Origin of the sequence: Methylocystis sp. Sn-Cys (assembly GCF_016745395.1) — a bacterium.
Lineage (GTDB): Bacteria > Pseudomonadota > Alphaproteobacteria > Rhizobiales > Beijerinckiaceae > Methylocystis > Methylocystis iwaonis.
Window position 1 is genome coordinate 56,616 of record NZ_JAERVJ010000004.1, and the last position, 57,653, is coordinate 114,268.

The 57,653-nt window shown below is 61.3% G+C and carries 42 protein-coding genes (1 of these 42 only partly in view); 20 read left to right on the top strand and 22 right to left on the bottom strand.

Features of this window, described 5'->3' with window-relative positions; all coding sequences use genetic code 11:
• From JJT62_RS09710 to JJT62_RS09720, 3 genes are all read left to right on the top strand, one after another.
• Positions 1-1,786, top strand: partial view of a multidrug efflux RND transporter permease subunit gene (locus JJT62_RS09710; protein ID WP_370568518.1) — the 3' portion only. 1,343 nt of this gene lie to the left of the window's left edge; the window shows 1,786 of its 3,129 coding nt (coding positions 1,344-3,129); its start codon lies beyond the left edge, outside the window; its stop codon occupies positions 1,784-1,786.
• Entirely contained in the window at positions 1,777-4,959 is a 3,183-nt protein-coding gene (locus tag JJT62_RS09715; RefSeq protein ID WP_202072527.1) for an efflux RND transporter permease subunit, read from the top strand. The genes JJT62_RS09710 and JJT62_RS09715 overlap by 10 nt, the downstream gene beginning before the upstream one ends.
• Before the next feature lie 113 nt (positions 4,960-5,072).
• Positions 5,073-6,548 carry an MBL fold metallo-hydrolase gene (locus tag JJT62_RS09720; RefSeq protein ID WP_202072528.1) on the top strand — a complete coding sequence of 492 codons (1,476 nt, stop codon included), beginning with the start codon at positions 5,073-5,075 and terminating at the stop codon, positions 6,546-6,548.
• 381 nt (positions 6,549-6,929) lie between these two features.
• On the opposite strand, the gene JJT62_RS09725 is transcribed toward JJT62_RS09720, so the two are convergent.
• The gene (locus JJT62_RS09725) at positions 6,930-7,541 is read right to left on the bottom strand and encodes a transglycosylase domain-containing protein (protein ID WP_246744812.1); all 612 of its coding nucleotides are present in this window, start codon (positions 7,539-7,541) and stop codon (positions 6,930-6,932) included.
• 164 nt (positions 7,542-7,705) lie between these two features.
• Here JJT62_RS09725 and JJT62_RS09730 point away from each other — a divergent pair, with 164 nt between their 5' ends.
• Positions 7,706-7,888: a hypothetical protein gene (locus JJT62_RS09730; protein ID WP_202072529.1), complete on the top strand. Its 183-nt coding sequence runs from the start codon at positions 7,706-7,708 to the stop codon at positions 7,886-7,888.
• Positions 7,885-8,076 (top strand): hypothetical protein, encoded by a 192-nt coding sequence (locus tag JJT62_RS09735; RefSeq protein WP_202072530.1) that lies wholly within the window; start codon positions 7,885-7,887, stop codon positions 8,074-8,076. The genes JJT62_RS09730 and JJT62_RS09735 overlap by 4 nt, the downstream gene beginning before the upstream one ends.
• Before the next feature lie 55 nt (positions 8,077-8,131).
• Here JJT62_RS09735 and JJT62_RS09740 read toward each other — a convergent pair whose 3' ends face one another.
• The 5 genes from JJT62_RS09740 to JJT62_RS09760 form a co-directional block, all read right to left on the bottom strand.
• On the bottom strand, positions 8,132-10,645 hold the full coding sequence (locus JJT62_RS09740) for a TonB-dependent receptor (RefSeq protein ID WP_202072531.1): 2,514 nt from the start codon (positions 10,643-10,645) through the stop codon (positions 8,132-8,134).
• A 151-nt stretch (positions 10,646-10,796) separates the two neighbouring features.
• On the bottom strand, positions 10,797-11,021 hold the full coding sequence (locus JJT62_RS09745) for a hypothetical protein (RefSeq protein ID WP_210340621.1): 225 nt from the start codon (positions 11,019-11,021) through the stop codon (positions 10,797-10,799).
• A 75-nt stretch (positions 11,022-11,096) separates the two neighbouring features.
• A complete protein-coding gene (locus JJT62_RS09750) occupies positions 11,097-13,613 on the bottom strand; it encodes a TonB-dependent receptor (protein WP_246744813.1) in 2,517 nt (838 codons plus the stop codon).
• A 623-nt stretch (positions 13,614-14,236) separates the two neighbouring features.
• On the bottom strand, positions 14,237-15,688 hold the full coding sequence (locus tag JJT62_RS09755; protein ID WP_202072533.1) for a DUF1501 domain-containing protein: 1,452 nt from the start codon (positions 15,686-15,688) through the stop codon (positions 14,237-14,239).
• A 33-nt stretch (positions 15,689-15,721) separates the two neighbouring features.
• Positions 15,722-18,040: a DUF1549 and DUF1553 domain-containing protein gene (locus JJT62_RS09760; RefSeq protein ID WP_202072534.1), complete on the bottom strand. Its 2,319-nt coding sequence runs from the start codon at positions 18,038-18,040 to the stop codon at positions 15,722-15,724.
• 596 nt (positions 18,041-18,636) lie between these two features.
• Here JJT62_RS09760 and JJT62_RS09765 point away from each other — a divergent pair.
• Entirely contained in the window at positions 18,637-18,867 is a 231-nt protein-coding gene (locus tag JJT62_RS09765) for a hypothetical protein (protein WP_202072535.1), read from the top strand.
• 268 nt (positions 18,868-19,135) lie between these two features.
• On the opposite strand, the gene JJT62_RS09770 is transcribed toward JJT62_RS09765, so the two are convergent.
• The gene (locus JJT62_RS09770; protein ID WP_202072536.1) at positions 19,136-19,873 is read right to left on the bottom strand and encodes a hypothetical protein; all 738 of its coding nucleotides are present in this window, start codon (positions 19,871-19,873) and stop codon (positions 19,136-19,138) included.
• A 151-nt stretch (positions 19,874-20,024) separates the two neighbouring features.
• On the bottom strand, positions 20,025-20,450 hold the full coding sequence (locus JJT62_RS09775) for a hypothetical protein (RefSeq protein WP_202072537.1): 426 nt from the start codon (positions 20,448-20,450) through the stop codon (positions 20,025-20,027).
• A 403-nt stretch (positions 20,451-20,853) separates the two neighbouring features.
• Here JJT62_RS09775 and JJT62_RS09780 point away from each other — a divergent pair, with 403 nt between their 5' ends.
• A complete protein-coding gene (locus JJT62_RS09780; RefSeq protein WP_202072538.1) occupies positions 20,854-21,198 on the top strand; it encodes a copper-binding protein in 345 nt (114 codons plus the stop codon).
• Between the two features lie 456 nt (positions 21,199-21,654).
• Here JJT62_RS09780 and JJT62_RS09785 read toward each other — a convergent pair whose 3' ends face one another.
• Positions 21,655-22,917: an OmpP1/FadL family transporter gene (locus JJT62_RS09785; protein WP_202072539.1), complete on the bottom strand. Its 1,263-nt coding sequence runs from the start codon at positions 22,915-22,917 to the stop codon at positions 21,655-21,657.
• 228 nt (positions 22,918-23,145) lie between these two features.
• On the opposite strand from JJT62_RS09785, the gene JJT62_RS09790 reads away from it, so the two are divergent.
• Positions 23,146-23,523, top strand: a complete 378-nt coding sequence (locus tag JJT62_RS09790) for a YeeE/YedE family protein (RefSeq protein WP_246744814.1) — start codon at positions 23,146-23,148, stop codon at positions 23,521-23,523.
• 10 nt (positions 23,524-23,533) lie between these two features.
• The gene (locus JJT62_RS09795) at positions 23,534-23,983 is read left to right on the top strand and encodes a DUF6691 family protein (protein WP_202072541.1); all 450 of its coding nucleotides are present in this window, start codon (positions 23,534-23,536) and stop codon (positions 23,981-23,983) included.
• Positions 23,984-24,015: 32 nt separating this feature from the next.
• On the opposite strand, the gene JJT62_RS09800 is transcribed toward JJT62_RS09795, so the two are convergent.
• Together JJT62_RS09800 and JJT62_RS09805 are read right to left on the bottom strand one after the other, a co-directional pair.
• Complete coding sequence (locus JJT62_RS09800) at positions 24,016-26,301, bottom strand: copper-translocating P-type ATPase (RefSeq protein WP_202072542.1); 2,286 nt, start codon at positions 26,299-26,301, stop codon at positions 24,016-24,018.
• A 36-nt stretch (positions 26,302-26,337) separates the two neighbouring features.
• Positions 26,338-26,520 (bottom strand): DUF2933 domain-containing protein, encoded by a 183-nt coding sequence (locus tag JJT62_RS09805; protein WP_202072543.1) that lies wholly within the window; start codon positions 26,518-26,520, stop codon positions 26,338-26,340.
• Here JJT62_RS09805 and JJT62_RS09810 point away from each other — a divergent pair.
• Positions 26,514-26,855: a hypothetical protein gene (locus tag JJT62_RS09810; RefSeq protein WP_202072544.1), complete on the top strand. Its 342-nt coding sequence runs from the start codon at positions 26,514-26,516 to the stop codon at positions 26,853-26,855. The genes JJT62_RS09805 and JJT62_RS09810 overlap by 7 nt on opposite strands.
• A gap of 160 nt (positions 26,856-27,015) precedes the next feature.
• On the opposite strand, the gene JJT62_RS09815 is transcribed toward JJT62_RS09810, so the two are convergent.
• Complete coding sequence (locus tag JJT62_RS09815; RefSeq protein WP_202072545.1) at positions 27,016-27,657, bottom strand: TetR/AcrR family transcriptional regulator; 642 nt, start codon at positions 27,655-27,657, stop codon at positions 27,016-27,018.
• A 265-nt stretch (positions 27,658-27,922) separates the two neighbouring features.
• Between JJT62_RS09815 and JJT62_RS09820 the strand changes: the two genes are divergently transcribed.
• The 4 genes from JJT62_RS09820 (at position 27,923) to JJT62_RS09835 (ending at position 35,279) form a co-directional block, all read left to right on the top strand.
• Positions 27,923-29,590 (top strand): efflux transporter outer membrane subunit, encoded by a 1,668-nt coding sequence (locus tag JJT62_RS09820; protein WP_202072546.1) that lies wholly within the window; start codon positions 27,923-27,925, stop codon positions 29,588-29,590.
• The gene (locus JJT62_RS09825; protein WP_202072547.1) at positions 29,580-30,767 is read left to right on the top strand and encodes an efflux RND transporter periplasmic adaptor subunit; all 1,188 of its coding nucleotides are present in this window, start codon (positions 29,580-29,582) and stop codon (positions 30,765-30,767) included. Before JJT62_RS09820 ends, JJT62_RS09825 begins: the two co-directional genes overlap by 11 nt.
• A gap of 128 nt (positions 30,768-30,895) precedes the next feature.
• Positions 30,896-33,973 carry an efflux RND transporter permease subunit gene (locus JJT62_RS09830; protein ID WP_202072548.1) on the top strand — a complete coding sequence of 1,026 codons (3,078 nt, stop codon included), beginning with the start codon at positions 30,896-30,898 and terminating at the stop codon, positions 33,971-33,973.
• Positions 33,974-34,067: 94 nt separating this feature from the next.
• Positions 34,068-35,279, top strand: coding sequence for a RimK family alpha-L-glutamate ligase (locus tag JJT62_RS09835; RefSeq protein WP_202072549.1), 1,212 nt, complete (start codon positions 34,068-34,070; stop codon positions 35,277-35,279).
• Positions 35,280-35,650: 371 nt separating this feature from the next.
• Here JJT62_RS09835 and JJT62_RS09840 read toward each other — a convergent pair whose 3' ends face one another.
• The gene (locus tag JJT62_RS09840) at positions 35,651-38,035 is read right to left on the bottom strand and encodes an EAL domain-containing protein (RefSeq protein WP_202072550.1); all 2,385 of its coding nucleotides are present in this window, start codon (positions 38,033-38,035) and stop codon (positions 35,651-35,653) included.
• Between the two features lie 302 nt (positions 38,036-38,337).
• On the opposite strand from JJT62_RS09840, the gene JJT62_RS09845 reads away from it, so the two are divergent.
• On the top strand, positions 38,338-39,657 hold the full coding sequence (locus JJT62_RS09845; RefSeq protein ID WP_202072551.1) for a glycosyltransferase family 1 protein: 1,320 nt from the start codon (positions 38,338-38,340) through the stop codon (positions 39,655-39,657).
• A 188-nt stretch (positions 39,658-39,845) separates the two neighbouring features.
• On the opposite strand, the gene JJT62_RS09850 is transcribed toward JJT62_RS09845, so the two are convergent.
• From JJT62_RS09850 to dctA, 5 genes are all read right to left on the bottom strand, one after another.
• Positions 39,846-40,745: an FkbM family methyltransferase gene (locus JJT62_RS09850; protein WP_202072552.1), complete on the bottom strand. Its 900-nt coding sequence runs from the start codon at positions 40,743-40,745 to the stop codon at positions 39,846-39,848.
• 17 nt (positions 40,746-40,762) lie between these two features.
• The gene (locus JJT62_RS09855) at positions 40,763-42,349 is read right to left on the bottom strand and encodes a glucan biosynthesis protein (protein ID WP_202072553.1); all 1,587 of its coding nucleotides are present in this window, start codon (positions 42,347-42,349) and stop codon (positions 40,763-40,765) included.
• Positions 42,350-42,448: 99 nt separating this feature from the next.
• Positions 42,449-42,682 (bottom strand): hypothetical protein, encoded by a 234-nt coding sequence (locus JJT62_RS09860; protein ID WP_202072554.1) that lies wholly within the window; start codon positions 42,680-42,682, stop codon positions 42,449-42,451.
• 100 nt (positions 42,683-42,782) lie between these two features.
• A complete protein-coding gene (gene ssb / locus JJT62_RS09865) occupies positions 42,783-43,304 on the bottom strand; it encodes a single-stranded DNA-binding protein (protein ID WP_202072555.1) in 522 nt (173 codons plus the stop codon).
• A 282-nt stretch (positions 43,305-43,586) separates the two neighbouring features.
• Positions 43,587-44,849 (bottom strand): C4-dicarboxylate transporter DctA, encoded by a 1,263-nt coding sequence (dctA, locus tag JJT62_RS09870; protein ID WP_202072556.1) that lies wholly within the window; start codon positions 44,847-44,849, stop codon positions 43,587-43,589.
• A gap of 127 nt (positions 44,850-44,976) precedes the next feature.
• Between dctA and JJT62_RS09875 the strand changes: the two genes are divergently transcribed.
• The 3 genes from JJT62_RS09875 (at position 44,977) to uvrA (ending at position 49,735) form a co-directional block, all read left to right on the top strand.
• Positions 44,977-45,930: a TIGR00266 family protein gene (locus JJT62_RS09875; protein ID WP_202072557.1), complete on the top strand. Its 954-nt coding sequence runs from the start codon at positions 44,977-44,979 to the stop codon at positions 45,928-45,930.
• A gap of 280 nt (positions 45,931-46,210) precedes the next feature.
• Positions 46,211-46,618, top strand: a complete 408-nt coding sequence (locus tag JJT62_RS09880) for a hypothetical protein (protein ID WP_202072558.1) — start codon at positions 46,211-46,213, stop codon at positions 46,616-46,618.
• 114 nt (positions 46,619-46,732) lie between these two features.
• The gene (uvrA, locus tag JJT62_RS09885) at positions 46,733-49,735 is read left to right on the top strand and encodes an excinuclease ABC subunit UvrA (RefSeq protein ID WP_202072559.1); all 3,003 of its coding nucleotides are present in this window, start codon (positions 46,733-46,735) and stop codon (positions 49,733-49,735) included.
• Here uvrA and JJT62_RS09890 read toward each other — a convergent pair.
• The 4 genes from JJT62_RS09890 to clpS all read right to left on the bottom strand — a co-directional run bounded on the left by JJT62_RS09890 (position 49,692) and on the right by clpS (position 55,303).
• Positions 49,692-50,963, bottom strand: coding sequence for an O-antigen ligase (locus JJT62_RS09890; RefSeq protein ID WP_202072560.1), 1,272 nt, complete (start codon positions 50,961-50,963; stop codon positions 49,692-49,694). The two genes, uvrA and JJT62_RS09890, sit on opposite strands and share 44 nt — an antisense overlap.
• A gap of 12 nt (positions 50,964-50,975) precedes the next feature.
• Positions 50,976-52,142 (bottom strand): glycosyltransferase family 4 protein, encoded by a 1,167-nt coding sequence (locus tag JJT62_RS09895; protein WP_202072561.1) that lies wholly within the window; start codon positions 52,140-52,142, stop codon positions 50,976-50,978.
• A 257-nt stretch (positions 52,143-52,399) separates the two neighbouring features.
• Positions 52,400-54,832 (bottom strand): ATP-dependent Clp protease ATP-binding subunit ClpA, encoded by a 2,433-nt coding sequence (gene clpA / locus JJT62_RS09900; protein WP_202072562.1) that lies wholly within the window; start codon positions 54,830-54,832, stop codon positions 52,400-52,402.
• 15 nt (positions 54,833-54,847) lie between these two features.
• Positions 54,848-55,303: an ATP-dependent Clp protease adapter ClpS gene (gene clpS / locus JJT62_RS09905; protein ID WP_370568522.1), complete on the bottom strand. Its 456-nt coding sequence runs from the start codon at positions 55,301-55,303 to the stop codon at positions 54,848-54,850.
• A 337-nt stretch (positions 55,304-55,640) separates the two neighbouring features.
• Here clpS and JJT62_RS09910 point away from each other — a divergent pair, with 337 nt between their 5' ends.
• Positions 55,641-55,850 carry a hypothetical protein gene (locus JJT62_RS09910; protein WP_202072563.1) on the top strand — a complete coding sequence of 70 codons (210 nt, stop codon included), beginning with the start codon at positions 55,641-55,643 and terminating at the stop codon, positions 55,848-55,850.
• A gap of 271 nt (positions 55,851-56,121) precedes the next feature.
• Entirely contained in the window at positions 56,122-57,642 is a 1,521-nt protein-coding gene (locus JJT62_RS09915) for a DEAD/DEAH box helicase (protein WP_202072564.1), read from the top strand.
• Positions 57,643-57,653 lie beyond the last annotated feature (11 nt).

Genomic DNA, 57,653 nt, shown 5'->3' on the forward strand with positions numbered 1-57,653 from the left:
GTTGATTCCCTTGCTTTTCATGGGAGAAATCGTTGGCCGGCTGTTCCGGGAGTTCGCCGTCACCCTTGCTGCGACGATTATTTTGTCAGCCGTCGTGTCTCTTACATTGGCGCCCATGCTTTGCAGCAAGCTGCTCGCGCAGGGCGACATGCATAGCCATGTCGACAGCCACGCCAAGGGGGCGACCTGGTTCGACGCAATCATCGACTCCTATGGTCGCCTGCTGACGCTGGCTCTCGATCACGCCAGAACGACTCTCGCCGTCTTTCTCGGCGCGCTTTGCCTGACCGGCGTCTTGTACGGGGTCATTCCAAAAGGCTTCTTCCCCGTTCAAGATACGGGGCTGATCCAGGGCGCGACAATCGGAGAACAGAGCGCCTCTTACTCGACGATGTCAAAGCGGCAACTCGCGCTCGTGAAGCGCCTGCTGGACAACGACGCGGTCGAGTCAGTTACCTCCACGCTCGGCGTCGATGGCGAGAACAAGACGCTCAACAGCGGCCGCGTCCTGATCAAATTGAAAGACAGAGCGGAGCGTAAGGCGACGGCGACGGAAGTTGTTCGCCGGTTGCAAGCGGCGGCAAAAGACGTCGGCGGCATTTCGCTCTTCTTGGAGCCCGTGCAGGATCTCACCATCGATTCAGGCGGAGGCCGCGGCGCCTATCATTTCGCTTTGCAGGACGCCAATCCGGATGAGCTTGCGCATTATGCGCCGCAACTCGTCGAGCGGCTCGCCAGCCTGCCGCCTTTCGAGGATGTTTCCAGTAGCGCCCAAACCTCGGGGCGGGCCCTTTACGTGGAGATCGATCGCGACGCCGCCGCGCGCTATGGCGTCACGGTCTCTACAATCGATAACACGCTTTATGACGCTTTCGGTCAACGGATCGTGTCCACGATTTTCACGCAGACGAGCCAATATCGCGTCATACTCGTAGCCGACGACCGCAGCGTTCCGAGCCTCGATGCGCTCGGGTCTCTCCGAGTGCCTGGCGCGGGCGGCTCTGAAGTTCCGCTCGCTTCGCTCGTCACAATCCGCGAAACGAAAGCGCCGCTCTCATTCGACCATCTCTCGCAATTCCCGGCGGTGACAATTTCTTTCAATCTCGCGCCCGGTTTCGCGCTCAGCGACGCCATTGCCGCTTTGAAACAGGCGCAGAGCGACCTTGGCGCGCCGCAGAGCGTCATCACGGTTTTCCAGGGCGCGACGCAGGCGTTCGCCTCGTCGACGACAAGCACGCTGCTGCTCATTCTCGCCGCGATCGTCACCGTCTACATCGTGCTCGGCATCCTGTACGAAAGCTACATCCATCCGATCACCATCCTCTCCACATTGCCCTCCGCCGGCATAGGCGCCCTTTTCGCGCTCATGATCACGGGGAACGACTTCGGGATTATCGGCGTGATCGCCATCATCCTTCTGATCGGCATCGTGAAGAAAAACGCCATCATGATGATCGATTTCGCCTTGCAGGCGGAACGCGACGAGGGTCTCTCTCCACGTGAGGCGATCTATCAGGCGTGTCTCCTGCGGTTTCGTCCGATCCTGATGACGACGCTTGCGGCCTTGCTCGGCGCAGTCCCGATGATCGTCGGCGGGGGCGAAGGTTCGGAGCTTCGGCTTCCGCTTGGCGTCGGCATCGCCGGCGGCCTGATCCTGAGCCAGATTCTGACGCTCTTTACGACGCCGGTCATTTACCTTGCGTTCGACAAGCTGGCGAAACGGTTGCCGATCGGGCGGGGGCGCGACGCGACAGCCTCCTCGGCGGCGGAGGAAAAATGCGCCTGATCGAACGCGCGATCGACCGCCCGGTCGCAACCAGCCTTCTAATGCTGGGCCTCTGCCTCGCGGGTCTTGTGTCTTTCTTTGTGCTGCCGGCGGCGCCGGTTCCACAAATCGACTATCCGGTCATCAGCATCGCGGCCAATATGCCGGGCGCAAGCCCCGAGATTATGGCTTCCTCCGTCGCGACGCCGCTCGAGCGACGGCTCGGTCAGATTGCTGGCGTCACGGAAATGACGTCGGCGAGCTATCTCGGCTCGACCCGCATTAATCTTCAGTTCGACCTCGATCGTAATGTCGATGGCGCGCAAAGAGACATTCAGGCGGCGATAGCCGCCGCGCGCGCGGACATGCCCGCCAATCTGCGCAGCAATCCGACGTTCAGGAGCGCCAATCCCGCCGAGGTCCCGGTGGTCATCATCGCGCTCACCTCTGATCGGCTGTCGCAAGGGGCGCTTTTCGAGGTCGCGTCAAACATCCTGCAGCAGAAGTTTTCGCAAGTGGAAGGCGTCGGGCAGGTCACCGTCGGCGGCGGCGCCCTTCCGGCCGTCCGCGTCGAAGTCAATCCGCGCACGCTTTTCCAATATGGACTGTCGCTCGAAAGCGTGCGCACAGCGCTCGGCGCGACGAATTACAATGGCCCCAAGGGCGCGTTCGACTCCGGCGACCAGCGCTACCAGATCTACGCCAACGATCAGTCCCGCAAGGCGCGGGACTATGACGGCGTCATTGTCGGCTATCGGAACGGCGCGGCGGTCAAGCTCCACGATGTCGCAGAGGTGATCGACTCTGTGGAAGATGATCGAAATTTCGGCGTCAGCAATGGACGCCCTGGCGTTCAGGTTCAAATTTACCGCCAGCCCGGCGCCAATTTCATCGAGCTCGTCGATCGCATCAAGGCGCTCATGGGGCCGCTTTCCGCAGCGCTTCCTGCCGAAGCCGAGATGCGCATCGTGCAAGACAGAACTTTGACGATCAGAACCTCGCTGCGTGAAATCGAGACGACGCTGGCGTTGAGCGTCATGCTCGTCATCGCCGTCGTCTTCATCTTTCTGCGCGATCCGCGCGCGACCGTCGTCCCCGGCGTCTGTGTCGTCGTCTCCTTGCTCGGCGCGCTCGTCGGCATGTATCTACTCGACTATAGTCTCAACAATCTTTCATTGATGGCGCTGACGATCGCGACGGGATTCATCGTCGATGACGCTATCGTCGTCGTGGAGAATGTCACGCGGCTGATGGAAAGCGGCATGCCACCGAGGCGCGCCGCGCTCCTCGGCGCGCGGCAGGTCGCCTTTACAGTTCTCTCGATGACGCTTTCGCTGATCGCGGTTTTTCTCCCGATCATGTTCATGGGCGGGATCGTGGGCCGCATGATGCGGGAATTCGCCGCAACGCTTTCGATCGCTGTTCTCGTCTCGCTGCTCTTGTCTCTCACGGCCGCGCCGATGCTTTGCGCGCATCTTCTCGAGGATGTGACGCACGCCGCAAGAGCGCGCCTTTTCGAGGCGACCGAAGCTGGTCTCGTCGTCCTTCATCGCCTCTATTTGGCGAGCCTAGGCTATGTTCTCGATCATCGCCGTCTCGTCCTTTTCGCGCTCCTGGCGCTCGTCGGAGTGAATCAGCACCTCTTCACGATCATACCGAAGGGCTTCTTTCCGGTGCAGGATACGGGGCGCATGCGCGGCGCGATGATTGCCGACCAGAGCGCCTCTTTTACCGTCACGAAGAAAAAACTCGAGCAAGTGATCGCAGTCCTGCAAGACGATCCTGGAATTGAGTCTGCGACGGGTTGGATCACCAGCTCCGCGAATTTCGCTGACTTGCTCGTGACATTGAAGCCGCTCAAAGAGCGTGGGATTTCAGCCGAAAAAATCCTGGCGCGACTGCGGCCGAAATTCGCTCAAGTCCCCGGCGTTCAGCTTTTCCTGCAATCCACGCAGGATATTCGCATTGGCGGCCGATCGAGCAATGCCCTTTTTCAATACACGCTCCTGGCCGATTCCCTCGAAGAGCTGCGGCTCTGGGGGCCGCGTATTACCGAGGCGCTAAAGCGCCATCCAACGCTGGCCGACGTGAGTTCCGATCAGATGGAGAAAGGTCTGCGCTCGGATGTCGTCGTCGATCGCGAAACGGCCGCGCGCTTGAATGTCTCCTCCAGCCAGATAGACAACACGCTTTATGACGCCTTCGGCCAGCGTCAGGTGTCGACGATCTTCGAACCGTTGAATCAGTACCATGTGGTGCTCGAGCTGGCGCCGAAATTCAGGGAGTCGCCTAACGCGCTGGCTGAGCTCTATATTGGCGCGCGCGGTGGCCAGCCTCCCGTCATCACGACAAGCCGAACGCCGATCAACGGTCTTCGCGCTCTGTCGCTCCCCGCAAACGCATCGGAACGCATGATTCCCTTCGCGTCCTTCAGCTCGCTGAACGCCGGCCCGACTCCGATGCAGGTCAATCATCAGGGACATTTCGCGGCGGTCACCGTCTCCTTCAATCTCGCAGAGGGGAAAGCTCTGAGCGATGCGGCCACGGCCATCTCGGAGACAATCGCGAAAATCGGCGCTCCCGCCACGATCCAAGGCGCTTTCGCCGGAACCGCCGCGAGCTATCAGGAGACGCTTGCGAACCAGCCCTTCATGGTCGCCGCGGCTCTCGCAGCCGTCTATATCGTTCTTGGAATCCTTTACGAGAGTTTCTTTCACCCGCTTACCATTCTATCGACTCTGCCTTCCGCGGGACTCGGCGCGCTCGCCGCGCTGCTTTTGTGCGGGACGGATTTCAGCATCGTTGCGATGATCGGGGTCTTGCTGCTCATCGGCGTGGTGATGAAGAACGCCATCATCCTTGTCGATTTCGCCATCGACGCCGAGCGCACGCGGGCCGCCCCAGCGCTCGACGCAATCGTCGAGGCGTGCGGGATGCGCTTTCGCCCGATCCTGATGACGACGCTCGTTTCGATCATGGGCGCGGCGCCGCTTGCAATCGCGTCCGGCGAGGGCGCCGAAATGCGGCAACCCCTTGGCGTCGCAATTATCGGCGGGCTGGTCGTCAGCCAGCTACTGACGCTCTACACGACGCCCGTCGTGTTCCTCTACGTCGACAAAGCCGAACGGCTGATAAAAAGCTGGCGTATCGGGCTCTCGCGGCCCTCCGAGCTGAAGACGCTCTTTCGGGATTGAATGCTAGCAACTGAGTAGGGATGTAATCGCACTTAAGCGAAGAAATGACTTGACTGACGGACCAATCATAGCATTTATCTACTTATCCACTATGGATAAGGAATATCGCCCAAATGCGGATCCCATCGATTGCCCTCTGCGGTTTCACCGCCGCCTTCGTTTTCCTCCCTATCGCTGCTGACGCCGCCTCTCTTCAAGAAGCGGCTGCGGCGCTCGGCGCCGTCGACGCGAAATCCCTCGAATTCTCTGGCGCCGGCCACTGGTATCAATTCGGCCAGGCGCCTGTGCCCGGCGGCCCATGGCCACAATTCGAGGTCAGCAACTATTCTGCGAGCGTGAATTTCAACGCGCCCGCCCAACGCGTATTACTCACCCGCATCCAAACGGTCGAGCCCGGCCGCCAGCGCCCAACGCCGACCGAGCAGAAGCTCTCCTGGTTCGTGAGCGGCGACAAGGCATGGAATGTCGCCCCGCCCGCCAACGCGTCCCCTGACGCCGCGCCGGTCGCGACCCCGCAACCCGCCTTGGTCGAGGAGAGGGCGGCGGAAATCTGGACGACGCCACAGGGCTTTCTGAAGGCGGCTCTCGCCAATGGCGCAAAGTCGAGCGCTTCGGGCGCCGGCGTGCAAATCTCCTTCACGAGCGCCGGCCATAAATATGAGGGCTATATCAACGCCGCCAACCAGCTCGAATGGGTGCGGAGCTGGATCGATAGCCCGGTGCTCGGCGATACGCTCGTCGAGACAAAGTTCTCCGGTTACAAAGATTTCGGCGGCATTCAATTCCCGGCCGAACTGACCCGTAGCCAGGGCGGCTTTCCCGTTCTGCATGTGAAGGTCGCCTCGGCGAAGCTCAACCAGGCAGTCGACATCCCCGTCCCGGAAAATATCGCAAGCTCCAAGGCGCCGGCGCCGACTGTGACCGCGAACAAGCTGGCCGAGGGCGTCTATTGGCTCACGGGCGGCACGCATCACAGCGTCGCGATCGAGCAGAAGGACCACGTGGTGCTCGTCGAAGCGCCGCTCAACGAAGAGCGCTCACTCGCGCTCATCGCCAAGATTGCCGAGATCGCGCCCAACAAGCCGATCAAATATGTCTTGAACAGCCATGTTCACTTCGACCACTCTGGTGGGTTGCGCACTTTCGTGGATGCTGGCGCGACGCTCGTGACTCACGAACTCGACAAGCCTTATTACGAGCAGGCGTGGTCGGCCCCGCATACGCTTCGCCCGGACCGCCTCGCGCAATCAAAGAAGGCTGCGAAGTTCGAGACCTATGCGGATAAATACGTTCTTTCGGACGGCGCGCGGCAGATCGAAGTGCATCGCATCGCCGGCAATGGGCACAGCGACGAACTGGCGCTCGTCTATTTGCCGGCGGAGAAAATTCTCATCGAGGCCGACGCTTTCACGCCGCAGGCAAAGGATGCGCCGCCCCCGAAGAGCCCCAATCCTTACTCGGTGAATCTCTATGAGAATATCCAGAAGTTGAAACTGGATGTCGCGCAGATCGCCGGCCTCCACGGTCCGCGCGTCGGGGCTCTGGCGGACCTGCGCGCTGCGATCGGGCAACCTCCGCTCGCGCAATAGGCCACGACGCGCGAACTTCCCCCTTGCTTTCATTCCTCTCCCTCAACTTGAGGCCGCCCCCTGGGCGGCTTTTTTTTTTGCGAAGCGCGGCTTGAGTGTTTCGAGTGCGGGCGCGCGGCGGAATTGCCTCCAGGGAATTTGCGTCACACAAAATTCGTCTGAAGATCTCGTAATTAGGGAATGCATTCCCGGCGGGCTGAAAGCCCGACCGGGAACCCAGAGCCCATCAAATCAAGCGGCCTAATATCAATTGAAAAGGCAGAGGGCTTTCTACCGGAACAGGCCCTTAAGACTAAACCGACAAGACCGAGAAGAAAGGGGCAGGGGGCATGTCGGGATGATGAAAGGATAAGGCTCCGAAGAGTGTCGGGGAGCGGCCGCTCAACTGGCCGCGCATTGGTCGAGCCAGACATCCGAAAGCCCACGTCTCTCGCATTTCCCGGCGAGGTACTTTTTGATCCGCGCGACTCTTTCACCATTCTCTTTTGAGCCCGGCGCAATCTTCGGGGTGTTGTTGGTGGCGATCAGCGAGAGAAATTCCTCGTCGCTCAGTGACTGGAGCGGCTTACCGAACCACTTCGCCGACAAGGCCTCGAAACCATTTACGTCCAGGAACGCCGCCAACTGCGCGTTTTTGGATGAGAGAGGCGCAACCGCGAAATAGGCGATCAAAGTCTGTTTGATTTTCCCGAAGCCCGGATGAAAATCCTCGAAATAGAGCTTCTTGACGACCGACTGCGTCACGGTTGTCGAAAGCGGGTAGCTCCAGTCGACGCCGCTATGCGACCAGAAACGCGGATCCTGCACCTTGACCAGAATGTCCTGTCTCTCTTGCGACAGAACCGATGGCCCCTTCGTCCCATTTGCGGTCTCCGCCTCATATTTCGCGAACTTCTCTTTCGTGACGTTGCGAGCGGCGGCAACCTCGTAGGTTTCGTAGGCGAGAATCGCCAGAACCGTAGTAGCCAATGCCAAAACAAGAAATTTGCTCATGCGCTGCATCGCATCCTCCATATTCATACAAAGTCAGTGTGCTTTTTAATTGGTCCCGCAGCGTGGCAGGATCCCGCCGATATATTGACGCGGTCGACAACCTGCGCTGTACACAGGAGTTGCAGAATGCATCGTCGGCGGGATTGGCGAAGGCGATGCTTGTCATGCCAAAACGGAGATCTTCAGCCAAGCGCGCCCGCGGCGCCGCGTTGCGGCTTCGACAGGCTCGCGCTTCGCTCGGCTACAGCTACAACAACAATCCGATCAACTCGCGAGACGTCACGCTGAATATCCTTGCGCCGGCCGTCACCAAGCATCACATCAGCGGCGGCCTCAGCTATATGTGACGCCGTCGTCGTCTATCGGTCTTGCGGCGGTGGTTTCGCCGCAGGGGACAGTTTCTGGAATCGAGCGCACGCCCCTCGGACCCAACCCGCTCCGGACGATTAATCTCTATCTCTCCACCTTCGAAATTACGGCAGGCTGGACGCATCGCGTCGAGGCGGAGCCGGCTCCGGTGGTCGCGAAATATTAGTATACGGGCTTCGGGTCGGCATTCTTGCCGACCCGGGCCGACGGTCATCTGCTTTTCAATCAAAGGTGACGCGGAACGTGCCCCCAAAATAGCGTGGAGCGCTCTGTACTCCGATCATGGCCTGCGCGCTCGCCGATCCGGGAGACCAAGACGTAATATATCGCTTGTCGAATACGTTCTTGGCCCAAAACCAAAGGCTATACCGCTCGTCGTCCGTTCTCACACCCAGACCAGTGTTGACGATCGTATAAGCAGGTTGCCAGTATTGAATGATGGAATTCGTGTTGGTGAGCTGCGTCTTGTCCTGCCAAGCTGCGTTGACATAGCCGAAGGCTGACACAGGACGCTCCCAATTTGGGTCGAAGGCTTTGAAAATCTCGCCCACTGGATGCGAGTAATTCGCACCGAAATTGAACGCCCATTTGGGCAAATTCTCCCATCTTGTATTCGACCGAGACAAGGAGCCCGGCGCCTTGATGAATCCCGCGGGCGCTTGATTTGGCGTCGGCCAGTTCCAATCCGGCGGTGGCGCAGCGTTCTCGTAGTCGATATAGCGCGCCTCCGTATAAGCGCCGTTGAAAGTAAACCAAAGGCGCTCCCACGGAGTCCAGCGCCCCGTGAATTCAATGCCGCGCAACCTGACATGCGGCACATTCCCCATGTAAGCGAGGCTTAAAGGCTGGCCGGCGCTGTCCGTGAAGCTCGCATTGATCATTGTCGCCTGAAAGTTGTAGATGTCCGTCCAATACAAATTGACGTTTGCGATAAGCCTCTCTTCCAACCAGTTCGTCTTGATCCCGATTTCGTAATCCCAATTGTCTTCAGCCTTGGTGATGAGCGGCTGAAAGCCGTTAAATTTTGTGCCGGCCCAGAGCGGTATGGCGCCGACATTAGCGCTTCCAGCCTTTTCGCCACGACCGACCAAACCATATAAGAGAACATTTTCATTATATTTGTACGTCGGATTGAAAATTCCAGTGACCATGTTGCGCGTGGTGCTCCGCCCACCTGTGTCAAAAACGCTTGACCCTAGGGCGCCACGAACGGCACGCTCCACTTGCGTGAAAGTGAAGCCGGTGTTCCACTCCTCGATCCAACCGAAATCGGAGCCTTCCTTGGTCTCGCGGCTGTCACGTAATCCGAGGGCGAACGCCCACTGATCATCGAGATGATATGTTCCTTGACCGAAGACGGCGGCTTGAAACGTCCTAGCCTTGCCATCGGTGTGAAGGCTGACGCCGTTGAGGAGGCCCGGATCAGTGGTCGGCGTATTATACCAACGTGCGGCATCGGCTCCGAAATCATTATGTCTGTATGACCAGAATTTCTCGTAAAACAGGTAGGAGCCGATCAGCCACTCGAGTGGCTGATCCTTTGGCGAGGACAACCTGAATTCTTGTGAATATTGATCTACCAAAGTGTTGACGGGGCTATTATTTATTTCTAGAAGCTGGAAGCCGGTCATTGGGCCATGCGGATGAGTCAAGAACTCTCCCCAAGCCGAAATCGACGTAAAGGTGTTTTCGCCGAGCAGCCAATTCAGTTCGTTTGAGGCGCCCATGGTTCGCGTATGGTGTGTGCCGCCGCGCGTGTAAAAGGGATGGTACGGATCTGTTGCCAGGAGCGTCCGACCCAAGCGCTTGTATAGTGTTTGAGAATAGGGTGGAGCCAAGGTGCCGTTGGCGTAGAGCAGAAATGAATCCCCGAAGGGGCCGTTCAGAAAGCTGTTGAATTCGTCCGAGTGCAATTTGAAGAAAATCGCTCGATTTGTGATGTCATCGCCAACATAGAGTAGTTGCCCGCGCACCCCCCAACGGTTGTTGTTTAAAACTTTCGTGCCAGTGTTCTGATCGATGATCCAACCGTCGCCTTTATCGAAATAGCCAGTCACGCGATAGGCGAGCTTGTCATCGATAATCGGCCCCGTGACGTTCACCTTGTTAAGGAAATGCCTGTAGTTGGCGAAAGAGGTTTCAAATGTCGCTTTGCGTTTGAATGAAGGCAACTGAGTACGAATTAACACGTTGCCAACGGTTGTGTTTTTTCCGCCGGTTGTACCTTGGGGTCCCAGTGCAAGCTCGAAAGATTCGAGTTCGACATAATCGGCCCATTGGAAGCCCACATGCTTGTAAAATACATTGTCGACGACAAAGCCAGTTTCCGATTCCGTGCCAGCCGCAGTTCCGACGCCGACGCCAACGCCTCTAATCGCAGGAGTCGTCGTTTGAGGATTTGCAATATTGGGGCGGTAGTTCGGAACGAGCTGCGAAAAGTCCGAGAGGCGTTCGAGATGTTGTTCTATCGTCTGCGTTCTCGTCACGATGGCTGCCGATCTTAGCGTTTTAATAAGAACGCTCTCTTGCTGCCGAGTCAGTCCCGCCTCGTTAGTACCGCTCCCGCTTACGACGACGTCTTCGACGTTTTGCGACTGCCCGGCGTCCTGGCCCCATGCGACGCCAAAGTTGATCCATGAAACCACACCGACCGCCGCGCTTGCAGCCAACGCAACAGGCCCAAACCGAACGCTCGCCGACAACCTTTTTCGAAATGCAGATTTTCTAATCCCCATTCGAATTCTCCGATTCCGCAGCGGTCGGCCTAGCTTAAAATATCAGGCCAACCATGTTTGTGAGCGCCGGACGTGGCCGCGCCGACGCTCATAAGGCTACCTAATGGTCGAATTAAACAGCAGTCGCCTGGGCGCGTGGGCGCCTCGGCGTTTAGTGATGATGTCCGCCGCCGCCACCGCCCAGGCCTGACGGATCGGCGGATTCATCCGTTTCCAATTGCTTGACCCGCTTCAAAAACGCCGCGTGTTGTTCGGGCGTGTGGCCGGCATGGCAAGTCGCATCACAGCTTTCGCTCAATTTCGTCGTCCTTGTAGAATTACAGGCTTCGAGCGCGGGCGCGCAGCACAGCACGGCGATTAGAAACGACGCCTTCATCACGTTCTCTCTTTCTTCATGCTTGGTTGTTGGAACCGGCTTTGACGACGATAGCGTCGATCCTGCGCGTGTCGTTCAAAAGAGCTTTACGCGGAGTGCGCCGCCCCAGGTGGCGTCCCAGCGCGCAAGGCCGACGCGCGCCGGCGTTCCGGAGGTTCCTTGATCCCAGGAGTTAAAGGGTCTCTCGTTTCCGATATTCTTGGCCCAAAAGCTGAGACTGTAGCGATCGTCTTCTGTGCGTATGCCGACGCCGGCGTTCACATAAGCGAAACTTCCCTGCCAATACTGAGCAACGGACCAAGGGTTGGTTAGCTGTGTCTTGTCCTGCCAGCTTACGTTGACGTAGCCAAAAGCTTTGATCGGCTGCCCAGTCCAGGCGCCCAAACCTCCCAGGCTCGAGAAATCGCCGAGATTGGAAAACACGCGCCCGACCGGATGCTCGTAGTTTGCGCCAATATTGAAAGTCCACAGCGGAACGCCCTGCCAGCGCGTATTGGATAGCGACAATTGCCGAGGCGCGGGCACGGGCCCGCTGGGCCAACTCCAGTCCGGCGGCGGGCCGGCGTCCGGCCAGCTCACCCAACGCGCGTCCGAGAAGGCGCCATTGAAAGTGATCCACAATCTGTCGATTGGGCTCCATCGCCCGTCGAATTCAATGCCGCGGATGCGCGCATGAGCGGCGTTCCCGAGCGTCGTCAGACCGAGAGGCGCGCCATTGCTGTCGACCGAAACGCCGTCGATGACGTTCGTCTGGAAATTGAAAAAATCGTTCCAGTAGAGGTTCACATTGAACAAGAGATGGTTGTCGAACCAGTTCGACTTGAATCCGAGCTCATAATCCCATGAGTATTCCGGCTTGGTGATGACCGTCGGGAATGAGTCGAATTTGTAGACTCCCGACGCATTTTTCACATAGCGTGGATTCGCGCTGGTGTTCACAGCTCCGGCTTTTTCCGCGCGGCCAACCAATGCGTATATTTGGACGTTATCGTTGTACTTGTACTGTGGATTGAATATCGCAGTAAGAAAATTGTGAGGCTTTTCCTTGCCGCCCGTATCCGAGAGGCCGCGGCTCCCGGCGGCGATGACCGCCTGATCCTGCGCAAAAACCGAAACGGTCGGATAATAGCGGTTGAGCTGGCTAACCGAACCTTGGCGAATTTCGTAGCTCTCGCGCAAACCGAGCGTAGCCGACAACTTCTCATCGAGGTGATATGTCGCCTGACCGTAGGCGGCAGCCTGAAAGTCGCGCGCATGGGTGTAATCCCATACCGCTACGCCGGGAAGGGCTCCTGCACCGTAACGAGTGCCTAGCCATTTCGCAGCGTCGACCCCGAAAACGGTATGATGCATTTGGTTCGCTGCGTCGTCGTAAAAGAGATAGACGCCGGTCGTCCACTCGAGGTCGCGATCTTCTTTGGGTGAGCTGAAACGGAATTCCTGCGACGCCTGACCCACGTAGGTGTCCATGCCTCCCCGCCATAGCTGGAGCAATTGCGTGTCTTCGAAATAACGCTGCTCATTTCGCGTGAAGCCATAGGCCGAGATGGATGTAAAAAGATTTTCCCCAACGCCGATGTTGAGTTCGTTCGAGACGGTGACGGTTCTTACCGGATCGACGCCCTCGTTTGCGATGGACGGCTTGTATGGGTCCCAGGATAATATCGGCTTGCCGAGCTTGGTCGCCACATTCTGCGCAAAGGTCGCCGCTGGACGCGTGCCGTTGGCGTAGGTCAAGAAGGAGTCCGAGTATGGCCCGAGCGTGTAGCCGTTGTATTCGGTTGACTTGCTGAAATTGACGATGAGGCGGTCGGTGACCTCGTCGCCGACGTAGAGCAACTGCCCACGCACGCCCCAGCGGTCAGTGTTCTTGTAACCGGCGCCGGTCACTTGGTCGTGAATCCAGCCGCTGCCCTTATCCAGGAAAACGCTGACGCGATAGGCGAGCTTCTCATCGATGATCGGACCCGTGACGTACGCTTTCTCGATGACGCGGCTGTGATTGGCGAAATGGGTCTCGAAACTCGCCTGCCGCGCGAAGGACGGCAGTCGGTTGTTGATGATGAGACTGCCAACCGCGGTATTCTTCCCTCCCGCCGTTCCTTGCGGGCCATAGGCGACCTCGAAGGATCTCACATCGAATTGGTCCATCCACTGGAAGCCCCAGTATTTCCAGAACACGTTGTCGACCACGTAACCTGTGGGGGACTCCGTGCCGACGCCGGTGCCGGCCGCGCCGACGCCGACCCAGCGAATGGTCTGGCGGGAGGCCTGGCTCGCGCCGCTGTTGTTGGCGCGATAATTAGGGATCAACTGCTGCAATTCGTCGAGCCGATTGATGTTTTGATCTTCCATGGTCTTTTCGTCGACGACGACAATCGACCTCGGTTTTTCCTGGGCTTGTTGAACGGGGCGATCGATGCCGCCGTTTCCTTTGCCGCTCACGACGATGTTATCGACCTCTATCGGCCCTTGTGCGGACGCAGTGTCCTCAGCCTGGGCGGACGGCGCCGAGAAAAGCGCGGTGGCCGCCGCGAAAATCGAAACGCTGCTCATGAGCGCAGACCCAAATTGCCGGTTGGCGGCACGCATTCATTCCCTCCACCCTAAAAGCTGACTTAATTATACTAAATAGGTAGAAATAATAGAGTCAAGGCGGCGCATGTTTATTGTCTGCGGCGGCGATTTACGCGTTACTCCGACCTCGACGGGATAGTTGACATAGGGCGATCGCTTTCAAAGAGTGATTTGAAAATTAGCGTAAATACAGAATGATAGGCGCGTCATGAGCGGCGCGTGGCAGGGTTCGCTTGACGTCTGTATCGGCGGGATGCGTCGACGTCACGGCGCATTGGTTCGGAGGCGAGGAAAGGCTGTCATAGGGGTATTAATCACACTCAAAAGGTATGATATTTGCAATTCTGGCTGGAGAAGCTTGAGGGCAACGGCCCGGCGTTGGAGGAGGGCCGATCAAAGCGAAGGCCGTTGTCGCGGGCGGTGATCCGCGGCGACAAGGAGCAAGGGTTGGCTAAGATGGTCGGACGCCCGTTCGACACTCGCGCCGAGGGGATCTGCGAATTTCTCCGGCATTAAAAGCACGCCCCGGGCCAGGGCCGGGGCGCGAAGTCTGTAGGTGGGAGTAGAAACAAAATTACGGCCGTGCGCGACCTCCTTTCAAAATCGGCAGCTCAGGGCCGGGCGACGCCCCGCGGCGCCTACGCGAGGACGTCATTCACGACTTTCCCGTAGACCACCGTCGGACGTTCGGCGCGGCCAGCGCGTTTGTAGATCGTCTTCAGATGATCGAGCCCGAGAAGTTGCAGCACCGTGGCGTGCAGATCGTAGGTGTCGACAGGATTTTCGACTGTCTTCAGGCCAATCTCATCTGTCTGACCATAGGTGAAGCCGTGCTTCAGGCCCCCGCCGGCAAGCCATTGTGTATAGCCCCAAGGGTTATGGTCGCGTCCGTCGCCGCTTTGGCCGTATGAGGTGCGCCCGAATTCCGACGTCCACACCACGAGCGTTTCGTCGAGCAGCCCGCGTGCTGCGAGATCCGCCAGCAAACCCGCGATCGGCTTATCCACCGCGCGCGCATTCGCGCCATGGTTCTCTTCAAGCTTGCGATGCGCGTCCCAGTTCTTGTTGTCTTCGTTGATCGAGTCAACCGGGCCGGAGACCACCTGAACGAAGCGAACGCCGCGCTCGACGAGGCGGCGGGCGCGCAGCAGCACGGTGCCGTAGTCCTTGGTCGCCTCGTTGTCGAGGCCATAGAGGGACTTGGTCGCGGCCGTTTCCTTCGCAAGATCGACTGCTTCAGGGGCCGACGACTCCATGCGATAGGCGAGCTCATAGGAGCGTGTGCGCGCCTGAAGCTCGGTGTCGGCCGAGAAGTCCTCGGACTTGTGCCCATTGAGTTTGGCGAGCAGATCGAGATTATCGCGCTGCTGGGCGGCGGCGATCAGCTCCGGCCGGTCGAGATTGAGAATTGGCGACGCCCCGGGGCGAAAGGCGGTTCCCTGAAAAACGGCCGGGAGGAACCCTGAATTCCAATTGACGGAGCCGCCGCGCGGTTCACGCTTGCCGCCGTAGAGAACGACATAAGGCGGCAAGTCCGGATTGGCCGAGCCGAGCGCATAGGTGATCCATGCGCCGAGCGAGGGGCGACCGGGCGTTACGTCGCCCGTGTTGAGTTTCAGGATCGAAATGTCGTGAGTCGCGCCCACGGTCACGCTCGATTTGATAAAGGTGATCTTGTCCGCATGCTCTCCGAGATTCGGAAGAAGGTCGGAGAACCAGGCGCCGCTCTGGCCATACTGCTTCCATGTCCGGTTCGAGGCGAAGAGCTTGCCGGCGCCGCCCGAGGTAGTGACCTGAAGGCCTTTGCGGAACGACTCTGGAACCTCCTGACCCGCGAGACGTACGAGCTCTGGCTTGTAGTCGTAAAGATCGAGCGTGCTCGGCGCCCCGTCCATATGTAGCCAAATGACCGATTTCACTTTTGCGGCAAAATGCGGCTCCCTTTTCGCGAGCGGATCGATATAGCTCGGCGCCGCCTGCGCGAGCGGAACGGATAAAACTCCGCCGCCCGGCATGAGGCCATTCAGCGCCAGTCCGCTAACGCCATAGCCGGCGGAAAACAGCCAGTCGCGCCTCGATTTATTGCTCATGTCATGTTCCTTCTTTTTCAGTATGGCTATGTGTCAGAAGCGGTAGATGAACTCGTTCGAATTCGCGACCGTATGAACGAGATCGACGAAAGCCGACGTACGGATCGGGTCGGAAATTTTCACATCCTTGCCGGTCGGCTCGGCGATCGTGAATCTCCCCTCCGAGGCTTTGCTCGCGATCACTTTTTCGTGTTGGTCCAGAAAAACCTTCAGCACGCCCTTTTCGTAATCGTCCGGATGGCGGGCGAAGAGGATTTGATACAGACGGTCGATCCGCGCCGACTCGTCGTCTCCTCCCTCGCGGATCACACGACCCGCCAGCGCCTGGGACCACTGAAAAACGAGATCATTGTTGACGAGCGTCAGCGCCTGCAACGGGGTCGTTGTGACGTCGCGCTTGCTATGCGCTTGCTGCGTATTGTTGAGGTCGAAAGTTTCGAGCAGCGGATAGGGCACGCTGCGGCGCGCGAAGATATAGATACTGCGTCTATTGGTCTGACGGGGGTCGTTGGACGCCTCCCAAGCAGGGCCGACGTTCAAATTGGCAGGCAGCGGCGGAAACACAGCGGGCCCCCCGAGGGAGTCGTCGAGCTTGCCGGCTGCGACGAGAAGGGAATCCCTGATCTGCTCGGCGTCCAGACGCTTTCTCGGGAAGGAGGCCAGCAACTTGTTTTCGGGATCTGCGGCGGCAACCTCGTCACGCTGCGCCGAAGATTGGCGGTAGACGCTGGAGAGCAAGATCTGGCGATGCAGCTTCTTGATGCTCCAGCCTTCCTTCACGAAGTTGTCGGCGAGATAATCCAGCAACTCGGGATGGGTCGGCTTGTCGCCGGCTTTGCCGAAATCGCTCACAGTCCCGACGATCCCTTTGCCGAAATATTCATTCCAGACACGGTTGACCAGAACGCGCGCAGTCAACGGATTGCTCGGGCTCGCCAGCCAGTTGGCGAGTGCGGTGCGGCGGCCGGAGGATGTCGCGCTCGGCCTGATGTCGGGCTTCTCTTTGCTGATTGCCTCCGGGAAGGCGGGCTGAACTTCGTCCAGCGGGCGCTCATGGTTGCCGCCGAAGAAAACATAGGTCGCAGGCGCGTCCGGATGGCCAAGTTCAGTCGCCGCCGTGAAAGTGTCCGACCCGCGCGTCGGCTTCAGTTTTTCGTATTTCTTCAACTCTTCATTGAGTTTTGAATATTCCCGCCATTTCGCGACGATCTCGGGCGTGCGGTCTGGATTCTTCTCGTCGTTCGCGATATCGCGCATATAATTGGAGAGCGCCGTCTGGTCGGTCACGGTCTCGGCGCGATAATTCACCCACCTGTCGAGGGCGTTCCACTCGGATTTTGCCTTTACGATCGACGCGCGGGCGTCCGGGTTGAAGCGCTCTTTGTAGAACTGTGTGGCCTTGTCCCGGACCGACTCGATGATCGCCTTCTGGCGCTCGAGGATGTCTTTCGCGGCTGCCTCGTAGATCGCCTGCGCCTTGAGAAACTCTTCCTCTTGTGCGCCCTTGGCGGCAGGGAATTTCGCATTGAAGGACGTGTTGGCGAAGAAGGCCTGGAGCGAAAAATAATCCTTCTGCGTCAGCTTATCCGATTTGTGATCATGGCAGCGAGCGCATCCTATCGTCGTGCCGAGAACCGCAGTCCCGATGGTGTCGACGATGTCCGTCGTGATTTGGTATTTGCGATTGATAAGATCACGCGCGTTCGGATTGTCGGCGTAACTTGCAAGGAATCCCGTCGCGACGAGTGCGTCTTGATCGCCGGGTGCAAGTTCATCGCCGGCGATCTGTTCTTGGATAAAACGCGAGTATGGCTTGTCGTTATTAAATGACTGGACGACCCAATCACGATAGCGAAAGAAATTAGGACGTGTGATGTCGTTCTGAAACCCGCCGCTGTCCGCGTAGCGCGCGAGATCGAGCCAACGTCGCGCCTGACGCTCACCGTAATGCGGCGAGGCCAAGAGACGGTCGACTAGCTTTTCATAAGCGTCGGGCGACTCGTCGTTGACGAAAGCGGCGACTTCCTCGGGCTGGGGAATAAGGCCCCAAATGTCGAGCGTCGCTCGGCGAATGAAGGTCGCGCGGTCAGCATCCTGCGAGGGAGTCAGCTTTGCCGCTTCAATTTTTGATAAAATGAAAGCGTCGATTGGCGTGCGGACCCATTGCGCATTGGCGACCGCCGGCGCGCCGGCAATACGGATTGGCTGATAAGCCCAGTGCGGCGCGCGCGTGGGCGCGTTGGCGACGGGCGCGGCGTCGGGAAGGGGTTTCGAGTCGGCGCCTATCGCGAGTGCGGCGGTCGAGACGCTCAGCAGAAGAGCGAGTCCTACCTTTGTTGCCGGATGTTTCATCTCTTCGATTTCCTTGATGATATTGGAAAGAACGGGCGGGCCGAGGGCGTGCGTGTTTCGTTTCTCGGGAGAGCGATGGTGGGCAACGGCGCGATCAGCATCGTTTACTGCCAGACGGAGATACTTGAGCGCGTCCGCTTCTTTTGGTGCTTGCGACAGAAAGATCGTCTCTTCCCGACGAAACAGGAGCTGAGCGCTGTGGGACCTAAATCATACTAAAAAGGTACAGTTTACGAGTCAATTCCCCTTGCAGCGCAGACTCTGCTGCCTCAATGTGATATTTAAATGTTTGAATCTAAGAATTTAATTCACTTTTCCGCTGCTGTGCTGACGAGGTCACGTATGTAGAATCCTACTTTATAAATAGATAATAGCTCGGCATTCAAACAGGGGCCTCCTGCTCCATCTCGAATCTCCTACCTGACGTAAGCTCGCAGTCGACGCTGCACTCTCGGTACCTGAGCGCTGGTCACTGCGACGTCCGAAAACATGCTTTCGACCGCGTTCGGTATCCCAATGATGTTTTCGATGGGGGCATCGCTGGTTCAACATTTCCCTCTAAGGGAGGTCGGCGTCTATTCGGCCACTGATGAGTGATGAGGGGGTCACTTGAGCCCTTCGTGACCGAAGCGGGGCGCGCGCCGCGGTCGACGGCCCCAGAGGATCATCACCGCGTCCTCGACGGCGTTTTCTGGATCGCTGCAGCGGCGCCCTATACAGTGATCTATTGGCGGCTGGTCGTCGGCCTGCGGCAGTTCCGCCGCCGTCGCGGGGGCGAGACGCTCAGCATCTTGCTCAAGCGCTATCAGGAGGGTGCGGTTAGGTGACAACGCAGTCGGACGCCTTCGCCGCCCAGCGTCAAGCAATCGGACGGGGCGGCCTCAGGCGGCGTTGTCGCTTATGGCGGCGATCGGCGGCGGCTGGACCTCGAGTCTTTACGCCGCCCGCGTCGGAGCGACTGTGCGCTTCGTAGAATTAGCGACGCAAGAAGCGCGGAAGTCTGGCGCGTCCTTCTTGTTTCTTGCCGGCTTCGCTCCGCCTGATCAACATTCGGAATTGGCGCTGGCGGCGACGCCTGGACTCCTGTCCTAGGCGCTACAGCGGGTATCCCGTGAGGGCGGAAGCAAACTGAAGCCATAGGGGCGCCGCATCCAAGCTGAAGAAAAGCAGGAGGAGCGTCAAGAACTGAACGCCGAGGGCGACCAGAGCCGCGCGCGATACTCTGCCCGAACGAACATCTTTGAGACCGCTGGCGCCGGCATAGAGCAGGATGGAAATCAGCAACGAACCATAGGTCACTCCGGGCCCAGCAGGAATGACGAAACGCAACGCGCGCGCGGTCGCGGGCGCGATGAAGGAAAAGAAACTGGCCAGTTGAAAGTGACGATGCCAATCCGGACGGCGGATCGAGACGAGAGCCCCGACACCAAAAAACGTGACCTCTACGAGCACCCAAAAAGGATAAGCGAGACCGGTCAAAGGCGCGAGCCCCGATATTTTCGGGTCCGCGGAAGCGACCCGAGCCACTGCAGTGACGAGCGACAATGCGACGACCAGTCCGAAAAGGACTGCGCCGATGACGCCAACGGTCTTGTGTCTTTCCCGTGATCCGGCGCCTGCCGTGTAATATTGAAAAGCGAAAACGGCGATCCAGGCCGTCGTCGCCGCACCGTGAGCGATTACGAGTAGCGTCAGCGGCTTCCCAGCCTCGAAAACGGGTTTCAGATAGAACGTCGGCGCAAAGCCAACGACCAAGAGAAGAAGAGCAAGACCGACGAGCCAATCCCCAATGCGTCGACTGTTTTCGGGAATAACCGCAGCAGCGCTTGTCATGAGTGTTCTCCTAAATTGAAAGGGTATAGGCTCTTATCGGATCGAGCATGAGACAACATGCGATCCGTCGAAACGTAAAAGCGAGGTTCTTGGCGCAAGGGGAAAACGAAGTCGATATAACCCCGATGCTACAGCCGCGTGCGCGTTGCGCTCATATCAAATGCGCCGGCGGCTGCGGATTGTTCGCTGGGTTGGTGTCGTGCTTCGTTAATGCGAGAAGAAGGCCCGCCTCGACTAAGGGGCGCAAATCTCGTTCGAGCGCATTGGCCCGAGCCTCGTCATAGACTTCATCGCCGCCGACATAGACAGCGAAAGCCGTGGAGTGCTTAGCTTTCTTTTCGGGATTTTCGATCGTCGCCTTGGTCCATTGGTAAAGCGGATATTCATCGACGCCATGCTGTTCGGCTTGGGCGACATAATTCGCGAAGGCGTCGAACTGGCTGATCGCAGAGGCTTTGTGCCGCGCCAATACTTCGGCGATCGGCTTGAACCTTCCGTCATTAACGTCCCCGCGAGCGACTTCGGCCAACTCCGGCGATAGCTTGAAGCGCAACTGGTATTCCCATTTCTCAGGCATGGTGAACCCTCGGTATGGAGCAGATGGTGGCGAGAGAACGTGGCCTCCTCGCCTTCCAAGTCTCGGCTGATCGCACCCCTCACGATCGTGGGAGGCGGGTTGGACTCGGCGCCAAAACCGAGCCGCTGAATCTAAAGCCTATAATAATGGTAGGAAAAACCGGAAGGCGAGTCAATCGCGACGATTGCGGTGAGGCTCGCGAGTTATCGGCCGATTCAAACCGCGTCTGGCGCCGTTCAATCAATCATGGATTTGATAGCGCTTCGTTCGTTGGTGACGCATTAGCTTCGCCTCACGGCCCTTGTCGCGCCATGCGTTCTTTCGAGAACGCCGGGCCGGAACAAAACGCAAACTACCGGCTTTGGAAAGAACCGGCCCATCCGTTTAGCCAAGGGAGACGGTGATGGAAACAGCGTTGCGACAAGTTCTCAAACTGGCGGCCGCCTTGGGGCTGGCGCTTGCCGGCGTCTCATCGGTCGCGGCGCAGAGCCCGGGCCGCACGCAAATCGCGGAGGCGGTAGAGAAGGCGACCGGACAAGGGGTCGTCGAGGCGGTGAACGAGGAGGAGCGTCAGCTTCGGATTACGCATGAGGCGATCCCCGAGCTAAAATGGCCGCCAATGACCATGGCGTTCAAAGTCGCGCCCGGGGTGAGGCTCGAAGGGCTTGGGCCCGGCGCCAAGGTTACCTTTACTCTCTCCAAATCCTCACAGGGCTATGTGATCGACCAGATTCAACGTGTGCAATAAACCCCGCGGCGCCCAAGTTATAAGTGCGTCAATATTCATGGTTGAAGGCTGGTTCGCAAGCCCCCATTATTCCCGCGAGCAGCAACGCTCGGATTGAAGGGGGATGAAATGCGCAAGTTCATATTCTCTATCATAGCGTCCCTATTCGCCTTCACCGCTCCGGCGATGGCGCAGAGCGAGGAGCATCGAGAACATAGTGCGATGCAGCATATCGGCGGCCACTGGCGGCATGGGCACCGCGATTGGAGCCAGCAAACGGGCCGCCATGTTCACAACGTCTGTTGGGACTGGGACGCAGTTCAGGGCTGGGTCTGGAACTGCCGCTAACGCGCTTTCGCGAAAGTCCATCACTTTGCGGAATGCGCTCTAGTGGCGCTTTCGAGAGAGCCTGCCAGCCGAGCTGGCAAGCTCTCAATACTGGGAATTGAGGACGGCAAAACGCCGCCCGACTGAGCTCTAAATCTTAGCTGCGACGGGCGCCGGAGCCACGTCGAAACGCTGCGTCCAGCCGGCCGTTATTTCGAATGTGGAAAGATAGATATTGATCGTCCGCATCGGATTGGGCCCCAGCGGCGTTCGTTCAATTCCCGAAGCCGTCCCCTGGGGCGACACCACCGCTGCAAGATCGATGGATGACGACGGCGTCACGTAATAGCTGAGGCCGCCGCTGATGTGATGCTTGGTGACAGCCGGCGCGAGAATATTCAGCGTGACGTCTCGTGAGTTGATCGGGCTGTTGTTGTAGCTGTAGCCGACGCGAAGCGCGAGTTTTTCAAAGCCGCGATACTCCGCTCCGACTTTGACGACGTCGATGTCGCTCCAACCGAAGCCGGGCCCGTTCATCACGCCCATCGGCGCTTGTAACGTCGACCAATTTCCCACCGACGGAACCTGCGAATAGAAAATATGCTTCCAGTCGGCGAGCAAGGTAAGCGTCGGCAGGGCGTCATAGGCGACGCCAGCCGTCACATTCGCCGGAATGTCGAAGTCGCCCTCGTTTGCAAATAAACCCTTGTAGTTTTCGAAAGGCGACATCCAGATCGGCGAGGAACCTGCGACGCCGATGCGCAGCCTGTCGGTCAGCCGATATTGCAGGCCGGCGCGGACGCCCGCGCCGACAGACCAATTATAACTATGGTCGCTGAGCTCATTTGGAGCCGAGGAGAACGGCCCAAACACCGCCAGCCCTCGCGCCTTGAAGATTTGTACAGCGAGCACCGGCGCAAAACCAATTGAGAGATTGCCGAAACGCTGCGCGTAGCCGGCGGTGAGGAACGCCTGGTTCAAATCGACCCCGGCGTTGCGGCCGCAATAGACGCCCGTCTGCCGGCACATCGGACTTCCATAGAAGAGGCTTGCGTAATTCGCGGAGTAGGTGGTGTTCATGCCGCCATTGCCATAGACGGCGACGCCCCACGCGGATTTTTCGTCGATGGGCCTGCTGTAGCCGCCGTTCGGGATCGGGAAGAGGCCGCGTCCGCTCTGCACATGCCCAGGCGCGACGAAGCCTGGCCCTGAGGTCCGGTAACCGCGATCGGGCGAAAAAGCGGTGAGGCCGAGGGTATATTGATGCCCGACATCCACGAGCCCCGCCGGATTGATGGATAGGGCGAGCGGATCGCGGGAGTCGGCTGCGCCTGCGCCGCCGACGCCCTTTTCGCGCGTCCCATAACCTTCGAGGAAATAGCCTTCCGTCGCGCCGACCTCGTGTGGCGTCATGGTTGCCGCCATGAGGGCAAATAGCAGAGGCCAGCCGAACCGTTTCATCTCAACAGCCTTTCATTCGTGATTTGGTCTATAAATATTATAGACTAAAAGCGCGATGTATGTAACATTTGGGCAACACCCGCACACTGACGCTCACGGTCGGTCCTTCAGAGGTTAGACAGACGGATGCAAATTGACTGGGCGCATTTTTCACCGGCAATCGGGTTTGCGGGCGGCGCGATGATTGGTCTTTCCGCGGGGCTGACGATTCTTTTGATCGGGCGGGTCGCAGGGATCAGCGGCGTGCTCGGGGGGCTTGTTCAGCCCAGGCGTGGAGACTGGGACTGGCGCGTCGCTTTCCTGCTCGGCCTCGTTGCGGCGCCGCTCATTATCGGCCTCGCCAAGGCGCCGACGCCCCCAGACTTTGATGCGGGTTACGGAACAATCGCAGCCGCCGGGCTTCTCGTAGGTTTTGGATCGCGTCTCGGCGCCGGCTGCACGAGCGGCCATGGCGTCTGCGGATTGTCCAGACTGTCTCTGCGCTCGCTGGCTGCGACAATAATGTTCATGGCTTCCGCCATGGCCACGGTGTTCCTCATCCGCCATGTTTTCAACTGAAAGGGAAACGATGCGCCTTGCGATCACCTTTGCGCTTGGTCTGATCTTCGGTTGCGGCCTCTATTTGGCCGGCATGACAGACCCTGGAAAAGTGCTCGGCTTCCTGGACCTTGCTGGTCTTTGGGATCCATCCCTGGCTTTCGTCATGGGCGGAGCGATCTTGATCGCGCTGCCGGCTTTCCGGCTGGCGGCAAAACGCCGGCAGTCCTATCTGGGATGCGCAATCAGCCGGCCATCCTCTCGAAAAATCGATCCCGCGCTCCTCGCCGGGGCGGGTGTTTTCGGGGTCGGATGGGGGCTTGCGGGCGTTTGCCCGGGGCCGGCCGTGTTCAATCTGGGCTTACTCGACCCAAAGGCGATCGTGTTCTTCGCCGCCATGGTCGCTGGCTTCGGGGTGGAGCGCTTTCTGCTGTTTTTGTCGCCGCCTGCTCGCCCTGCCGCCATCGTACAAGACAGCTGAGCGGGATTGGTTAAAGACTTCGAACGATCGCTTCACGCGCTTCCCGGGAAAGGCGGCATTTCCAATAGGCGCTGAGGTTCGATCTGCGTCTGGCGCAGGCGCAGCGAATTGGCGACGACGCTGACCGACGACAGCGCCATGGCGGCGGCGGCGATTGTCGGCGAGAGCAGCAAGCCAAATGCAGGATAAAGCGCGCCGGCTGCCAGCGGCACGCCGGCCGCGTTGTAAATGAAGGCGAAGAAGAGGTTCTGGCGGATATTCCGCATGGTGGCGCGCGACAGCCGGCGGCCGCGCACGATCCCGCCCAGGTCGCCTTTGAGCAGGGTCACCCCGGCGCTCTCGATGGCCACGTCGGTCCCGGTTCCCATGGCGATGCCGACATCCGCCGCAGCAAGGGCGGGCGCATCGTTCACCCCATCGCCCGCCATGGCGACGACGCGACCGGCCTGACGCAGGCGGGCGACCACCTTGCTTTTATCCTCGGGGAGAATTTCCGCCTCGACGTCCTTGATTCCAAGCCGCTTGGCCACAGCCCGCGCCGACGTCCAATTGTCGCCGGTGAGCATCACGACCGAGACGCCCTGGCGATAGAGCGCCTTCACCGCCTCGGGCGTCGTTTCCTTGATGGGGTCGGAAATGGCGAGGATGCCTGACGTCTGGCCGTCGATCGCCACAAAAATCGCCGTGGCCCCGTCCTCGCGCAGACGCTCGGCGTCACGATCGAGCGCGCTCGTATCCACGCCGAGCTCGGCGAGGAAGCGCCGGTTGCCGATGATGACGAATTGCGCCCCGATGCGGCCGGTGACGCCTTTACCGACCGGCGAGTCGAAATCCGTGGCCTCGCTCAGCGGCAGGCCGCGCGAGAGGGCGGCTTCCACGATGGCCTGCGCCAGCGGATGCTCACTCGCCCGCTCGAGGCTCGCCGCGACGATCAAGAGCGCGTTCTCGCTCACGCCGGCGGCGGGACGAATGGCTGTGACCTTGGGCTTGCCTTCGGTCAGCGTGCCGGTCTTGTCGACGACAAGCGTATCGATCTTCTCGAAACGCTCCAAAGCCTCGGCGCTTTTGATGAGCACGCCATATTGCGCGCCGCGTCCGACGCCCACCATCACCGACATCGGCGTTGCGAGGCCAAGCGCGCAGGGGCAGGCGATGATCAACACCGAGACGGCGGCGACGAGGCCATAGCTCATTCGCGGTTCGGGCCCCCAAACCGCCCAGGCGGCGAAAGCGAGAATTGCGATGAGGATCACAAGCGGCACGAACCAGCCGGAAATCTGATCCGCGAGCCGCTGAATGGGGGCGCGGCTCCGCTGGGCGGCGGCGACCATGTCGACGATGCGCGACAGCATCGTATCGGCGCCGACCCGCTCGGCCCGCATGATGAAGCTCCCCGTCCGGTTGAGCGTCCCGCCGATAACCTTGTCGCCGACGCTCTTCGTCACCGGCATGGACTCGCCAGTGACCATGGATTCATCGACCGAGCTGCGGCCTTCGAGCAGCGCGCCGTCGACCGGCGCCTTCTCGCCGGGGCGCACGCGCAACCTGTCGCCGACGTGAATCTGGTCGAGCGCGATTTCTTCGTCGGACCCATCCTCCTTGATCCGCTTCGCCGTAACGGGCGCGAGGTTGAGCAGCGCGCGGATGGCGCCCCCGGTCTGCTCGCGGGCGCGCAATTCGAGGACTTGGCCGAGCAACACCAGAACTGTGATGACGGCCGCCGCCTCGAAATAGATCGGCGCCGAACCGTCCGGATTCCGAAAGGCGGGCGGGAATAGCGACGGCGCAAAAGTGGCGACGACGCTGTAAACCCAGGCGACGCCCGTGCCCATGGCGATCAGGGTGAACATGTTGAGACTGCGCGTGACGAGCGATCTGGCACCGCGCAGGAAGAACGGCCATCCAGCCCAGAGGACGACGGGCGTGGCGAGGACGAATTGGGCCCAGGTCGAAATTTGTGGCGCGAAGTAGTGATGGAGATTTGAGAAATGGCCGCCCATTTCGAGGGCGACCACCGGGACGGTGAGGACGAGTCCAATCCAGAACCGCCGCGTCATATCGGTAAGCTCGGCGCTCGGGACGTCATCGGCCGTCGTAACAAGAGGCTCGAGCGTCATCCCGCAGATCGGGCAATTGCCGGGACCAGCCTGGCGAATTTGCGGGTGCATCGGGCAGGTGTAGATGACGCCCGCGTCGGCCGCGGCGGGCGGCTCTAGACGCTCGCGGCTGGGCCCCTCGACGCCCGGCGGATGTTGGCGCCCCTGATGTCCGTGATGATTTCCATGCCCGGAATGATCGACAGGATGTTGGGGAGTCATCGCCATGCCTTCCTGACAAAGGGGCTCGTCGCTCAATTAGACGTCATCATTTGGCCGCCTCTTGTGGTGGCTTCCATGGTTGTGATGCATGAAGAGATGCATGAGCGGGCAGGCCAGCACCACGAGGAACGGTAAGGCGTCGAGGACATGCCGCCAATGCCAATAAAGAAGAAAGGCCGCAGCCAGGGCGTAGATGGCGAGCAGGGGCGCTTTTGTCATCGTTGGTCTCCACGATCGGTCGTCGCGATGAAAGAGGGCCTATTGTCGCGCTAAATCGGCTCGATTATCAAATAGCTGAGGTTGCGGAGCAAATCGGGCTGTTGCCGCTCGCCTTGCAACCTAGAGCCACGAAAGCGCTGGTTTTGCCCAGAGCCCGTCATTGCGAGCGAAGCGAAGCAATCCAGGGCGGCGGTGCGGCTCTGGATTGCTTCGTCGCTTCGCTCCTCGCAATGACGGCGGTGATTTCCTATGTGTTCAAACGGCGCGAGGTCGGGGATAGCGCCGAACAAATCGAGCGGATTTCGTATGACATGCTGCGCGCTCAATACTCTTAACGGACCCCATGCGCGGTTCCATACGATCGGCGCCGGCGCAAATTTATCACTTCGATCTGTTCTCGCTGGTAGCGGGGCGCAGAGGCGCATATCCCTTGGTAAAAAAACTGAGCGGATTTCAATGAAAGCGCGCCGCGCGCCGCAAAGCGTTTCAGGGGCTCTATGTTTGCGACCTTTGCTGAAAGGCCTTCAAAAAGGTCGAAACGCCTGCCTCCATCACTTTCTGCGCTTCCGCTTCGTTGGGGAGGTCGAGGCCCAGGGCGACGCGCATCGGCAGATCGCACAATACGAGATTGAGAAATTGGTTTGCCGCGACATGGGCGTCGTCGAAGGCCAGCGCGCCCGTCGCCTTGGCTTCTTCGAGAAAAGCGGCGACGAAATCCACAGCCCTCTCTCGCCCAGTGTTGAAATAGAGACGGCACAGTTCGGGAAAACGCGCGCGTTCGCTGGACACAGCCTGGAAAAAGGCCGTCTCGTCCTTGATGAGAAAATGGATCACAAATTTCATGCCCATGGTGCGTAGCGCCCCCTCGATGCCGTCTTCGAAGGACGGCGCTGTGAAGAGGATGCGTTTCGCTTCGCATTCGTGCCCGATCAGATAGCTGAATAGAGCCTCTTTACTGGGGAAATAGGCGTAGAGCGTCGCCTTCGACACATTTGCGGCGCGCGCGATCGCCTCCATGCTGGTTTCCGAGAAGCCCTGCTGGAGAAACGCATTACGCGCCGCATTCACGATCTGCGCCTCTTTAGGGCTCGAGCAATGCTCGGGCGCATGCATTGGATCTGGCGTCGATGCGTTCATGCCGAAAGATCCGAGCCTAAATGTCGCTTGTTCGCCATCGGCGACGTTCCCCTCCGTCTCGCGGCGACCTTCGCCCTTCCCGGGGCGCGCGCCGGCCTTTTCTTTATCCTGTTCAACAGGATGAGTGCGATCAAATTTCATTTTCTCACTCCTGCTTACGGGAATTTTTCCTAAACTGCACCGTTCAGTTTAGCATTGACTTGGCCGCCGGTCAGCAGCATATTCTCACAAACTAAACGGTTCAGTTTAATCTTGAGTAGGTTCAATGGCGCACGCAACTATTTATTTTTCAGCGGCCTCTCGGCTGCGTGCCCGTGGTGGCCGACGAGAGCTGGACCGCGACGAGTCGCCGCCGGGGAGGGCTCCGGCGATCAGGCGCGCCGTTCCTTTCGTCGCCTGCGCTGTGGCGGCCACTTTCGGCGGATGCGCGGTCGGGCCTGATTTCGTTGAGCCAGCCGCGCCCGAGGGCGCCGGATACGCCCGAAAACTATCGAAAAGCGTTGCAGATTCGCAGACGCCAGGGGGCGCCGGGCAACGGTTCGAACTGGGCCGCGACGTGCCGGGAGAATGGTGGAAGCTTTTCCGCTCCAAGCAGATCTCGGCGCTCGTCGAGGAGGCGGTCCAGAATCACCCCAATATCGCGTCGGCCGAGGCCGCGCTGCGTCAGGCGCGCGAGACGCTGGAGGCCGATGCGGCGTCCTTTTTGCCCTCCGCGACAGGGACCAGCGGCGTTACCCGCCAGCAGCTTTCTCCGGCGCAATATGGTTCGTCGGGCTCGAGCTCTTCCTTCTCGACGCTCTATACGCTGTTCAACTCCAATGTCGCCGTCTCCTTCACGCCAGACGTTTTCGGCAAGACAATCCGCACGGTCGAGGGCGACGCGGCCGCGGCCGAATATCAGCGTTACCAACTGGAGGCCACCTATCTCGCTTTGACGGCCAATGTGATCTCGGCCGCCATCTCCGACGCGTCCTATGCCAAGCAGATCAAGGTCACCGAGGGGCTCGTCTCCGACTATCGCGCCCAGCTCGATATTCTCCAGAAGCGGTTCGATCTCGGCGCCGTCAGTCTCGCCGACGTCACTTCCGAGCGCACATTGTTGGCGCAGGCAGAGGCGACATTGCCGCCCTTGCAGAAGGCGCGGGCGCAAACGCGCAATCAGTTGATGGCCTATCTCGGTCGCTTCCCCAATGAGGACAAAGGCGAGGCGATCGACCTCGAAAATTTGCATTTGCCCAAGGATTTGCCGCTCAGCGTCCCCTCGAAGCTGGTGCGGCAGCGCCCGGACATTCTCGCCGCCGAGAGTCAGCTTCATCAGGCCAGCGCCAATGTCGGCGTCGCGACCGCGAATATGTTGCCCCAGCTCACGCTCTCCGCTTCCGGCGGCAGTCAGGCGCTGACGGCGGCGCAGCTCTTCACGCCGCAAACCATGGCCTATAGTCTCGGCGCTTCCGTTTCCGGCCAGCTCTTCGACGGCGGGGGATTGTTCCATAAGCGCGAGGCGAGGGTCGCCGCTTTCGAGCAGGCGACGGCGCAGTATCAGGGGACGGTTCTCACCGCCTTCCAGAATGTCGCCGACGCGCTGCAGGCGATCAAGCATGACGCGGCGACGCTGCGGGCGCAGGTTGCGGCCGAGAAGGCGGCCGCCGAAAGCTTCCAGATTGCGCAGGTCCAATATCGCGCCGGTTCGACGACCTATCCGACCGTCATCAATTCCGAGCAGAGCCTGCTCAACGCCCGCCTCAACCGCGTGAAGGCCCAGGCGGCGCGTTTCTCCGACACGGTGGCGCTGCTGCAAGCCTTGGGCGGCGGCTGGTGGAATCGAAACGACGAAACGCCCGCCGCTCGCGCCAAGCCCACCGATCCCATTTCCATGTCGCCGATAGCCGCCGCGTTGCGCGCGCAGGCGGAGGAGTCAACCAATGCTCACTAGCGCTCGGACAATTGCAAAAGACCGTTTCGGATCGTCGCTCAAGCCCATGCTCATCATGCTGGCGAGCGTCGGCCTCGTCTTCGCCGGCCTATACGGTTTCAACGCTTTTCGGTCGATCATGATCGGGCGGTTTCTCGCCTCGATGGCCAATCCGCCGCAAACCGTTTCGGTCACGACCGCGAAGCTGGAGGAGTGGCGGCCGACGCTCGCGGCGATCGGCACGTTCAGGGCCGTCAGCGGCGCCGACCTGGCGCTCGAAGCCTCCGGCGTCGTCGAGAAAATATTGTTCAAGTCGGGCGAGGACGTCGCCGCCGGCCAGATTCTTCTGGAGCTGCGCAAAGACACCGACAATGCGCGGCTCGAATCGCTCAAAGCGACGGCGGAGCTCAACGAGATCAATCTGCGCCGCGACCAGGCGCAATTGAAGCTCAAGGCCGTCAGCCAGGCGACGGTCGACTCCGACCTTGCCAATTTGAGGAGCGCCAAAGCCGAGGTGGCGCAGCAGGAAGCCGTGATCGCGCAGAAGACTTTGCGCGCGCCCTTCGCGGGACGGCTCGGCATTCGCTCGGTCGACATCGGGCAATATCTGAGCGCAGGCGCGACGGTCGTCACCCTGCAAGCGATCGACGCGCTTTATCTGGACTTCGTGCTGCCGCAGCAGAATCTGAACGGCCTCGACGTCGGGCAGGGCGTGACAGCCTCGGTCGACGCCTATTCTGGCCAGACATTTGCCGGAAAAATCACGGCCATCAACTCGAAGGTCGATCAGGGTAGCCGAAACGTCCAGATACGCGCCACCTTTCCCAATCCCGATCGCAAGCTGAGGCCGGGCATGTTCGCCTCTGTTTCGATCGCCGTCGGCAAGCCCGAGCAGCTTGTCACCGTCCCGCAGACGGCGATCGTTCATGCCCCCTATGGCGCCTCGGTCTTTCTTGCGCAGAAGAACGCTTCGGCAGGGGAGGCGGCGAATGGCGAGAGCGGCGGCCTCGTCGCGCGGCAGAGCTTCGTGCAGCTTGGCGCGACGCGCGGCGACGAGATTGCGGTGGTCGAGGGTCTCAAAGCCGGCGAGGTCGTCGTCACCGCCGGTCAAATGAAGCTGCGCAACGACGTGCCGCTCAAGATCAGCAATACGCCCCAGCCGCCCGTCAATCCCGATCCGAAGCCCATCGACCGCTAGAGCGCATGTCGCAAAAGTGGACAGACTTTTGCGAAAAGAATGCGCTCCAGCTTTTTGCATCAGCGCGCTTTCTCATCGCTCGCATGAATCCATGCGAGCGGAAAGCGGGCTAAGGGGGAGAACAACCCGTGTCCTTTACCGACATTTTCGTTCGCCGCCCCGTCCTCGCGACAGTGGTGAGCCTGCTCATTCTGGTGCTCGGTCTGCGATCGCTGAGCGTTTTGCCAGTGCTGGAATATCCGCGCACGCAAAACGCCGTCGTCACCATCTCCACGCAATATTTCGGCGCCGATCCCGCGACGGTCGCGGGCTTCGTCACCACGCCGCTGGAGAACGTCATCGCGCAGGCTGACGGCATCGACTATATGACGTCGACGAGCCAGATCGGCACGAGCACCATCACCGCCTATCTGCGGTTGAACTTCGACTCCGGCAAGGCGCTGACGCAGATCAGCACCAAGGTCGACTCGGTGCTCAATCAATTGCCGGCCAATGTTCAGCGTCCCGTCATCACAGTGAAGATCGGGCAGTCGACCGACGCCATGTATATCGGCTTTCGAAGCGACATCCTCTCGCCGAGTCAGGTCACCGATTATCTGATCCGCGTCGTGCAGCCGCGGCTGCAGTCCGTGACCGGGGTGCAGACCGCCGAACTCATCGGCGCCAAGACCTTCGCGCTTCGCGCCTGGCTCGACCCCGAAAAGCTCGCCGCCTACGGGCTTACTGCAACGGAAATCTCCGCCGCGATTTCCGGCAACGACTATATCGCTGGTCTCGGCATGACCAAGGGAGAAATGGTGCAGGTGAATTTGGCGGCGTCGACGTCGCTGCATTCGCTCGAGGAGTTTCGCAATCTCGTCGTCAAGCAGGTCAATGGCGCGAATGTGAAGCTGAGGGACGTCGCCAATGTGACTCTCGGATCGGATGACTATGACGCCTCGGTGTCTTTCAATGGAAAACAGGCCGTCTATATCGGTATCCAGATTGCGCCGACCGCCAATCTTCTCGACGTCATCAAAGGCGTGAAGGCCGTCTATCCCGAGATCGAGAAGGCGCTGCCTGCGGGGCTCACGAGCGAAATCGTCTATGACTCGACCGACTTCGTGAACAGCTCCATCGACGAAGTCGTCCACACGCTTGTCGAGGCGGTCCTGATCGTGACCGGCGTGGTTTTTCTGTTTCTTGGCTCGTGGCGGTCGGTGCTGATTCCGATCGTGGCGATTCCACTCTCGCTGGTCGGCGCCTTCACGATCCTGCTCGCCTTCGGCTTCTCGATCAATCTTTTGACTCTGCTGGCGCTGGTGCTGGCGATCGGGCTCGTGGTCGACGACGCGATCATCGTCGTCGAGAACGTCAACCGCCATTTGGCCGATGGCATGACGCCATTCAACGCCGCGCTGCAATCCGCGCGTGAGCTGACCGGTCCGATCATCGCCATGACGATCGTGCTCATCGCGGTCTATGTCCCGATTGGATTTCAGAGTGGACTCACGGGCGCCCTTTTCGTCGAATTCGCCTTCACGCTCGCCGGCGCGGTCGCCGTCTCCGCGATCATCGCTTTGACGCTCTCGCCGGTGAGTTGCTCGGCGATCCTCAGGGTTCCCCAGCCTGGAACCTTGGAAGCGCGGATCGTGGCGGCGATCGACCAGACGATGGACCGCCTGCGCGAGCGTTATATCCATCTCCTCGACGCCTCGCTGCGGCATATGCCGGTGACGCTGACCTTCGGCGCGCTGGTGCTGCTGAGCACCTATTGGCTTTACGCGAACTCCAAAAGCGAGCTTGCGCCGGAAGAGGACAAGGGGCTTATTCTCGCGCAATCGACCTCGGCGCCGAATGCGACTCTGAAGCAAAAGCTGTTCTATGGCGATCAGCTCTACAAGGTTCTGGCGAAACATCCGGAGACGGCCAGCGTCTTCCAGATCAATTCGGCCGCGATGAATCTTTCGGGCATGGTGCTGAAGCCGGCCGACAAGCGCGACACCGTCGCAGGCGAGCTCCAGCGCATCATCCAGGGCGAGCTTGCTGAGATTCCGGGATCGCGCATCGTCGCCTTCCAGGAGCCGCCCTTGCCGGGAGCGATGGGCCTGCCAATCCAATTTATCATTCAGAGCCCGGACACCTTCGACAAGATGGACGGCGTGGCGCGCGATCTGCTGTCACAGGCGATGGCGACCGGCAAGTTCATGTTTCTCGACACGGACCTCAAGATCGACCAGCCGCAGGAAAAGCTCGTCATCGACCGCGAGAAGGCGGCGCAGCTCGGCCTCAGAATGAACGATGTCGGCGGCGCACTGACCATGGCGCTGAGCGGCGGCTATACTCAATATTTCGATCTCGCCGGCCGTTCCTATAAAGTTGTGCCGCAGGTCGCCCAACGCTTCCGGCTCAACGCCGATCAGGTCTTGAATTATTACATCAAGACCGGCGACGGGTCGTCGGTGCCTCTGTCGACTGTCGCCAAGCTGCGCTCGACGACCGAGCCCGAGTCTCTCAACCACTTTCAGCAGGCGAACGCCGTCACCATCTCGGGGGTCGCCGCGCCGGGCGTCATCGCCGGCGAAGCGCTCGATACGTTGAAGGAGATCGCCGATCGCGTCTTGCCGCCCGGCTATATCGTCGACTACGCCGGGCCGTCGCGTCAGTTCGTTCAGGAGTCGGGCGGCTTTGCGACAACTTTCGGATTTGCGCTCATCATCATCTTCCTCGCCCTCGCCGCGCAGTTCGAAAGCTTCCGCGATCCGCTGATTATCCTCGTCTCGGTCCCGATGTCGATCGCCGGGGCGCTCGTCTTCATCATGCTGGGTTTCGGGGGCGCCAGCATCAATATCTACACGCAGGTCGGCTTGGTGACGCTGATGGGCCTGATCAGCAAGCACGGCATATTGATCGTGGAGTTCGCCAATGAGCTGCAGGCTTCCGGCATGGGGCGGCGGGAGGCGATCATAGAGTCGGCCTCCATCCGCCTGCGACCCATTCTGATGACGACGGCGGCGATGGTGCTCGGCGTTCTGCCGCTCATTACGGCGAGCGGCGCGGGCGCCGCCTCACGCTACAATATCGGGCTCGTGATCGCGTCCGGACTATCGCTCGGCACGCTGTTCACATTGTTCGTGCTGCCGGCGGTCTATCTGGCGCTCGCCGCAAAGCATGCGCGTGCGGCTTCGGCCGCGCAACCGGAAGCATCGCATCTCGCGGGCGCATGAAACGGCGGCGAGGGCTCGGCGGAGCCCTCGCCAGCCTGAAGACAGCGCGAGCGCAGATGGTCTGGAGCGAAAACGCAGCGAGAAGGGAAGCGTCGTGACCAGGTTTGTCGGTGGGCTCGAAAGTGAACCCGAATGCGCTGCGCCGATCCTGGGACTGGCGACGATTGCGCGAATGGTCGCCAATGGGCGCGATCTCGAGCCGCTCAAGACGGAGCTCCTGCAGAAGACGGCGCGAAGCGACGCGGGCGCCTTGTTCGATTTATCGATCATCGAGAGGCTGAGCGGCAATTTCGAATCTGCGAACCGCTTTCAGGCCGCGGCGCTGCAGCGAGGTCGGCGATTTCAGCCGCCATTGGCGCCGAAGGCAATCGATCCGCTACGCGTGCTCGCCCTGGCGGCGCCGGGCGACTTCATGTCGAATACGCCGATCGAGTTTCTCGTCGAAAGCCGCGAGGTGGCGCTCGAAACGCTTTATTTGAGCCCCGACGACGACTTCCCGTCCGCGCTGCCCGAGCATGACGTCATTTTTGTCGCCGTAGCGGAGATGGACGCCAATCAGACCATCCTGGAGAAGATCGACGGGGCGATGCGGGCGTCGGCGCGCAAGCTCGTCAATCAACCGAGCCTGATTGCGCGACTGACGCGCGACGGCGCGTGGAGCCTTCTCCACGACGCGCCCGGCGTATCCTTTCCGGCCAATGCGCGCGTCGATCGCGAGCGCCTCGTCGCCATGGCGAAGGGAGAGGCGCCGGTCCATTATCCGATCATCGCACGGCCGGTGGGCTCCCATGCGGGCGACGGTCTGCGTAAGATCGAGAGCGCGGAAGCGATACTGGCGTTCCTCGACGAGCAATCCGCCTCGCAGTTCTATGTCGCGCCCTTCGTGGATTACCGCAGCGGCGACGGCTTGTTCCGCAAATATCGGATCGTGATGATCGAGGGCGTCCCTTACGCCGTTCATATGGCGATCTCGAAAAATTGGATGGTCCATTATCTCAACGCGGACATGTTCGACAGCGAAGCGAACCGTGCGGAAGAAGCGCATTTCATGGCGAGCTTCGACGCGGAATTTGCGCAACGGCACGCCGTCGCCCTGGCGGAGGCGCAGCGCCGGACGGGGTTGGATTACCTGCTTTTGGATTGTTCCGAGACGCGCGACGGCAAGCTGCTGATCTTCGAAGCGGGGACGGCGATGGTCATCCATACGCTCGATTCCGAAGTGGTCTTTCCCTATAAGCGGCCCCAGATGGAGAAGATTTTCGACGCTTTCGAAAAAATGCTTCGGGCCAAAGCGCAGAAGCGCTGACGGCTGGTTCTGAAGTGGCGTCGACGCCCCTCGCGCTTCGAGACGGCTGCCATTTCAGTTTGAACAGCTCGCATCGGGAGCGCGTCATTCCCCGCGGGCTGAAAGCCCGAGCGGGAATCCAGAGCCACAAATACGCTGGTTTTACCCAGCTCCCGTCATTGCGAGCGAAGCGACGCAATCCAGGGCGGCGATGCGGCCCTGGATTGCTTCGTCGGCTCCGCCTCCTCGCAATGACGGCGGTGAGTCCCTGTGTGTCCAAACGGCGCGAGCGTCGGGATGGCGCCGAACCAATCGCCCGGATCTCGTAATACGCAGCCTCCTCAGCACGAGGGTTTTTTGCATTTGCGCAACACTTGGACCTCGACGCCTACTCAAGCGGCCGCCTTGTCCGTCTCCTTGGGCGCGCGGTCGACGATATTGACGAAAGCGTCGATGAGAGCCGGTCTTCCGATCAGATAGCCTTGCGCTTTGTCGCAGTGTTCGCCCGCGAGGAAGCGAAGCTCCTCCTGCGTTTCGACGCCCTCGGCGACAACGGGCAGGCCGAGGCTGCGCCCGAGACCGAGCACGGCGCGGACGATGGTGGCCGACTGATCGCAGTTCGTGACCGAGCCGATGAAGGTGCGGTCGATCTTCAATCTGTCGAAAGGAAATGCCCGCAAATAGGTCAGCGACGAATAGCCGGTGCCAAAATCATCCATCGCAATCCTGACGCCCATGGCTTTGACGCTCAGCATGGTTTCGAGCGCCCGCTCGAAATCGACGATCAGGGTCGTTTCCGTGACCTCCAATTCGAGGCGGGCGGGATCGAGCCCGGACGCCGTGAGGATGTTGCGCAGGATCGCCGGGAAATGACGGTTGCGCAGGCTGGCGGCCGAAATATTGACGGAGATCGACAGCGGGTTGCGCCATTTGGCGGCTTCGCGGCAGGCGGCGGCCAGCACCCATTCGTCGAGGCGGAGCATGATCCTGCTTTCCTCCGCGATGGGGATGAAATCCGTTGGCGGAATGTTGCCGCGGAAGGGATGCGTCCAGCGCAACAGGGCTTCGAAGCCGACGATTTCATTCGTCGAAATGTCGGTCTGGGGCTGATAGACGAGATGCAGCTCGTCGCCGTCGATCGCGTTGCGCAGATCCTGCTCGATGGCGCGGCGGTCGCGAATGCGCGCCGCCATGACTGGATCGAAGTGGCGATAGCCGCCGCGTTTTTCCGCCTTCGTCTGATAGAGCGCCATATCCGCGTGGGCGAGCAGCGTTTCGCGGTCGCCGCCATCGGCGGGATGAAGGGCGATGCCGATGCTGGCCGACATGACGGCGCGCGATCGGTTCTTGTCATTCTCCATTTTGATCGCGTCGAGGATCGCCCGGGCGACGCGGCCGGCGGCGTCGCGATCGGCGATGCCGGGCAGGATCGCGGCGAATTCGTCGCCGCCGAGCCGGGCGAGCGTCGCGCCGCCGCCCAACGCCGAGGAAACGACGCGCGCGAATGATTTGAGTATCGCGTCGCCCTCCGCGTGGCCGAAGAGGTCGTTCACTTCCTTGAAATGATCCAGGTCGATGAGCATCACGGCGATGCGGCGTTCGCAATCCATCGACGCGGCGATCTCGGAATCGAGCGTGTCGTAATAGCTGCTTCGGTTCGGCAGGCCCGTCAGGACGTCGTGATGCGCGAGGAAGCGGATGCGGTCTTCGGCTTTTTGCCGGGCGCGAATATCCCGGACGGCGATGGCGATATGGGGGCTACCCTCGAAGTCGATCGTGCGGCAGAGCAGCTCGACGCGGATCGGCCCGCCGCTCTCGCAAACGAGATCGGTTTCAAACGGCGTTTTCTGCGCCGCTTGGGCGGCTTCGCAAACATTATCCTTGGGAAAGAAGACGGAAAGATCGGCGCCGAGGACAAAGGCGCGATCCCTGTCGACAAAAGCGAGGAAACTGTCGTTGGCGGTGACGACCACGCCGTTGCAGCAGATCAGGAGCCCTTCGACGGCGGCGTTCGCGAGCCCGCGCATGCGCTCGGCTTCCGCGAGGCGGCGCCGGCGCTCGTTCTCGTTCAGAAGGCCGAACAGCGAAAACGTCACGATCAATATGCTGGACGCGGCGCTGACGATCGCCATCGCCGATGGCGAAATCGCGTTGGGAGGAATGGCGATCGTCGGATCGGGAATGACGGACATGGCGGCCATGCCGGTGAAATGGAGACCGCCAATCGCGGCGACCAGGAAGACCGCCGCCGCTGACCGCGCCGCCATCGAGGACGCGCGAAGGGCGCGGCTCAGGCCAAGCGCCGAGAAGGCCGCGCCGGCGATCACAGAGGCGGCCACGAGCGCGCCATCCCAGGACATGCGGCCGGCGACCCTGAAAGCCGTCGCGCCGACATAATGCGTCGCCGCCAGGCCGATCCCGAAAAGCAGGCCCGCGACAGGCGCGGCGAATCTGAAATGCACCGAAAGCGCCAGGCGGAACGCGAGGAAGCTCGACGCGATCGAGCCGAGGAGCGCGGCCAAGGCCAAGGCGGCGTCGTAGCCATGGTCGACGCCAGGGGAATAGGCCAGCATGGCGACGAAATGCGTGGACCAGACGCCGAGGCCGATTGCCGTGGCGCAGACGGACAGCCAGGGCAGGCGTTTTCCTGCCTCTGTCTCGGCCGCATGCGCGAGCAATGCGATGGCGGCGAACGCGGTCAGCGCGCAAACGCACGCGGCCAGGAAGACAAGCGATGGATCGTGCTGTTCAACCATACCAGCGTAGATGACAGGCATGAGTGGGTTTCGCCTCCGGCTGTCGCGGGCCGGGGCGGCGAACCGCGCCGTTCATGTCCGTCAACTGCGCGGCGTCATGCCGAGGGGCGGAACGCCCCTGTCCAGTCCCATGCGAGCATCATCGGAGGAGCCTTCAGCGACGTTAAAAGAATTTGGAAAAACCTCGGTGTAGCCGGAAGCGCCAAGCGCGGCCATGGCGCTGGAGCGCGTTAACCCGAATGCGGAGCCCTGCGCTATTGGGCCGCGATTGCAAATGGCGGCCGATGCGCTTATGCGGGGCCGATCCTTCGGAAGGTTGGCGCATGACGGATTTCGACGCTCAGAATCGTATCGACGATTATCTTCGGCGCCAGGTCTTCGAGGAAGAATGCTTTCTGCGCGCCTATGAGATGGACCCCTATACGCGGATCGTCTATCGGCGCTTTCGCGAATTGTACTGGACCGTCACGAGACTGCTGAAGCGCGATAATGTGGCGAATGCGTCCAGCGCATTTCGCGCGCCGATCTTTCCGGCCGCCGTGCAGCTCCAGCCGGGGCCGCGTATTCTCATCGACGCGACCGATCTCGTGGCGAGCGGCAAGGCGACCGGCATCCAGCGCGTCGTCAAGGAGATTTCCGTCAACGCCGCAGCGCTCGGCCTCGGGCTTCCCGTCGTCGTGGAGGCCGGAAAGCTCGTGGCGGCTTGCGGGGAGGGGGGCGAAACGATCGAGTGCCGAGAGGGCGACATATTGCTGCTTCTCGACGCCGGCTGGAACCGGCTCGACGATTACGCGCAGCTCCTGCAGGATTTTCGGGCGCAGGGCGGAAAGATCGTCGCTTGCCTCTACGATCTCTTCCCGCTGCTTTATCCGACACTTTACACGCACACGCTGATCGCGAATTTCGAAGCCTGGACGCATCGCGTTCTGCTGGATTGCGACGCCATTGTCGCCATCTCGAAGAGCGTCGCGGATCGTTTCGCCACCTATGTGAAAGGGCTAGAGCGCAAGCCGCGGGAGGGCATGAAGCTGGGATGGTGGCGCCTCGGCGCGGATTTCAAGCAAGAGGACAAAAAAGCGCCCGCGCCGTCGATCGAGGCGCTCGCGCGGCGCGCGCCGTTTTTTCTCAGCGTCGGGACAGTGGAAACCCGGAAAGGCTATCCGGTGGCTTTGGAGGCTTTCGAAAGACTCTGGGCGGAGGGGCTCGACGCGAATTACATCATCGTCGGCCGCCCGGGATGGAACGCCGCGGCTTTCGAAGACAGGTTGCGGGGGCATCGCGAGAAGGGGCGCCGGTTCTTCTGGCTCGACAACGCCAGCGACGCGGATTTGGCTTTTCTCTACCGCGAGGCCCGCGCGGTGGTTCTGCCGACCATGGCCGAAGGCTTCGGCCTGCCGCTCGTCGAAGCGGCGCATTTCGGCGCGCCCGTGATCGCCAGCGACATTGCCGTGTTTCGGGAGATCGGCGGCGACGCCGCGTGTTATTTCGATCTTCTGGACGCGGGGAGTCTCGTCGAGCGGATTCGCCAAATGCTTGCTGCGGAAAAACACGCGCCGGTTATCCCCCCATCGAGTTGGAGCGACTCGGCTGCCGAGCTGATGAGGATGCTGCGCGAGGATTGCTATCAGCGCAGCCTCGGTTGATCGCGTCTCATATCATTTCCGTTTGAACAGCTCGCATCGGGCGCGTGAGAGTCCGTCATTGCGAGCGAAGCGAAGCAATCCAGGGCGGCGATGCGGTCCTGGATTGTTTCATCGGCTCCGCCTCCTCGCAATGACGGCGGCGGCGCGAGCGTGGGGAATGACACTGAACCGATTAAGCGGACCTCGTATCAGAAGCGGAAAGCCCCGAGAATGTAATCAGGCTTATCCGGCGAGCAAGGGGCGTCCAGGGGCGTCGGAAAGGTCTCCTGGCTCGGCTCGAAGCGATAGCGCGCGCGGCTGGCGAAGGAGATCTCCAGAACATCGGGAAGCGGAATATTCGCGATGAGATTATAGGGGACGCAATTATTGGCGTGCACATGCGTCACGGCAAAGAGGCGATGGAGCTTTTCGAGGACGCGCTTGGCGCGAAAATAGAATTGCGGCGAAGCGAGCTGCGAGAGGTCGTGAAACTCGCACACGATCTGCGCGTGCTTGACCAGAAGCTCGTCGGGAGTTGCGTCGAAGACCTCCCATTCCCACCCTTCGATGTCCATTTTCAAAAACAAGTCGGGCGCGTCACTCTTGGAAAATTCCGAGACGAGCGCCGCAAGCGACTCGCTGTCCGGGCCGGGCTGAGCTGCGATCATCTTGCGATGGAAGCGCAAAAGCGGGTGCGAGGAAGGCGCGTTCTCGACCGAGTGGTCGAACTGCTCGACCGGAACGCCAGCCTGCGCCATCGCGAGATCCCAGGCGTCGTCGTCACAGACGCCAAAGGAAAAAGCGTGGATCACGCCGGCAAGATCGTCGAGCTGGACATAGCCGCCGTCGCCAGCCGAGCCGACGCGCGTTTTGGGGACGCCGATCGCCTTTTGAGGTTCGAGCAGGCGTAGAGTCGCGCGCAATTCGTCTTGCAGCGCCTGAGTCCCGCTCGCAGAGCTCTGCGGGAAACGGGGGAGCAGCAAATCCTTTATCTCGATGAGGCGCGCTCGGGTCTCCTCGTGACGCCAGTCTGCGTCATTGACGGATTGCGGCAAAGCCTTGCGCCGCCATTCATCGTATTTCTTTCCGAGCTCCCCCAGCGTCGTCATTTCCGCCCCTCCGCCCGTCAGAACGGGTGATATTGATACAGCCAGTTCTCCGAGATCACCTTATCGCCGTTCTTCAGGAAGAGGCGCATCTCCACCGGATCGGTTCCGTCGACGGTGAGGTCGAATTGAGCGCGCCAGTGGCCGGGCACGCCGTCGAAAACCGCTTCGGTATAGATGTAAGAAAAGGCCCCGCGCGAGGCCCAGAGAATGGGTTCGGGCTTCACGCCATAAGGGAGCTTGGCGAGCGGCTCGCCCAGAAACTCGACCATGAATTTACGCACGCCTTTGGGCCGGGGCTTGCCGGGCTGGCCGCCATTGCCGAGCCGCGTCGCGACGCAGCGCGCCAGGCCGGCGGGGTAGGGCTCGTCGGCCAGCCAGTGCAGGCGGTAGGAAAATTCGAAGGCGGCGCCGGGGACGGCGGGCTTATCGGGAACCCACATGGCGACGATATTGTCGTGGATTTCGTCGTCGGTCGGGATCTCGATGAGCTGCACCGCGCCCTTGCCCCAGTCGCCTTTCGGCTCGACCCAGACGCTCGGACGGCGGTCGTAGAAGACATTGTCCTGGTAATGGTCGTAGCTGCGGTCGCGCTGCATCAGGCCGAACCCCTTCGGATTTTCGTCGCCGAAGGCCGAGGCGACGACGCGCGAGGGGTTGTTGAGGGGCCGCCAGAGGCGCTCGCCGGCGCCGGTCCACATGCTGAGGCCGTCGGAGTCGTGCACCTCCGGACGCCAGTCGACGGCGGTCGGCTTCACGGTCTCGGAAAACCAATACATGGAGGTGAGGGGCGCAATGCCGAAGCGGGTGAATTTGCCGCGCAGATAGAGCGCACAATCGATGTCCATCACGACGCCCTTGCCGCGCGTCATGAGAAACTTATAGGCGCCGACGATCGAGGGGCCTTCGAGCAGCGCGTGGAGCACCACGCCGTCCTCGGTCTCGGGCCCGACATAGATATGCGTAAAGTCGGGGAATTCCTCGCTGGCGCCGGCCTGCCAGGTGTCCAGCGCGACGCCGCGCGCCGAAAGCCCGTATTGGCGCAATTCGCCGATCGCGCGGAAATAGGAGGCGCCGAGAAAGGCGACCCAGTCGTTCTTCTTCCAGTCGAGCGGACCGTCCTTCGATTCCTGGATTCGGAAGCCTGCGAAGCCCGCCCCCGGCGGCAGTAGCCGCGCGACGGAATCCTCGGGCATGTTGAAATAGCTCGTGTCGTAAAGCACCTCGCGCGCCACGCCGTTTTCGACGGCGTGGATACGCACGGCCTTTTTGAAGAACATGCCGAGATGGAAAAACTCGATCGGAAATCGCTCCTTCGTGTCGGCGAAGAGCGCGTGATCGGTATTGTAGGTGATGTGGCCCCACTTCTCGTAGTCGATCTGCGAGGTGATTTCCGGGGCCGGGATATTGGGCTTGCGATAGGGCTCCTTCACGAGCCGCTGCGCTTCCTGCTTCAGCGCCTCGTAGGAGAAGGGCGTCGGCTCGCCGAGCTTGATATTGGAGATGCGCGACGCCGCGGCTTCGGCCGGCCGGGCGCCGACGGCGCCGAGCGCGCCCGTCGCGGCCGCGACTTTGAGGAAGGAACGGCGGTCCTGCTTCTCGATCATCTCAAGTTCCCTATCGACGAAAACCAAGGAGCCTATGGCGTCGCAATGCGGCGCTCTCTGGGCGGAACGCTCGACGCTTCAACGAGGGCTTGGGCGCGCTCAGCCGCGGATCGGCTCGTTGCGGATCGCGGTCTTCATAAAGAAATAGAGGCCGATGAGGCCAAAAGCCGCGAAGACGATCTCAATGCCGCGGCTGATCATCGGGTCGAGCTGGAACAGGCCGCCGAGCGCCCAGCCAGCCGCCCAGGATGCGCCGACAAGCTCCGTCCCGACGAGGATCGCGACGGCGACCAGCGTGGAAAGGTGCAGGTAGTTGATCGGCTTCTGGCTCATGTCCGGCTCTCGATGGCGGCGCGGCGCCGCGTAAGCCCTGCTATATCAAAGGAAGGCGCGAGGCAATACCGCGCCCTTTCTCCGCATCGCTCTTAGCGGCTCAGAACGGAATATCGTCGTCGAGCTGGTCGGAAAGGCGACCGCCGCCCGCGGGCGGAGCCGGCCGGCGCTCGGCGGGCGCGCGCTCCATGGGCGAGGAGCGGCCGAAGGAGCCGCCGCCGCTCTGGCCATAGCCGCCGCCTTCGTAATCGCCTTCGCCGCGGCCGCCGCCCTTGCTGTCGAGCAGCGTCATCTCGCCCCGGAAACGCGGCACGACGACTTCGGTCACGCGACGCTGATTGCCGTCCTTGTCCGTATATTCGCGGGTCTGGAGCTGGCCCTCGAGATAGATCTTGGCGCCCTTGCGGCAATATTGCTCGGCGATCCTGCCCAGAGCCTCGTTGAAGATCTGGACATTGTGCCACTCGGTGCGGTCCTTGCGCTCGCCTGTGCTCTTGTCGCGCCAGGACTCGGTGGTCGCGAGCGAGAAGGAAACGACGCGGTCGCCTGACGGGAAGGTCCGGACTTCCGGATCGCGGCCCAGATTGCCGACCAGAATGACCTTGTTCACGCTACCCGCCATGTCTCTCTCCACTTGCTTTCTGCGGAGCACTCTAGTGCAACGGTTTGCCTATCTCGCGCGCGGGAATCATTTGTCCACAGTTGATGCGTCGGCGCCGCCGGGCTTATGTTCTTTTTTTGTTCTAGCATCCGGGAAGCGTCGGCGCAAGCGCCCTCATCCGACCCTCGCTCACGCGAGGGCCACCTTCTCCCGCGCGCGGGAGAAGGAGACGCGTTGAAAAATTTGTGATCCGAAATGGACGGCTCTCCCTTCTCCCGTTTACGGGAGAAGGTGGCCCCTGCGTCAGCAGGGGTCGGATGAGGGCGCCAGCTCCACCGCCAGCTTCTCCCGATCGAGTTCGCCCTCCCAGGCCGAAACCACAATCGTCGCCACGCCATTGCCGATGAAATTGGTCAGCGCGCGGCATTCGCTCATGAATTTGTCGATCCCCAGCACGAAGGACATGCCCGGCGCCAGCGACGGATCGACGGCGGTGAGCGTCGCGGCCAGCGTCACGAAGCCCGCGCCGGAGACGCCGCTCGCGCCCTTGGACGTCAGCATGGCGACGACAAGGATCGTCGCCTGATGGGCGAAATCCAGCTCGACGCCCATGGCCCGCGCGATGAACAGGCTCGTCAGCGTCATATAGATATTCGTGCCGTCGAGATTGAAGCTGTAGCCCATCGGCACGACGAGGCCGACGACCGATTGGGAGCAGCCGAGGCGCCGGAGCTTCTCCATCAAGGCGGGCAGGGCGCTCTCGGAAGACGACGTGCCCAGCACGATCAAAAGCTCGTCTTTGAGAAAGACCAGAAAACGGAAGATGTTGAAGCCCACCGCCGCCGCGATGACGCCGAGCACGATGGCGACAAAAAGCGCCGACGTCAGGTAAAAAGCGCCGATCAGGCCGCCGAGCGACAGAAGCGCCGCCGAGCCGTATTTTCCGACCGTATAGGCCATGGCGCCGAAGGCGCCGATGGGCGCGGCCTTCATCACGATGCCGATGAGCGCGAACATGGCGTGGCCGGCGTCGTCGACCCAATGGCGCATGGGCCGCCCTTTCTCGCCGAGCGACAGCAATGCAAAGCCGAAGAGCAGGGAGAAAAGCAGCACCTGCAGAATATCGCCCTTGGCGAAGGCGCCGATGGCGCTCTCCGGGATGATGTCGAGGAGAAACTCGACGCCGCTGTGCTTGGCGGCGGCTTCGGTATATTTCGAGACCGCCGCCGCGTCGGGCTTGCCGGCGAAACCCGCGCCGGGCTGCAGCAGATTGCCGACCAGAAGCCCGATCGCCAGCGCAAAAGTCGAGACGATCTCGAAATAGAGGAGCGCCTTGACGCCGACGCGGCCGACTTTCTTGGCGTCTTCGATATGAGAGACGCCGGACACCACCGTGCAGAAGATGATCGGCGCGATCGCCATTTTGATGAGCTTCACGAAACCATCGCCGAGCGCCTTCACCCAGTCGGCGGCAGCGATTTCCGGCGCGAGCCAGCCGAACAGCGCCCCGAGCGCGATCGCTGCGAGGACCTGGACATAGAGCAGGTGGTGAAGGGGTTTTTTCATGCCGGTCTCCGGCGAAGCCTCTATTGGCCGCGCTTATGGCGGCAAAATCCGTTTGCGTCCACGTTGGAAGATTGTTCGCAGGCGGGAGCGTCGCTAAGATTCAGCCGGATTCCAAGGGGAGGAGCGCATGAGCGCGGGCGATAATGAGACCTCATTTCTCGGGCAGGGCATCCAGGGCGGCGGCTCCTTTCTCGGGGGCGGCGGTCTGACGCAGTGGAGCGCTGCGGCGCCGGCGCCGCAGGCCGGCGAGGGCCTCGCCTTCGAGATCAAGGGCCATGAGCTGCAGTTCCTCGAAGCCGAGCTGCGTCCCGGCGAAGCCATGATCGCCGAGGCCGGCCAGATGATGTTCAAGGATGCGGCGGTCGTCATGGAGACCATCTTCGGCGATGGGAGCGAGCCGCAGAATACCGGCTTCTTCGGCAAGCTCCTCGGCGGCGCCAAGCGGGTGCTCTCGGGCGCCACCTTGTTTATGACGCGTTTCGCCAATGTGAGCGGCGGCCCGGCGCGCGTCGCCTTTTCCGCGCCCTATCCGGGCAAGATCCTGGCGCTGCGTCTCGACCGCTATGGCGGCGAATTGTTCTGCCAGCGCGAGACCTTCCTTGCCGCCGCGCAGGGCGTGAAGATCGACGTGGCCTTTCAAAAGAAGATCATGACCGGGCTTTTCGGCGGCGAGGGCTTTATCATGCAGCGCCTCGCCGGGCAGGACTGGGTCTTTGTCCACGCCGGCGGCATGGTGGTGGAGCGCGAGCTCGCGCCGGGGGAGGAGATTCACGTCGACGCCGGTTGCCTCGTCGCGCAGACCGCGACGGTAGACTTCGATGTCGTGCCCGTGGGCGGGATCAAATCCATGATCTTTGGCGGCGAGGGCTTCTTTTTCGCGCGGCTGATCGGGCCGGGTCATGTCTGGCTGCAATCCATGCCGGTTTCGCGGCTTGCCGGGCAAATCCTCTCTCGCGCGCCCGCGCATGCCGAGGTGGGCGTTGGCCATAGCTGGGGCGGGGGCTCCGGCGGATCGTCGGGGGACTCATCGTCTTTCGGCTCCTGGGGCGACTCGTCGGGGTCCGGCGGCGACGATGCTTGACGACCGCCTTACCTTGGGGCCGTCATGGCCGGGCTCGTCCCGGCCACCCACGCCGAGGGGCACAGCCCAACCGGACGCGTGGTCGCGAATGATAACGTTCAGGCTGGGCGTCGATGTAGGCCCAGCGGCCGCTGTGGTTTGCGCGGCGTGGGTAGCCGGGACAAGCACGGCCGTGACGCGGTGTGCATATGGTGGCCCTCTAGGGGAAGTTTGGCTGGGCGAGCCCGATCGACGAAGCAAATTATGAACGGTTTTTTTTACTCACCCGTTTGAGGCCCAAATGAAACACATCAATCTAATATTGGCGTTGGGCGTCGGCGTTTTCTTCTCCGGCGCGGCTTACGGCACCAGCTGCCAGCCCGGCAGCGAAAAATGCCCGCTTATTTTGAAGATGAAGCGGGGCTCTGACAAAATTTCGTTCTCATGCGTATTGTCACCCACCAAGCCGGGCTGTGCGGCGAAGTTCGAAGCCCGCGCCGGTCAGGCTGCAACCCTGCAGGGCGAAGCAATCGCGCATAAAATTTTAGTTTTTCCCAGCGGGGACGGCACGGACGAGCTCGAATTGGGCCCCTACACCCTGCCGGAAACAGGGACGTACACGCTCAAATTGTCCTATGGCGCCTCCATGATGTCCCGCGACGCGAACGACCGCCCGGCGAAATACAACTGGACGCTGCGCGTCCATTGACCCCTTTGGGCCGGGCCCTGCGCATCGCCCGCGATTTTCGCAACGCAACAAGTGGCGTTTGTCCCCGGCAGCGCTTAGATTGACGTTTCCCGCGTTTCTACCAGCCTTCGGCAAATGGCGAGCACCAGCAAGAAATCCGCGCAGACCCTAGAGAAGACTTTCGACGCCGCCAGACGTGCGGCCGACGAAAAGACCATCTCCATCCGAGGCGCCCGCGAGCACAATCTCAAAAACGTCGACTTGACGATCCCCCGCGACAAATTCGTGGTGTTCACGGGGCTATCGGGCTCCGGCAAATCCTCGCTCGCCTTCGACACCATCTATGCCGAGGGGCAGCGGCGCTATGTCGAGTCGCTCTCGGCCTACGCCCGCCAATTTCTGGAGATGATGCAGAAGCCGGACGTCGATCAGATCGACGGGCTGTCGCCGGCCATTTCCATCGAGCAGAAGACGACCTCGAAGAATCCGCGCTCCACCGTGGGCACGGTGACGGAAATCCACGACTATATGCGCCTGCTCTGGGCGCGCGTGGGCGTGCCTTACTCGCCGGCCACCGGCCTGCCGATCGAAAGCCAGACGGTCTCGCAGATGGTCGACCGCGTGCTCGCTTTGCCGGAAAGCTCGCGGCTCTATCTGCTTGCGCCGGTCGTGCGCGGCCGCAAGGGCGAATATAAGAAAGAGATCGCGGAGTTTACCCGGCGCGGCTTTCAGCGCTTGAAGATCGACGGCGCCTATTACGAAATCGCCGACGCGCCGCCGCTCGATAAGAAGTTGAAGCACGATATCGACGTGGTCGTCGATCGCATCGTCGTGCGCAAGGATATGTCGTCGCGCCTCGCCGATAGTTTTGAGACGGCGCTGGATCTCGCCGGCGGGCTGGCGGTGATCGAATTCGCCGACAGCAAAGCCAGCGCGGAACTCGCGCAGGCGGCGGCAAATGTATCGACCCATTACGCGCCGGGACACATCGTCTTCTCGTCGAAATTCGCCTGCCCGGTGTCGGGCTTCACCATTCCTGAGATCGAGCCGCGGCTTTTCTCCTTCAACAATCCTTTCGGCGCCTGTCCGACCTGCGGCGGCATTGGCTGCGAGCAGAAGGTCGACGCTGATCTCGTCGTGCCCAATCCCAAGCTGACCCTGCGCAAAGGGGCCGTCGCACCCTGGGCGAAGTCATCCTCGCCCTATTACATGCAGACGCTCGAAGCGCTGGGAAAGCACTACAAGTTCCGCCTCGACAGCGCTTGGGAGGACCTGCCCGAGAAAGCGCGGAACGTCATTCTCTTCGGCTCCGGCAAGGAGGAGATCAAGTTTTCGTATGAGGACGGCTTCCGCGCCTATGACGTGAAGAAGCCCTTCGAGGGCGTCGTCATCAATCTGGAGCGGCGGTTTCTCGAAACCGACAGCGAATGGGCGCGTGAGGAGATCGGGCGCTTTATGTCGGCGACGCCGTGTCTTGCCTGCGAAGGCTTCCGCCTGAAGCCGGAAGCGCTCGCGGTGAAGATCGCCGGCAAGCATATCGGCGAGGTGTCCGAACTCTCGGTGCGCATGGCGCTGGAGTGGTTCACCAAGCTCCCGGGCCAGCTCGACAAAAAGAAGAACGAGATCGCCTTCCGCATCCTGAAGGAAATTCGCGAGCGGTTGACCTTCCTCGTCGATGTGGGTCTCGATTATCTGACGCTCTCGCGCAACTCCGGCACGCTGTCGGGCGGCGAAAGCCAGCGCATTCGTCTCGCGTCGCAGATCGGCTCGGGATTGACCGGCGTGCTTTACGTTCTCGATGAGCCGTCGATCGGCCTGCATCAGCGCGATAACGACCGTCTGCTCGACACGCTGCGCCGGCTGCGCAATCTCGGCAACAGCGTCATCGTCGTGGAGCATGACGAGGACGCGATACTTGCCGCTGATTATGTGGTGGACGTCGGCCCCGGCGCCGGCATTCATGGCGGGCGGATCGTGGCGCAGGGCACGCCGCAGGAGATCATGGACAATCCGGTCTCGTTGACCGGCCAATATCTCACCGGCGAGAAGCAGGTGCGTCTCGTTCACAAGCTGAGAAAGCCCACGCCGGGGCGCTGGCTCAAGCTCTCCGGCGCGCGCGGCAACAATCTCAAGGATGTCGACGCCCAAATTCCGCTGGGGCTTTTCACTGCGGTGACGGGCGTCTCCGGCGGCGGCAAGTCGACGCTCGTGATCGAAACGCTCTACAAGGCAATCGCGCGTCGCCTCAACAACGCCCATGAGGTTGCCGCGCCTTTCGATCAGCTCGAAGGGCTGGAGCATATCGACAAGATCATCGACATCGACCAGTCGCCGATCGGCCGCACGCCGCGTTCCAATCCCGCGACCTATACGGGCGCCTTCACGCCGATCCGCGAATGGTTCGCCGGCCTGCCGGAGGCGAAGGCGCGCGGCTATGCGCCGGGACGTTTCTCCTTCAATGTGAAGGGCGGGCGCTGCGAGGCCTGTCAGGGCGACGGCGTCATCAAGATCGAGATGCACTTCCTGCCCGACGTTTACGTCACCTGCGACGTCTGCAAGGGCAAGCGCTACGACCGCGAAACGCTGGAAGTGAAATATCGCGAGAAGTCGATCGCCGACGTGCTCGACATGACGGTCGAGGAAGCGGCGACGCTGTTCAAGGCCGTCCCCTCGATCCGCGACAAGATGGAGACCTTGAAGCGCGTCGGCCTCGACTATGTCCATGTCGGGCAGCAGGCGACGACGCTCTCGGGCGGCGAGGCGCAGCGCGTCAAGCTGTCGAAGGAGCTGTCGCGCCGCTCAACGGGCCGGACGCTCTATATTCTCGACGAGCCGACGACGGGCCTGCATTTCCACGATGTGGCGAAACTGCTCGAAGTGCTGCACGAGCTTGTGGAGCAGGGCAATACGGTCGTCGTGATCGAGCATAATCTGGAAGTGATCAAGACCGCCGATTGGATCATCGACATGGGGCCGGAGGGCGGCGACGGCGGCGGCGAGATCGTCGCAGCGGGCCCGCCCGCCGACATCATCAAGGAAAAGCGCAGCCACACCGGCCGCTATCTGGCGGAAGTGATGGCGCGGCGCCCGCTCGTCAGCGAGAAGAAACCGGCGCGGCGGGGCGCGAAGGTGGGGTGAGGGGCTCCTGGCCTCGGTAGGCCCACCTCTGCCGCTGCGCTTCGAGGCCCCAGACGGCGCCGAGCATGAAGAAGACGAAGCGCCAGTGGTCGACATCGATCTGGAAGCCTTGCAGGAACAGGCCGATGGCCGCCGGCACGACGGCTTGCGCCTGACGCTGTGCGGGCGAGAGCGTGAACATCAGCCGCAAGCCGATGAAGGCCGTCACGCCGATAAGTAGAAAGAAGAGTAAGCCGCCGATCCAGCCATTGTTGGCGAAGGCGCCGACATAGGAATTATGCGGCTCGAGATCGAAAATAAGGCGGAAACGCAGCGGCCCGAAGCCCATGAAGCGATCGAGCAGCATCGGGATCGAGCGGAGCTGATTGCCGAAACGGCCGGTGGAGCCTTCATCATAGTCCTGCGTGGCGGCGGTGCGCTGGGAGAAGAATTCCCTTGTCTCGGGGACCGAGAGGACCACGGCGATCACGACGCCGATCATCGCCACCGCGCCGAGCGCAGCCATCGCGATCCTTCGTTTCATCTTCCTATCCGTCGAGGTGACGAAGACGGCGGCGAGCATCAGAACGAAAGCGACGACCGTCGCGCCATAAGAGCCGCGCGAGAAAGACAGAAACATGCCCAGGAATACGACGAGCAGCATCGCGCCGGTGAGAATGACGCTGCGCGTTGGTCCGACAATCAGCCGATGCGCCAGAGCGACGATCGGCAGCACGAGAAAGGAGCCGAGAACATTGGGGTCTTTAAAGGTGCCCGAGGCGCGGCCCGCATGCAGGAAGACGCCTTCGCCAAACCCGGGGATGCCGGAATAGCCGAGAATGCCGGCGACCGACGCGATCAGTGCGCCGGCGATATAGGCGTTGAGGCATAAACTCACGCGGCGGTTCGTTTCATTGCCCATGAAGAGCGCATAAAATAGGCCGGTGAGAACGAGATAGGCCGACTGATACTGGTAGAGTGATGAATCGGCGCTGTCCCAATAGGGAATGAGCGCCAAAAAGCCCATCATCGTATAGGCGATGATCAGAAAGGCGAAGACGAGAAAGCTGCGGTTGATCGAAAAGCCGCCGAGAAACCAGAGCGGCATGGCGACGAGCGAGGCGAAGTCATAGGGCGAGGGCTCGATGATCGCGATGGCGCCGCAAGCCACGAATATAAAGACGGAGACGTCGACGAGGCGTTGGTAGTTGATGACCAAGCCGGTCTTTTGCGCGGCGGCGTCTATCATCCGTTGCGGCTCTCAGCGGCCTGCGGCCCGCGCCGCAATGGCGTCGCGATAGCCTTGCAAAACATCGTCGACCATGCGCGAGACCGAAAACCGCGAGGCGACATAGGCCGAGAGCGCCCGCGCTTGCTCATGAAGCGTCTCTGCCGGTTGCGAGAGCAGCCGCGCGAGAGCGTCCGCCAGGATTTCCGGGTTGTCGGGTTGAATGAGGCGATCCGCATAGGGGCCGAAGATTTCCGGCACGCCGCCTACATTGGTGGCAATGAGCGGAACGCCCGCCGCCGCCGCTTCCAGCACGATATAGGGTAGGGATTCGAAGCGGCTCGGCACGACCATCGCGCGCCCCAAAGCGAAAGCCTCGCGCGCTGGCCGCGGGCTCCCGAAGACGATCCTGTCAGCCAGACCGGCCTCTTGCGCCTGGCGTTCGAGCGCAGCTCTATTTGGCCCGCCGCCGATCAGCAGAAGGCGCGGCGTCAGGCCGCGTCGACCCAGCAACACCATGGCGTCGATCAGCGTGTCGATGCCTTTGGCGTCGCGCAGCTCGCCGACATAAAGCAGATCCACGGCGTCCGCCCGCGGTTGCACGGGCGCGAATTCGTCCTCGGAAACGCCATTGGGAATGATGCGCGCGAGGCCCTTCGGCTTGCCGACGAACGCCTCGAAGCGGGACGCGATAAAGGCGCTCTCGAACAACAGCGCGTCGGTGCGCGTGGCGAGCAAGGCTTCCATCGCCATGAAGATGCGATGGCTGAGAGAGCCGGGCTCGTAATTGAGGCTTCCGCCATGCGGCGTGTAGATGCGGACGGGGCTATTATCCCCGGAGAACAGGCCGTTCGCGCGCGCATAAACCCCGCCCTTCGAGCCATGGCCGTGGACGACGTCGGGCTTCAACGCCGCGATGCGCTTGTTGATCGCGATGGCGGCCCCAAGGTCGGAGGGATGCGGCAAACGATGGATCGGCAGGCGCATGACGCCGAGAGAAAGTTTGGGGAGCAGTTCGGCGAATTGTTTTTCAGCGGCCGCGCCGCCGGTGGTGGAGTCCGCGATCAGACCGACCGCATGGCCGCGTCCGATTTGCGCTCGCGTCAGATCGAGCACATGGCGAAACAGGCCGCCCACGGGGGCGCGAAACACATGCACAATGCGTAGCGGCGCTGCCGAATGTTCCGCGGACTGCTGCACCAGGGATGTCCTTTTCCCTCTGCTTTATCGCGCCGCTCAGCAGAGTCGCCCATTTTCGCCCCAAGCGACTATTTTGCTTCTTGCTTAAGAATAAGTTAGCGGCGCCCGAGGATCGGGCGCCGCTACAGGAATTTTTGCCATTTAAGTAGCCTGCCATTCCCGACGGGCTGGGGATCCAGAGCAAAACCACGGGCGCTGCTCTGGATCCCCGATCGCTTCGCTTACGCGAAGCGTCGGGGATGACGCTCAAGCTAGCCTCAGTTGCGCACCGAAGCCGGCTTCTGATCGGGTTCCGACGACTCGGGGCCACCGGCCGTCGCTTCCGGCTCGTCGGCGCTCGCGCGCTTCTTGCCGGCTTCGATAATGTCGCGCTCGGGACGCGGCAGCACCGGGCCTTCTGGGAAGACGAAGCCGAGCTTCTTCTCGCCCTTGTCGTCGCCGACGACCACCACGCGCACGGCGCCGCCATTCTTGAGGCGGCCGAACAGCACCTCGTCGGCCAGCGGCGTCTTGATCGACTGATGGATGACGCGGGACATCGGCCGCGCGCCCATCGCTTCGTCATAGCCGTGCTCGACGAGCCAGCCGCGCGCTTCATCGGTGAGCTCGATAGTGACGTTGCGGTCGGCGAGCTGCGCCTCGAGCTGCATGATGAATTTGTCGACGACGCGCTTGATGACGTCCACCGGCAGATGGCCGAAGGGCACGATCGCGTCGAGCCGGTTGCGGAATTCCGGCGCGAACAGCCGGTTGATCGCCTCGCTGTCGTCGAGATGGGCGCGGGTGCGGGTGAAGCCGATCGGCGTGCGGGCGAGATCGGCCGCGCCCGCATTGGTCGTCATGATGAGAATGACATTGCGGAAGTCGATCGTCTTGCCGTTGTGGTCGGTGAGCTTCCCGTGGTCCATGACCTGCAGCATAATATTGTAGAGGTCGGGATGCGCCTTCTCGATCTCGTCGAGCAGCAGGACGCAATGCGGATGCTGGTCGATCGCGTCGGTCAGCAGGCCGCCCTGGTCGAAGCCGACATAGCCGGGAGGCGCGCCGATAAGCCGGCTCACCGTGTGCCGCTCCATATATTCCGACATGTCGAAGCGCACGAGCTCGATGCCGAGCGAGGTGGCGAGTTGGCGCGCCGCCTCTGTCTTGCCGACGCCCGTGGGGCCCGAGAAGAGATAGCAGCCGATCGGCTTCTCTTGGTCGCGCAAGCCGGCGCGCGCGAGCTTGATCGCCGAGGTGAGGGCGCCGATCGCCTTCTCCTGACCGTAGACCACGCGCCGCAGCGTCTCGTCGAGATGGGCGAGCACTTCGGCGTCGTCCTTCGAGACGGTCTTGGGCGGGATGCGCGCCATGGTGGCGATTGTCGCCTCGATCTCTTTGAGGCCGATCGTCTTCTTGCGCTTGTTCTCGGCGAGCAGCATCTGCGCCGCGCCGGTCTCGTCGATCACGTCGATGGCTTTGTCGGGAAGCTTACGGTCGTGAATGTAACGGGCCGAAAGCTCCACCGCCGCCTTCAAAGCGTCATTGGTGTAGCGGATCTTGTGGAACTCTTCGAAATAGGGCTTCAGACCCTTGATGATTTCAATGGCGTCCGGGATCGACGGCTCATTGACGTCGATCTTCTGGAAGCGACGCACGAGCGCGCGGTCCTTTTCGAAATACTGGCGGTATTCCTTATAGGTCGTCGAGCCGATGCAGCGCAGCACGCCCTGGGCGAGCGCGGGCTTCAACAGATTGGAGGCGTCCATGGCGCCGCCAGAGGTGGCGCCGGCGCCGATGACGGTGTGAATCTCGTCGATGAAGAGGATCGCGTCCTTGTGGTTCTCGATCTCTTTGACGACCTGCTTCAAGCGCTCCTCGAAATCGCCGCGGTAGCGCGTGCCGGCGAGCAGGGCGCCCATATCCAGCGCAAAGACCGTGGCGTTGCCCAGCACGTCCGGAACTTCGCCCTGGATGATCTTGCGCGCCAAGCCTTCGGCGATCGCGGTCTTGCCGACGCCGGGGTCGCCGACGAGGAGCGGATTGTTCTTGTGGCGGCGGCAGAGGACCTGAATCGTGCGCAGAACCTCGGCCTCGCGGCCGATCAGCGGGTCGATGCGGCCGTCGCGCGCTTTCTTATTCAGATTGACGCAATAGGCCTCGAGCGCGCCTTCTTTCTTACGGCTCTCGCCGTCGCGGCTCTCGCGCCCTTCCGAGCGTTCGCCATCCTCCTCGACGCCGCGCGGGGCGCGGGTCTGGTCCGAAAGGCCGGGGCGCTTGGCGATGCCGTGGCTGATGTAGTTCACGGCGTCGTAGCGCGTCATATCCTGCTCCTGCAGGAAGTAGACGGCGTGGCTCTCGCGCTCGGCGAAGAGCGCCACGAGCACATTTGCGCCGCTCACATCCTCGCGCCCGGAGGATTGCACGCTGATAATGGCGCGCTGGACAACCCGCTGAAAACCGGCGGTCGGCTTGCACTCATCGGCGTCCTCATTGACCAGATTGTCGAGTTCCCGGTCGATGTAGTCGCGCAGATTTTTGGCCAGCAGCTCGAGATCGACGGAGCAGGCCCGCAGCACGGCCGAGGCGTCGGCGTCCTCTATCAGGCTTAGCAGCAGATGTTCGAGGGTGGCGTATTCGTGATGACGCTCGCGCGCGGAGGCGAGGGCGCGGTCCAGGGTCTGTTTCAGATTGCGCGAGAACGTCGGCATATGCTGCGAGCCTCTCTATTTTTTCTCCATGATGCACTGCAAAGGATGCTGATGCTTCCTTGCGAAATCCATCACTTGGGTGACCTTCGTTTCGGCGACTTCATAGGTGTAGACACCGCATTCGCCGACGCCATGGTTGTGGACGTGCAGCATGATGCGCGTAGCTTCCTCGACGGATTTGTTGAAGTATTTACGCAGAACGATCACAACGAACTCTTGTGTCGTATAATCGTCATTGAGCAACAATACCCGGTACATATTCGGACGGCGCGTCTGCTGGCGGGTGCGCGTGATGAGCGCCGTGCCAGCGGAACCGCCGTCGCCTGATTTCTTTGGCTCTTTGCCGGCCCTCAGAGGCAAGCCCAGCGGCTTGCCGCCCCGAAAAGGGGCTTGGCCCGGCCGGGAAGTCGCCTGTTGGGTTTGGATAGATGTCAACGCCGCCACGTCCGTCTCGTCCCCGGTCCTTTCCATGTAGGTCCCATGAAATGGTCTTTCAGGGGCGCATGGAGCAATTTCTTTGCCGCGGCCGCTCGAACAAAAATCGAAGGCGGGGGCGCGATCCCTCACAGCATTCTGCTTCGTGAGGGCCTTGGCAAGAGGCAAGGAGCCGCCCGGCTGGCCAAAGGCAGTCGTGAACGGGATATTTACCATATCGCGGCAAAGAAGGGCGCGATCCTAAACAGGCGCTTCCATGTCCAGATTCGACAAAAACGATACCGCCCGGTCATTCTCCTGGAGCGGATCTTTCCGGAACTTCGCCGCTGTCGCCGCCGTTGCCTTTTTTTGCAGCGTCGTGGGAGCCAAGCTCATGTCGAAACTCGTCGATAGCGACGAGTTTTCAAGGCTTGCCTATGAGCGATCCATGCGCAATGTGGCGCGCAATCTCGAGCCGCCGCCGGCGCAGGCCTATTCGATCGTGCGGAGCGTGGGCGTCGACGGCGTGACCACGGCGACGATTCCCTTGCCCGGGCCGGCGCCGGTCTCGCCTTGCGGCGGCGCCGAGCAGCCAAAAAGATAATTCTTGGGCAGTTTTTTTATGAAATTGCTCGGTTTGTCGCGGCCATGACCGAGAAAATTCGTCCGAGGGCTCGCAAATTCATTGACATCTGCCCATTTGTTCTCCAAGCATGCGGCTGAGGCTCTCGCCCCCGCTCCTTTGCGGCGATGGTAAGCGAGCTCTTCCGTCCTCGCGGCGATGACGGCGCCCTCTCTCAGGACATCTTGCGCGCTTTTCGATCGGCTGGCGCGCAGCGGCCTCCCGCTCTCGTAAGCCGTAACCAGGATAATTGATGACATTCAACGAATTGGGCCTTTCGGAAAAGGTTCTCGCGGCTGTGCAAGCGGCAGGCTACGCCAATCCGACGCCCATCCAGGCGCAGGCCATACCGCCGGCGCTTCAAGGCCGTGACATCCTCGGCATCGCCCAGACCGGCACCGGCAAAACTGCCGCCTTCACCCTGCCGATGCTCAGCCGCCTCGAACAGGGCCGCGCCCGGGCCCGAATGCCCCGGACGCTGATTCTCGAACCCACCCGCGAGCTGGCGGCGCAGGTCGAGGAAAGCTTCAATAAATACGGCTCCCAACATAAGCTCAACGTCGCGTTGCTCATTGGCGGCGTCGCCTTCGGCGATCAGGAAGCCAAGATCATGCGCGGCGCGGACGTGCTGATCGCGACGCCCGGACGTCTCCTCGACTTCTTCGACCGCGGCAAGCTGCTGCTGACAGGCATCGAGATTCTCGTCATCGACGAAGCCGACCGCATGCTCGACATGGGCTTCATCCCCGACATCGAGCGCGTCTGCAAGCTCGTTCCCTTTACCCGCCAGACGCTCTTTTTCTCGGCGACCATGCCGCCGGAGATCACCCGCCTCACCGAGGCCTTCCTGCATAATCCGGTCAGGATCGAGGTCGCCCGCGCCTCCACCACGGCCTCGACCATCCGCCAGGCGCTCGTCGCCTCGCATGGCCACGCCGACAAGCGCGAAACGCTGCGCAATCTCATCCGCGGCGCCGAAAACCTCAAGAACGCGATCATCTTCTGCAACCGCAAGCGCGACGTGGCGATCCTGCATCGCTCGCTTGCGAAGCACGGCTTCTCGGTCGGCGCGCTGCATGGCGACATGGACCAGCTCGCCCGCATGGCCTCGCTCGACGCCTTCAAGACCGGCGACGTGTCGCTGCTGGTCTGCTCGGATGTCGCAGCGCGCGGCCTGGATATTCCGGACGTCAGCCACGTCTTCAATTTCGACGTGCCGACGCACAGCGAAGATTATGTGCATCGAATTGGCCGCACAGGCCGCGCGGGCCGCTCGGGCGTTGCGATCACGATCGCCACCGAGGACGACGCCAAATATGTCGATCAGATCCAGAGCCTGATCGGCAAGGCGATCGACTGGGAAGGGCCGGGCTTCAACGAGCTGCCGCCGCCCATGGAGACGTCGCACGGGCATGAGCATCGCCGCGGCGGCAGAAGCGAACGCGGCGGGCGCCGCGAGCGTGGGGCGGAGCGCGGCCGCAGCAGGGCCGAGCGCGGCGAGCGTGCGGAGCGGACCGAGCGTCCGGCGCGCGTTGAACGGGTCGAACGGGTCGAAGCCGAAGGTCCGGTGGCCATGGGCCGCCCGGCGCATGCGCCCCGGCGTCCGGACGCCGAACCGACGCGCCCGCGTCCGCAAATGGACGATCGCCGCGACCGGCGCCCGCGCCGCCATCATGAGGACGACGGCCCGCCCGTCATTGGCCTCGGCGACCATGTGCCGTCGTTCCTGCTGCGGCCGGTGACGCTGCGGCCGGCGAAGGTGGTGGAGGAGTAAGGCCCTCATCC

What these genes read in the sequence shown, in the direction of transcription:
- JJT62_RS09715 (WP_202072527.1), top strand. Translation starts at nt 1,777, where the DNA reads ATGCGCCTGATCGAACGCGCGATCGACCGCCCGGTCGCAACCAGCCTT.
- JJT62_RS09720 (WP_202072528.1), top strand. Translation starts at nt 5,073, where the DNA reads ATGCGGATCCCATCGATTGCCCTCTGCGGTTTCACCGCCGCCTTCGTT.
- JJT62_RS09725 (WP_246744812.1), bottom strand. Translation starts at nt 7,541, where the DNA reads ATGAGCAAATTTCTTGTTTTGGCATTGGCTACTACGGTTCTGGCGATT.
- JJT62_RS09730 (WP_202072529.1), top strand. Translation starts at nt 7,706, where the DNA reads ATGCCAAAACGGAGATCTTCAGCCAAGCGCGCCCGCGGCGCCGCGTTG.
- JJT62_RS09740 (WP_202072531.1), bottom strand. Translation starts at nt 10,645, where the DNA reads ATGGGGATTAGAAAATCTGCATTTCGAAAAAGGTTGTCGGCGAGCGTT.
- JJT62_RS09745 (WP_210340621.1), bottom strand. Translation starts at nt 11,021, where the DNA reads ATGAAGGCGTCGTTTCTAATCGCCGTGCTGTGCTGCGCGCCCGCGCTC.
- JJT62_RS09750 (WP_246744813.1), bottom strand. Translation starts at nt 13,613, where the DNA reads ATGCGTGCCGCCAACCGGCAATTTGGGTCTGCGCTCATGAGCAGCGTT.
- JJT62_RS09755 (WP_202072533.1), bottom strand. Translation starts at nt 15,688, where the DNA reads ATGAGCAATAAATCGAGGCGCGACTGGCTGTTTTCCGCCGGCTATGGC.
- JJT62_RS09760 (WP_202072534.1), bottom strand. Translation starts at nt 18,040, where the DNA reads ATGAAACATCCGGCAACAAAGGTAGGACTCGCTCTTCTGCTGAGCGTC.
- JJT62_RS09765 (WP_202072535.1), top strand. Translation starts at nt 18,637, where the DNA reads ATGAGGGGGTCACTTGAGCCCTTCGTGACCGAAGCGGGGCGCGCGCCG.
- JJT62_RS09770 (WP_202072536.1), bottom strand. Translation starts at nt 19,873, where the DNA reads ATGACAAGCGCTGCTGCGGTTATTCCCGAAAACAGTCGACGCATTGGG.
- JJT62_RS09775 (WP_202072537.1), bottom strand. Translation starts at nt 20,450, where the DNA reads ATGCCTGAGAAATGGGAATACCAGTTGCGCTTCAAGCTATCGCCGGAG.
- JJT62_RS09780 (WP_202072538.1), top strand. Translation starts at nt 20,854, where the DNA reads ATGGAAACAGCGTTGCGACAAGTTCTCAAACTGGCGGCCGCCTTGGGG.
- JJT62_RS09785 (WP_202072539.1), bottom strand. Translation starts at nt 22,917, where the DNA reads ATGACGCCACACGAGGTCGGCGCGACGGAAGGCTATTTCCTCGAAGGT.
- JJT62_RS09790 (WP_246744814.1), top strand. Translation starts at nt 23,146, where the DNA reads ATGATTGGTCTTTCCGCGGGGCTGACGATTCTTTTGATCGGGCGGGTC.
- JJT62_RS09795 (WP_202072541.1), top strand. Translation starts at nt 23,534, where the DNA reads ATGCGCCTTGCGATCACCTTTGCGCTTGGTCTGATCTTCGGTTGCGGC.
- JJT62_RS09800 (WP_202072542.1), bottom strand. Translation starts at nt 26,301, where the DNA reads ATGACTCCCCAACATCCTGTCGATCATTCCGGGCATGGAAATCATCAC.
- JJT62_RS09805 (WP_202072543.1), bottom strand. Translation starts at nt 26,520, where the DNA reads ATGACAAAAGCGCCCCTGCTCGCCATCTACGCCCTGGCTGCGGCCTTT.
- JJT62_RS09815 (WP_202072545.1), bottom strand. Translation starts at nt 27,657, where the DNA reads ATGAACGCATCGACGCCAGATCCAATGCATGCGCCCGAGCATTGCTCG.
- JJT62_RS09820 (WP_202072546.1), top strand. Translation starts at nt 27,923, where the DNA reads ATGGCGCACGCAACTATTTATTTTTCAGCGGCCTCTCGGCTGCGTGCC.
- JJT62_RS09825 (WP_202072547.1), top strand. Translation starts at nt 29,580, where the DNA reads ATGCTCACTAGCGCTCGGACAATTGCAAAAGACCGTTTCGGATCGTCG.
- JJT62_RS09840 (WP_202072550.1), bottom strand. Translation starts at nt 38,035, where the DNA reads ATGCCTGTCATCTACGCTGGTATGGTTGAACAGCACGATCCATCGCTT.
- JJT62_RS09845 (WP_202072551.1), top strand. Translation starts at nt 38,338, where the DNA reads ATGACGGATTTCGACGCTCAGAATCGTATCGACGATTATCTTCGGCGC.
- JJT62_RS09850 (WP_202072552.1), bottom strand. Translation starts at nt 40,745, where the DNA reads ATGACGACGCTGGGGGAGCTCGGAAAGAAATACGATGAATGGCGGCGC.
- JJT62_RS09855 (WP_202072553.1), bottom strand. Translation starts at nt 42,349, where the DNA reads ATGATCGAGAAGCAGGACCGCCGTTCCTTCCTCAAAGTCGCGGCCGCG.
- JJT62_RS09860 (WP_202072554.1), bottom strand. Translation starts at nt 42,682, where the DNA reads ATGAGCCAGAAGCCGATCAACTACCTGCACCTTTCCACGCTGGTCGCC.
- ssb (WP_202072555.1), bottom strand. Translation starts at nt 43,304, where the DNA reads ATGGCGGGTAGCGTGAACAAGGTCATTCTGGTCGGCAATCTGGGCCGC.
- dctA (WP_202072556.1), bottom strand. Translation starts at nt 44,849, where the DNA reads ATGAAAAAACCCCTTCACCACCTGCTCTATGTCCAGGTCCTCGCAGCG.
- JJT62_RS09875 (WP_202072557.1), top strand. Translation starts at nt 44,977, where the DNA reads ATGAGCGCGGGCGATAATGAGACCTCATTTCTCGGGCAGGGCATCCAG.
- JJT62_RS09880 (WP_202072558.1), top strand. Translation starts at nt 46,211, where the DNA reads ATGAAACACATCAATCTAATATTGGCGTTGGGCGTCGGCGTTTTCTTC.
- uvrA (WP_202072559.1), top strand. Translation starts at nt 46,733, where the DNA reads ATGGCGAGCACCAGCAAGAAATCCGCGCAGACCCTAGAGAAGACTTTC.
- JJT62_RS09890 (WP_202072560.1), bottom strand. Translation starts at nt 50,963, where the DNA reads ATGATAGACGCCGCCGCGCAAAAGACCGGCTTGGTCATCAACTACCAA.
- clpA (WP_202072562.1), bottom strand. Translation starts at nt 54,832, where the DNA reads ATGCCGACGTTCTCGCGCAATCTGAAACAGACCCTGGACCGCGCCCTC.
- clpS (WP_370568522.1), bottom strand. Translation starts at nt 55,303, where the DNA reads ATGGAAAGGACCGGGGACGAGACGGACGTGGCGGCGTTGACATCTATC.
- JJT62_RS09910 (WP_202072563.1), top strand. Translation starts at nt 55,641, where the DNA reads ATGTCGAAACTCGTCGATAGCGACGAGTTTTCAAGGCTTGCCTATGAG.
- JJT62_RS09915 (WP_202072564.1), top strand. Translation starts at nt 56,122, where the DNA reads ATGACATTCAACGAATTGGGCCTTTCGGAAAAGGTTCTCGCGGCTGTG.